Here is a 57,671-nt window from a genome sequence, read left to right on the forward strand (position 1 = left end):
GCTTATCATTAAGGACTTTGAAGAAGCGGTTGCTACACTTCCTGTTTCGGTTGAAGTAAGCAGCGAATTAAAAGTAGACAGCTCATCTGTTAAATTCACGTACTCAACCAACAGATTTACAACTTCAGAATCAATCAATTTAAAATATAACAAGGTTACCAGGAAGTTCGAAGGCGAAGTTCCGCTTTCGTCGGCAAAAGGTAACATTCAGTATTATTATTCGGCCAGCACCAGCTCGCATGTTCAGTTTACCTGTCCGGATAATGCTCCAAACAAAATGTATTCTTTCAGGATTGGTGCGGATTATTACCCACCGACTCTCAAACATAATCCACATAAATTGCTGACCACAGCTAATCCGGTGCTCGACATGAAAGCCATTGCAACCGACAATGTGGGAATCGAATCGGTTAGTATTATTTACCGCATCAACGGCGTTGATCAGGATCCAGTGAATCTGAAACTTCAGGGTTCGGATACTTATGCCGGTCAACTGGAACTTCCTGGTAATTTAACCGAAGCCGATATTATTGAATACCGTGTTCTGGCAAAAGACGACACCCAGCGTGGTAACAAAAGATATTTGCCGACCTCGGGATATTACACTGTTGATGTATTCGAAAATGCGAAGCCGGTTAGAGGTTACGTCAATAATTTTGATGAATACACCGAAGATTTTGAAATTTCGGATTTCGAGATAACCCGTCCATTAGGTTTTTCTTCGGGTAATCTTCATACCATGAATCCATATCCTGAATCGTCTGTTGATAATGAAAAATACAACCTGATCGCGCAGTTGAAATACCCGGTTATTATTGAAGAAAACGGCGAAATGAGTTTTGATGAGGTTGTGCTTGTTGAACCGGGTGAAGCAGGTACCAGATACACTGAAGATCTTTTCTGGGATTTTGTAATTGTTGAAGGTAGTAAAGACAATGGTAAAAGCTGGTTGCCGGTAACCGAAGGTTACGATTCTGGTGCCGATGCCTTGTGGAACTCTCATTTTACCAATACACTGAAAAGTTCGGTTTCTGAAGCCAGTGGTGCTGAAAGCATGTTCCTGCGCCAGAGCATCAACCTTACAGCTGATACTCCTTTTGAAGAAGGCGACACCGTATTGTTCCGTTTCCGTTTAGCTTCTGATCAGCAGGTAACAGGCTGGGGATGGGCTATCGATAACCTGGAAATACAGAAAAGTATTGCAACTGATGCTGAAGAAATCTTAGCCGAAAACAATGTATCCGTTTATCCAAATCCATTCCAAAACAGTATCTATGTTGACGGAATCGATGCAGACGGATCGGACCTTGAAGTAAGAGTAACCGACCTGTACGGAAAAACTGTTTTCCGCGAAACACGTTACGCTTCGTATGAGCAACGCATTAAAATCGACTTGCCAAATGTTGCCCCTGGTATCTATCTGGCAAGTATCTCAGATAATCAATCCCTCATTATTAATCAAAAAATCATAAAAAATTAGAATCATGAATAGTTTAATGATTATTGCCTTTGTTATGGCACTGTTAGGCTTCGTTACCTCGTTAGTGACATTGTACAAAATGGTAAACACGAAAAAAGCGCAAAGGTTACCAAATTAGATGATTGGTATTACAACCTTAAATTAGGGAGATGCCGGAATTTATTCCGGCATTTTTTATTTAATTATCACTGGAAAAGAAGCTGAAAAATCTATTTTTATACCCGTTATCCGAACTTTTGATTCTTTTAAGGGTTAGGGTATTTGCATTTTTAGATATAATCAAAAGAGCACGCCGTACTGTTAATATTGAGAAAAGCAATACAGATAGATATTGAAGCCGGCTGATTTTGTACAGCAATAATTGAAAGCAATTAATTACAATGAGATTAGGATTAGTAACACTATTGATAGTTGCCACTTTTAACGTGCTTTCGGCGCAATCGCTGAAAAGTATTCCGGGTGACCATGTGCTTCGCCCTGTATGTGAGGCATCGGGAACAGTTGAAAAATCTTTTATCCCTCCACCGGCGGAATTCCTGCTTAAATCAGGGGAACCAACCGCAGAAATAATTGTTGAGTTTGGATCGGGATTTCCGGAGGATGCCCGAAATGCTTTGAATTACGCAGTAGGTATTTGGGCGAGTATTATTGAGTCGGACGTTCCGATACACATCAATGCCAGATGGAGTTCTACCCTGGGAACAAATACTTTAGCCAGTTGTGGTCCCGAAACGTATTATACCAATTTTAAAAATATTCCCTTTGAGAACAGGTATTACGCCGTTGCTATAGCCGAGAAAATAGCTGGTGAGGAGCTTAACGGTGTTTCACGTTCCGATGTTGAAGCTACCTTTAGCAGCCGTATTAACTGGTATTATGGAACTGACGGAAATACACCCACTGATAAATATGATTTTGTTTCGGTTGCCTTGCATGAGATTGCACATGGTTTAGGATTTACAGGCTTTTTCTATGTTGATGCCGAAGCCGGAATGGGTGGCTATGCCTATTACGAATATGGCGATGCAACTACCTTCGACATGCTGGTTGAGAAACTTTCGGGTTCGCAACTGTTGAATACTACTTTATTCTCCAATCCTTCGGCCGAATTAAAGAGTGCACTTACAGGGTCGCTTTATGCCAACAGCCCCGTTGCAAAAAGCGAAAATTCAGGAGTAAGGCCACGTCTTTATTCACCTTCAACTTATAACGATGGTTCGAGTGTTTACCACCTAAACGATTTTACCTACGGAACCGGCAACGAGAACTCGCTAATGACACACGCTGTCGGAATGGGTGAGGCCATTCACGATCCGGGGCCGCTTGCCAGAGGTATTATGGAAGATATTGGCTGGACCAACCTAATTGTACGACACACTCCCGTAAAGGATATGGAAGAAGTTGGTACCTTGCATTTCGTGGCTAACATTGATAGTTATTACGATGTGGAAGAAGGTTCGGTATTGGTTGTTTATTCCACTGATAATTTTGAAAGTACGCGCGATACGCTGGTTTTAACACCAACAGCGAATGAAGGAGAATATTCAGCTACATTGGAACCCCAGAGTAATGTTGATATTCAATATTACCTGGAAGCTGCCGATGTTAAAGGGCGTTTGAGAATGTCGCCATGGGATGCCCCTCAAAATGTGCACGATGTACATTTTGGCCCCGACAACGAAGATCCTGTTATAGCAAGCGAAGCTATTCCTTATTTTCTGTTAAGAGGAGAACCACTTCAGATTAAGGCAGAAGTTGATGATAATCTTGGTTTGGATACGGTTTATGTAACGTATTCTATTAATGATGTGGATCAAACTCCGTTTCCTTTACTGCCGGAGTCGGGTACCACTTTCACGGGAACCTTTAACTTCGACCTGCTGAACCTGCACGACGGAGATTTAGTAAAATATAACATTGTTGCCCGCGATGCTTCTTCGAACCAAAATACAACCATCTATCCGGCCGTAAAATCAATGGAATTCAGAATTGAACGGATATTTGATGCGGTTACGAATTACGAAACGGACTTTAATTCTGAAAGTTCAGCTTTTATAATTTCCGATTTTTCGATATACACAGCAGAGAATTTCAACAACGATGCGCTGCACAGTCCGCATCCGTATCCCAGCCCGAACATCGATAACAAAGACCTCAACTTCTCTACTTTCCTGAAGTATCCGATCATACTGCAGGAGGATGGGGATATGTCGTTCGATGAAGTGGTACTGGTTGAGCCGGGAGAGTTTATGTCGGTTTATGGCGACGACGATTTTTGGGATTATGTGATTGTGGAAGGAAGTAAGGATTACGGTGAATCGTGGTATGCACTTACCGATGGTTATGATTCGGGAGAAAATGCCACCTGGCAACAAAACTACAACGCCGGCATTCCTTCAGGAGAACAGGATTCCGAAACCAAAGGTACTGCCGAGTGGTTTGTGAACCACCAAATATCCTTGCTGGAAAGTGGCCATTTCAATGTTGGCGATACCATTCTTATTCGTTTTCGTCTATATTCCGATCCCTACGCCAATGGCTGGGGTTGGGCAATCGATAATCTGCGGGTGCAATATCCACTGGCTACCGCAACCGTTCTGTCCCCGGGACAGGTGAATGCTTATCCTAACCCTTTCAATACTGCTATTCAGGTTGAAATATATCCGGATAGCGAATTACAGGAAGTGCGTATCGAAGTATTCGATGTATTCGGCAGGAAGCTGCAGGATATCATCAGGCAAAATGTAGAGGCATTGAAAGAGACAATAGATCTTCGGCAATACAGTAGTGGCTTGTTCCTGTTAAAGGTTAGCGAAAACGGGAAGCCGGTACTTTCAAAAAAAATGATTAAGAACTAAAAATTTACCTTCGCTTTAAATTTCAAACCAAAAAGTATAGAATTGTTTATATTTTAAAATATAGTTCTATATTTGCTTGAATAAAGCTTAGATGATGCAGACAACATTTAACAATAACTATTTCTACTTTTATTTTTATTATGGTTCTGAAGCCGGGATCAGGAAGTAGAGTATTGTTAAAACTGAAAATATTTTACAGAAAGGTCTCGAATTATTCGGGGCCTTTTTTTATGAAACGAACATGAATTTTCATTCTTTATAATCACAAATAAAAAGAATCAAAATTCATCGAGAGTTCCATCGAATACGATGGGAATGAATGATTTTAATGAGATGAAACGAAATTAAAATGAAGATTACAATTATTGGACTTGGACTAATTGGCGGATCGATCGCAAAAGACCTCCGTAACAGCGGTTTTGCCACAGAGCTTGTTGGTGTGGAGAGTAACGAAGAACACGCTGAACAGGCACTTGAACTGGGCCTGGTGGATCGGGTACTGCCACTTGACGAAGGTGTTAAGAAAACCGATTTGGTGGTGATTGCGATTCCTGTAAATAAGACACTTGAATTGCTTCCGGTGATCCTGGATAATATTGATAGTGGTACGACTGTTACTGACATGGGATCGACCAAAAAGCAATTGGTTGAGGCCGTTAAAAACCACGGGCGCAGAAAGAATTATGTTCCTGCTCACCCGATGTCGGGTACCGAGAATTCAGGGCCGACTGCAGCACTGGTTGACCTTTTCCGCGGAAAGATCGCCATCATTTGCGACCAGGAAAATTCAGGCCCGCAACACATAGCGCTCATCGAAAAAATGTTTCAGAATTTAGGGATGGATATTGCGTACATGACTTCCGACGAACAGGATCACAGTACGGCTTTTGTTTCGCACCTGCCACACGCGGCAGCCTATGCATTGGCAAATGCCGTGCAGGCCAAGGAAGACCGGAATATTATTTTCGACCTGGCGAGCGGTGGTTTTCGTTCAACGGTGCGTTTGGCAAAAAGTTCGGGATCGATGTGGCATCCTATTTTTCAACAAAACAGAACTTACGTTGTTGAAGCCCTGAACGTTTATATAAAACACCTCACCGAGTTTCGCGATTGCATGAAAAAAGAGGACGATGAAAAGATGTGGGCCTTGATTGAAAATGCAAACCGAATCCGTGGAATTCTGGGTGGAGAAAATCCACACCTGGTGAAAAATGAAGAGACAATTACAAAACTTTATACAAAGAAATCATGACTTTAAAACTTGACATTAATCCGATAAAAGCGTGGTTGCCACACATCGACAATCCACTGCTGATTTCGGGACCATGTAGCCTGGAAACAGAAAAACAGGCACTCGACACTGCACGTTTACTCGCAAAAGACAAACGTGTATTTGTATACCGCGGTGGAGTTTGGAAACCACGAACACGCCCCGGATCATTTGAAGGCGTTGGATCAATCGGTTTGGAATGGTTGAAAAAGGTACGCGAAGAAACCGGATTGCCGGTTGGGACTGAAGTAGCAAATGCGCAACATACCGAAGAAGCACTGAAAGCCGGACTGGATGTGCTTTGGATCGGAGCCCGTTCAACAGCCAGCCCTTTTGTTGTTCAGGAAATTGCGGATGTATTAAAAGGTTCCGATGCTGTGGTGATGATCAAAAATCCCGTGAACCCCGACGTACAGTTATGGATGGGAGCCGTTGAGCGTGTACATCAGGTAGGCATTAAAAACATTGTAGCTATTCATCGTGGTTTTACGCCATTCAGTGATACCAAATACCGCAACTATCCAAACTGGAAAACCGTAATCGAGTTACGTCGTAATATACCTAATTTGCCGATTATTTGCGACCCTAGCCACATTGCGGGTAAGCGCGAATACCTGTACGAAATTTCTCAAAAAGCTTTCGATATGGGAATGGAAGGTTTGATGGTAGAATCACATATCGATCCTTCGTGCGCATTGAGCGATGCCGGCCAGCAACTTACTCCTGCTGACCTTGGCAAGATGCTGGATAAATTGGTTATTCGCTACGAAACGGCCAATAATCCTGAATTTGAAACCCGTTTGGATATGTTGCGAAGCCGCATCGATGCGATCGATTCCGAGTTGCTCGAAATGTTATCATCGAGAGTGGAGATTGTGAAAGAGATTGGTAAGTATAAAAAAGAAAATAACGTAACTGCGTTGCAGATCAATCGCTGGTCGCAGTTAATGGAGAATCGTATTAATGTGGGTAACAGCCTGAACCTGGACGAGACTTTTGTGAAAATCCTTTTTCAGCTGATCCACGAGGACTCGGTTCGCATGCAAACTGAGATTATGGATTCGGAAGATTAATACCGAAACCGGATTAAAAGAAAAACGGAAGCTCATTTGAGCTTCCGTTTTTTTGTTCTATCAATGCTAGTATTGTTTTGCAACCGGATAACGCTTGAAAGTTTTTTCAGCCCATTCGGTGGTGCTGTAAATGTAAGCCATTTGTGCACGATGGTTATTTGCAAATTCCGGATCGGATGCGCGTTTTTCTTCAAATTCTTTTTTGAACTCCGGATGATCGTTCAAGTATTTAAGCGCGTTTTCTTCAAAACCATACGACGAGAAATATTCTCGCTGATCGAGTATTGAATCGAAGAAATTCCAGCGAAAAAATGAATCCATTGCTCTTGGCTCCAGCATTTCCAGCAGGTATTTCATTTTTTCCTGACGCACCGGAATTACCAGATCGCCGGCATAATATTGTATTTTCTGAATTTCCTGACGCGTTGTTACCTTGTTGTGAAAGTAGTGTCCGTTAAACGGTCGTTTCATTGTTTCATATTCATCGATGTAATCCACCTCAACTTCCAGCATCGTATCTTTTTCGAGCGTTTTAAACTCCACTCCGTTCAGTTGCAGGCGTTCGATCACATCAGACCATGCTTGAGGTAAAATGTAATATTCCGGTATTTTTATTTCTTCCACGGTGTTGTAAACATCGTAATAGCGGATCTCTTTCGAATACGGCTTCGTGCGGTCGTAGCCAAAGCGCGGCAGACCGGTAACTTTATCAATAACATTATCGCTGCTTTCGTAACCATCAAAATCAAAAGTAGAATATTGGGTAGTATCTACTTCGTAACTAATCGGATAGGTTTTCATCGTCAGCATTTCTTCGCCTCCTTTTTTACGACTGGCAATGATTTCTTCAGAATTTTCAGAGGTGAATTCAGAAAGCGCGGTAATAAACTGGTAACACGATTTTACGCGGTCGGGGAACTCTTTGTACACGTGGTTTTCGGTCATCATCCCGTAACTGTTGAACAGGCTGGCATAACCCGACGAATAGCGCGGCGAATCCTGCCAAAGCAGAATGCCGGAATTTGGATCGTGCGACATCAAATTAACGTATGGCGTAAGTTTGTATTCGCCTGCATCCATTTTCCTGAACATTTCGGGAATCATTTCAATACGCAGAAATTTTTCCTGAAAGGGCGGAAAATAATCTGGAAAAGGAGTGATCCAGGTGACGCTGTATTGATGATCGGAACCGTTGGTGGTGTGCGTATCAAGAAAAACATCCGGGTCCCATTCCTGAAATATCTCGTTGAAAGACTTTGCGTTTTTAGAATCGCATTTGGTAAAGTCACGGTTCAGATCGAGATTCTTCGCATTTCCCCTGAACCCGGTTTCGTAAGGCGTGGCCTGGTTGGCCCTGTTGTACGGCCCCCGGTTTAAATGACCACCAACGTTATAAACCGGAATGATAACGATCACCGTATTTTCGAGCCAGCTTTTCATCCCGTTTTTGTTGCGCAGAATGTCGTCGGCAAACTGCAGGCTGGCATCAATTCCTTCCGGCTCTCCCGGGTGAATTCCGTTGTTAATCAGCAGCACCGATTTACCTTGCTCCTTTATAGTTTTTGCATCGAAAACCGGTTCGGAATTGATAATAAAAGTGTGCAGCGGTTTTCCAACATCGGTTGTGCCACTTACAACGAGCTTTGCGTTTTCGTAGTTCGCATCAAGCAGGCTGAACATGTCAATCACTTCGTTATAAGTCGGGGTGTAATTCTCTTCATATTTTAAACGAAGAAGTGCTTGTTTTTGGGCTGAACTGACGAATGCACTGCATAAAATGATCAGTGCAAGGAAGAGGATTCTGGTCATTACTCGAATATTTTGATAACTAAACGTCCCGGAATTCAGGATGTGGTCGAATTATTTACGTACCAAATCTAGGTAAGAATAATCAAAATTGTTCTCTTCATCGTGAAAATCTTCGCGAGCGGCTTCTTCCCATTCCGAATAGGTAATTTCAGGGAAATAAACATCAGCGTCAAAAGGTTTATGCACCAGTGTGAGGTAGAGTTTACCGGCCACCGGGTAAAACTGACGATAGATCATTCCTCCGCCAATGATGAATGCTTCCTGTTCTCCTTTTACCTTTTCGATGGCTTCATCAATCGAGAACACCGTTTCGCAGCCCGGAAAAACATCATCTTCTTTATCGGTAATTACAATATGACGGCGATTGGGCAGCGGCCATTTGGGTAACGAAAGCAAGGTGTTTCTTCCCATAATAATGGTGTGGCCCGAGGTGATTTCTTTAAAACGTTTCAGGTCGTTGGGCAGGTGAAACAGCAAATCGTTGTTTTTGCCAATGGCGAAATTCTCGGCAATGGCAACAATAATTGAAATGTTTTTATGGATCATTCTTTAATTTTTAAACGGCAACAACTCCTTTAATGTGCGGGTGCGACTGGTAATTCACCAGCTCGAAATCTTCGTATTTAAAATCGAAAATACTTTTCACATCCGGATTGATTTTCATTGTTGGGAGTGGATATGGTTCGCGGGTCAACTGAAGTTTCACCTGTTCAATATGATTGGTGTAAATGTGTACGTCGCCAAAAGTGTGAACAAAATCGCCGGCTTGTAAACCGGTCACCTGCGCCATCATCATTGTCAACAGGGCATAAGATGCAATGTTAAACGGTACGCCCAGAAAAACATCGGCACTACGCTGGTACAACTGGCACGAGAGTTTTCCATCGGCCACATAAAACTGGAACAGAATATGGCATGGAGGCAGGTTCATTTTATCGAGTTCGCCAACATTCCAGGCACTTACAATGTGTCGCCGCGAATCAGGGTTTTTCTGAATCGACTCGAGTACCTGGCTGATCTGGTCGATGTGTTTCCCGTCGGGAGTTGGCCAGCTTCGCCACTGGTAACCGTAAATGTGCCCCAGGTTACCATCGTCGTCGGCCCATTCGTTCCAGATACGGACACCGTTATCAATCAGGTATTTTATATTGGTTTCGCCTTTCAGAAACCAAAGCAGTTCGTAAATGATCGATTTCAGATGCAATTTTTTAGTGGTTACCATCGGAAATCCTTCGCTTAAATCAAAACGCATTTGATGTCCAAACCTGCTGATCGTACCTGTTCCGGTGCGGTCTTCCTTCTTTGTCCCCTTTTCTAATATGGTCTCCAATAAATCAAGATACTGCCTCATATTTCCTCTGTTTGATGCAAAAATAGTTGTTTGAAAAAAGTGGTATCAGAATAGATACATTTAAATATCCACAAATGTTTAGATGTTGTTAACCGATTTGAAAGATGTGAATAGTGATGCTGGCTTTCAAAGATGTTTGTGAAGTTAGGGATTGATTTTCGATCCGCACTTTTTGCAGAATTTTGCGTCATCATCGTGTTTGTCGTGCAGGCAGTTGGGGCAAACCTGCGTATTGCCGCGATTCGAAGGATTAATGATCTCGGCAGTTACAATACCGGTTGGAACGGCAATAATGGCATAACCCATTATCATTACAATGCTAGCGGCGAATTGTCCGAATGGTGTTTGCGGGCTGATGTCGCCATAACCAACGGTCGTTAGCGTTACAATAGCCCAGTATATTCCGCGTGGAATGCTGGTGAACCCGTGTTCTTCGCCTTCAATCAGGTACATTACCGTCCCGATAACAATAACCAGAACTACAACAAAAAAGATAAAAACGCTGATCTTTTCGCGGCTGGCCCAAAGCGCCCGGCCAAGTGTGCGGCCGGCCTGAGTGTAGCGGGTAAGCTTTAATATCCTGAAAACACGCAACATGCGAAGTATGCGGATAACAACCAAATGGTGCGAGCCAACAATAAAAAGCCCAAGGTAAGTAGGTATCACCGAAAGGAAGTCGATTATGCCGTAAAAGCTGAAGATGTAGCGAAGTGGTTTTCGTACAATCACGATCCTTAGGACATATTCAAGGGTGAAAATTCCCGTAATAATCCATTCCAGAATGCGTAAGAACGGGCGGTAATTTGTTCGAATGGCAGGGACGCTTTCCAGCATGACAAGAGCCACGCTAATAAGAATAACAATCAGGAGAACAACATCGAACAACTTGCCCGCCGGAGTGTCGGCCTCAAAAATTACTTCATAAAGTTCATCCCTGGTTTTGCTCATTTCAAATGCATTTGAGGATTAAATATACGATATTCTTTTTTTAGAAGGGTTGGTACAAATAAAAAGGCCCTTCCCGATATCCGGAAAAGGCCCTTTGAGAATATATTGTCAGGTTTTCTTAGAGCAGTGAACTAGCTTCGTGATAAGGAAGGTTGAACGCTTCTGCCACACCTTTGTACACCACTTTACCATCCACAACATTCAAGCCTTTGCGTAATGGTTCACTGTCGATACAGGCCTGTTTCCAGCCTTTGTCGGCAATCTGGATGGCATAAGGCAGCGTAGCATTTGTAAGCGCGATGGTTGAGGTACGCGGAACTGCACCCGGCATGTTGGCTACACAGTAATGCAACACGTGGTCAATCACAAAAGTAGGATCGGCGTGAGTAGTTGCTTTTGTGGTTTCGAAACATCCGCCCTGATCAACAGCAACGTCAACCAAAACCGTACCCGGTTTCATCGTCGCCAACATATCGCGCGTAACAAGATGAGGTGCTTTTGCTCCCGGAATCAAAACGGCACCAATAATAACATCGTTGTTTTTAACTGCTGCACGTATGTTGTATTCGTTGCTCATCATTGTTTTTACGTTCGGCGGCATAATATCGTCGAGGTAACGCAGGCGTTTCAGCGAAACATCCATAATGGTTACGTCGGCTCCCAGACCGGCAGCCATTTTTGCGGCTTCGGTACCTACAATACCGCCACCGATAATAAGCACGTTTGCCGGTGGAACTCCGGGGACACCACCCAAAAGTACACCGTATCCGCCAAAAGTTTTTTCAAGATATTTTGCACCTTCCTGAACCGACATACGGCCGGCAACTTCACTCATCGGGATAAGCAAAGGAAGTGAACGGTCGGGCAATTCAACGGTTTCGTAAGCCAAACAGATCGATCCGTTCGCGATCATGGCATTGGTTAATTCCTCGCCCGATGCAAAGTGAAAATAAGTATAAAGGATCTGGCCTTTTTTAATCAGCTTGTATTCCGGTTCGATCGGTTCTTTTACTTTGATGATCATTTCGGCAATGCCGTAAACATCTTCAATGGTAGGCAGCATTTTTGCACCGGCTGAAATATAATCTTCATCAGGGAATCCACTTCCGCTACCACCGCCTGCCTGAACATAAACTTCGTGACCACGTTTTACAAGCTCTGCTGCTCCTGCCGGAGTCAGGGCTATACGGTTTTCATTGTTTTTTATCTCCTTGGGAACACCAATTATCATCGTACTATATTTTTAAGTATTATTTTGAGTTCAAAAATAGACCTCTCCTGTTGACTAAAACATGATAAAAATTACGAAATGCAAGGATAATTAAGAATGAGTAATCATCTGATACAATGATTTTAATGAATTGGAAGTTAATTTTTTAATAATATTTAAAATTGAAAAAAAATAATCATTCTTGATTTCAGATTGTTAAACTTATATTTGCTCACTTATACTTTATATTTTACAACATGCCGACAGTATCAGACAGGGGAAGGATAATGCCAGATTCTCCAATCAGGAAGCTGGCCCCGCTAGCCGAAAAGGCTAAGGAGAGAGGGATCAAAGTGTACCACTTGAATATCGGTCAGCCCGATTTACCTACTCCTCCTGAAGCGCTCGCGGCAATTAGAAATATTGACAGAAAGATTCTTGAATACACTCCGAGTGAGGGAATTTTGTCGTTCAGGCAAAAACTCGCGAAGTACTATCATAAATTCAATATCGATGTTGAAGCCCAGGATATCATCGTTACATCGGGTGGAAGCGAGGCTGTAACATTTGCTTTTATGAGCTGTCTCGATCCGGGTGACGAGATCATCGTTCCGGAACCGGCATATGCCAACTACGAAGCTTTTGCCATTGTTGCTGGGGCAAAAATCAGGTCGATTGCGGCCAATATCGAAGAAGGTTTTTCATTGCCTCCCGTCGAAGAATTCGAAAAGCTGATCACGCCCAAAACCAAGGGGATCATGATCTGTAATCCGAACAATCCGACCGGGTATTTGTACACGCAGCAGGAAATGAATGCGATTCGCGACCTGGTGAAAAAGTACGACCTGTATTTGTTTTCCGATGAAGTGTATCGCGAATTCTGTTATACCGGAGCTCCGTATATTTCGGCTTTTCACCTTGAGGGAATTGAGCAGAATGTGGTGTTGATTGATTCGGTATCGAAACGGTACAGCGAATGTGGATTAAGGATTGGAGCGCTGATTACGAAAAATGAAGCCGTAAAAAGGAACGTGCTCAAATTCTGTCAGGCACGTTTAAGCCCGCCACTTATCGGGCAGATTGCTGCCGAAGCCTCGCTCGAAGCCGATCCGGAATACATGCTGAATAACTACAATGAATATGTCAACCGCCGAAAATTTCTGATCGATGGGCTGAATCGAATCGACGGAGTTTATTCTCCCATCCCGATGGGTGCTTTTTATACCGTTGCACGAATGCCTGTTGATGATTCGGATAAATTTTGTGAGTGGTTGCTTTCAGATTTCTCGTATGAGAATCAGACCATATTTTTAGCACCTGCTTCCGGTTTTTACACCGGCTCAGATAAAGGGAAAGACGAGGTTAGGATTGCCTACGTGCTGAAAAAAGAAGACCTGGCTGTAGCACTTAAAATCCTACAGGAAGCGTTAAAGGTTTACCCGGGAAGCAAAGTGCGGATAAAAGTTGAGAATGAAGAAGCAAAATAAAAAACGCCGGTTTGTCAGTTGACAGACCGGCGTTTCGTTTATTCTTGTTTTTGAACTAGTTCAAATTCTTAATGCGTTCCATTGCTTCCAGTACACTGTCTCTGTCGGCAAATGCTGAAAAGCGGAAATAGCCTTCGCCCGAAGGACCAAATCCTGAACCGGGAGTTCCAACCACATTGGCTTCATTCAACACTTTATCGAAGAAATCCCACGATGTCATTCCGTTTTTGGTTTTCACCCAAATATAAGGTGCATTTACGCCACCAAAAACTTCGTACCCGGCTTCTGCCAGGCTGGCTTTCATAATGCTGGCATTTTCAAGATAATAAGCGATTACATCCGCAACTTCTTTTTTACCTTCCTCGGTGTAAATAGCAGCAGCTGCTTTTTGTACCGGGTACGAAACGCCGTTAAATTTAGTCGACTGGCGACGGTTCCACAAGGGTTTTACAGGGTATTCTTTTCCATCTTTACCAAATGCAACCAATTCGTTAGGTACAACGGTGAAGGCACAACGTGTTCCAGTAAAACCTGCAGTTTTTGAGAAACTGCGGAATTCGATGGCTACTTTTTTAGCGCCTTCAATTTCATATATCGAGTGTGGAACACCATCTTCAGTGATGAACGCTTCGTAAGCTGCATCGTATAAAATAATGGCGTTGTTTTCAGTCGCGTAGTCCACCCATTTTTTCAGTTCTTCTTTACTGGCTACCGTTCCGGTTGGATTATTTGGGTAACACAGGAAAATCAGGTCAGGTGTTTCCGTCGGCAATTCCGGAATAAAACCATTTTCACTGGTACATGGCATGTAAATAATTCCATCGTAATAACCATTGGTCTGGCAGCTACCAGTTTTTCCACTCATAACTGTAGTGTCGGCATAAACAGGGTAAACTGGGTCGCAGATGGCGATTTTATTTTCATTGCCAAAAATCTCCTGGATATTTCCGGTGTCGCATTTCGAGCCGTCAGAGATGAAAATCTCATCAGCCGAAACATTAACACCATTGTCCTGGTACGAATTTTTTGCAATGGCTTCGCGCAAAAATGCATAACCCTGTTCGGGGCCGTAACCCTTAAAAGTTTCGCCTTTGGCCATTTCGTCCACACCTTCGTGGAAGGCTTTAACTACCGATGGAACCAGTGGCCGGGTAACATCGCCAATACCCATTTTAATTACTTTTTTGTCGGGATTTGCAGCAATAAATTCGCTGACTCTTCTTCCGATTTCCGGGAATAAATATCCGGCTTGCAGTTTGAGGTAACTTTCGTTAATAAGTGCCATATTTTGTCTGTTATTTGTTTGTCACGATATTGCCACAAAGATAGCAATTTAACGATGTCGCAATTTTCAGTTGCTTCCAACTCAATTCTTATTTAGATTTATTTAAGAAAAATAGCGATTGTTTTTAGTCGTATGAGTTAATCCAAATGATCACCTGGTATCATCTGTAAATCAAGTAATGTTTTTTGAGACAAATGATCAAGTATTTGAGACAAATGCCAAAATGATCTTTCTGGCTTTTGAGTAACTTATGTATCCCGGAATATTCGTGAAAAATCAGATTGTTGAGGAATATCGTTAACCTAAAATAGATAGCCATGAAAAAATCTTTTACCAACAACAAGCGACTCAGAAAACATCTGATTATTTGTCTGGGTATCATTCTGTTCATAAGCGGATGCTACAAAATTGCTTATATCATTCAGCCAACTCAAGTCAATCCTGAAAGTACTTTTAATGTTACAATTTGTATTGAACCAGACTATGACGGTGAGAGGGACGATTATTTCCCTAGTTATGGAATTTTGGGGATTCTGTTACCGGAGGGATGGACCGTTGAAGATTCAATAGAATATGTGATTAATTGGCAAGACTCATCCTTGGGTGGATTCATTCTTCAAAATGATGGTGTTGATGTCTTTCTGGATAGCATTTACGCACCACGCGAACCCGGGTATTATTGGTGGGGTGCAAAATCGATTGATGTAATGACCCTGTTTGGTATGGAAGACGGTTTCATTTATATAAAGATTTCAACGGATTCTGTTCTTGGCGATTTCAAACTCAGGTATTTTTTAGGCGATACGGACAAATACTACAAAAGGAATTCAGAAGATCCCTTTGGTATTAAAGACAGCTCCGATTTTATGCCTATCAAAGTAGATTTAAGTGATGGCGTAAAATCCTGGTCACAAGTTGAATGGAATGTTTATCCAAATCCATCGAATGGAGAGGTGTTTGTACAACAGGATGATTTGAGCGGGGATGTTACATTGAAGGTATACGATTTAAATGGAAGGCTTCAAAAGTCAACTGTTCTATGTGAGAGTCTCAGTCGGGTTGATTTAAGTACTCTTTCAAAAGGTACTTATATTATTTCGTTGGAGAAGAAGGGTGATCTAAAAACTAAAAAGATAATTATTCAGTAATCCGAAGTTTTCAGCATTGCCATTCGTAAACAAGATAATTGTAATGGATTACCACTTTTTTGCCCATAAAATGAGATTTTGCTCCTAAAAGAGTTGGAAGCAGAAACGAATAATTAATTTTCGTTTGATACTTTTGTAGATCAAACGATTTCACTATGCAAAACTTCTTTGTAAAATCACACGGCCTGGGAAACGATTACATTGTTCTCGATCAGGAAAATATAAATTTTGAGTTGACCGAAGCGGCCATCATTCGTATTTGCGACGTGCATTATGGCATTGGCTCCGATGGAATTTTGTTAAAAGTGCCGTCGGAAAAAGCCGATTTCGGAATGCGAATTCTGAATCCCGATGGCTCGGAAGCTGAGAAGAGCGGTAACGGTCTGCGTATATTCTCCAAATATTTATACGATCACGGATTTACCAGGGCAAAAAGTTTTAGCATTGAAACTCCAGGGGGACTTGTTCGCTCCGAAATAATGGAAGAACGTAACGGAAAAGCCTTCATGATAAAAGTGGATATGGGCACTGCCATTTTCGATGCCAAAAAAGTACCGGTAAACATCGAAAAACCCGAATGTATTAATGAACCACTGCCCTTACACGATCAAACTTTCCACATCAATTGCGTGTCGGTTGGAAATCCGCATTGCGTTATCCTGGTAGATGAACTAAACGAGGCAGAGGTTAAAACTTATGGCTCCGACATTGAAAATCACCCCCTGTTTCCGAAACGCATAAACGTTCAGTTTGCGAAAGTGATATCACCTACAGAAGTGGAAATAATGATCTGGGAGCGTGGCGCCGGATGGACACTGGCCTCAGGCAGTTCGTCGTGTGCGGTGGCTGCAACGGTATTGAAACGAGGGCTAACAGAAAAAGACCTTACCATTTCGATGCCCGGAGGAAAACTTCATATTGAAATTGACGATAACTGGGAAATCAGAATGACCGGCGAAGTTCGCGAAATTTCTTCTGGTACATTAAGTGCCGAGTTAATTCAAGATCTTGACTTATGAAGCGGATCTTCTTTTTAATCCTGCTTTTTTCAATTTGCTTCACCTTAAATTCTGTAGCTCAGTTTAGTTGGCCAAACGGAGCCAAAGCAGCAGTTGTGTTTACTTACGACGATGGCCTCGATTGTCATTTGGATGTTGCTGTTCCGCAGCTGGATGAGTTTGGCTTTAAAGGAACTTTTTTTTGCACAGGTAACTCTCCGTCCTTGTTCAATCGGATGGAAGAATGGCGGGCCATTTCAAAAAATGGCCACGAGCTGGGGAATCATACCATATTTCATCCCTGCAACAGAAATACAAACGATTGGGTAGAACCCGAATACGATCTGAGTAAATATTCTGTTGAGCAAATTGTGGCCGAGATGAAAGCTGCCAATACTCTGCTGAAAGCGATCGACGGAAAAGAGAAACGTACTTTTGCATATACTTGCTGCGATTTTGTAGCAGGGAAATCTGACTTTTCGGGTGAAGTAGAAAAGCTTTTTACGGCAGCACGTCTCGATGGGCCGATACCGGAAACAATGGCAGGTTACGACCTGGCCAAAACGCCGAGTACAATGGTCGCCGACCCAACGGTCGAAGAATTGATCGCGCTTGTTGAAGAAGCTAAAAATAAGGGTACGATCATTGTATTTTTGTTTCACAACGTTGGTGGAGGTTATTTAAATGTTGGTGCGGAAGAACATCGTAAATTGCTGGAATATGTGAAGGCCCATGAAGATGAATTATATTCCGCTACCTTCATGGAAGTGATGGATTACATTAAAAATAACCGATAAATCTTCCCGCTTATCCAAACATTCATCTAAACTATTATCTTTGCGCTGATTTTTAACGTATTAATATAGAATTCCCTGCGGGGAAGGAACACCTAAAATAGAAGACAATGGCACATAAAGCAGGCTTTGTGAATATTGTTGGAAACCCCAATGTGGGTAAATCCACCATCATGAACGCTCTCGTAGGAGAAAAACTCTCCATCATTACCCAGAAAATGCAAACAACCCGCCACCGCATCAAAGGAATTGTTAGTGGCGACGATTTCCAAATTGTTTATTCCGATACACCGGGAATTCTGAAACCTAGTTATAAGCTTCAGGAGACGATGATGAAATTTGTTGATTCAGCGTTGATCGATGCGGACGTAATTTTGTTTGTTACCGATGTTGTTGAGAAACCTGATAAAAATCCGGAGTATATCGAAAAGGTTCGGAAATCGAACATGCCGGTGATCGTTCTGATCAACAAGATCGATCTTTCGAGTCAGGAAGAAGTATTGAAACTCTACGATTTGTGGAGTAACACTTTTCCGGGAGCAAATATTTTCCCGATTTCGGCACAGGAGAAATTCAACATCGAACCTATTTTCGACCGCATTCTTGAACTGCTCCCCGAAAGTCCGGCATTTTTCCCAAAGGATGAATTGACCGACCGGAACGAACGTTTTTTTGTGCAGGAAATCATTCGCGAAAAGATCCTGTTGCATTATCAAAAAGAGATTCCTTATGCTGTTGAGGTGGAAGTGGAAGAATTTAAAGAAGCCGAGAAAATCATCAATATTCGTGCAGTGATCTACGTTTCGCGCGAAAGCCAGAAAGGAATCATTATCGGTCACCAGGGAAAAATGATTAAGAAAATTGGAACCGAAGCCCGTGCTGATGCTGAAGAATTCTTCAGCAAAAAGATTTTCCTGGAGATATATGTTAAAGTAGCCAAAGACTGGCGCGAGAAAGATCGTCAGCTTAAGAAATTTGGATACGATTCGTTTTAATTTTAGTACAGAGTAGTGAGTATTTGGTAGTGAGATTGTAACAAGTCTTATTTCCCCCGGCTTTTAAACCGGTGATTTAGCAATTCCAACTTGCATCGGGCTTTAGCCCTTAAAAAAGAAGAAAATGAGTAGCAAAATAGTAGCAATAGTAGGACGTCCAAATGTTGGTAAATCAACTTTGTTTAACCGTTTGATCGAACAGCGAAAAGCCATTGTTGATCAAACAGCAGGAGTTACCCGCGACCGTAATTACGGTAAAGCAGAATGGACGGGAGTGGAGTTTTCTGTGATCGATACCGGAGGTTATGTGGTGAATTCGGATGATGTATTTGAAGCCGAGATCAACAAACAAGTTCATTTAGCCATCGACGAGGCCGATGTAATTGCTTTTGTTGTTGATGTGGAATCGGGGATCACCGATTTGGATGATGCCATTGCCAACATTCTGCGCCGAAGCAAAAAAGAAGTGATTTTGATTGTAAATAAAGTCGATAACAATCAGCGGATTATGGATGCTCAGGAATTCTATGGTCTCGGATTGGGTGAAATCTTCTGTATTTCGTCGATGACGGGAAGCGGAACCGGCGATATGCTGGATGCCCTGGTTGCTAAATTACCGGATAAACCGGGTGTTGATGAGGAACACGTTCTGCCGCATCTTTCGGTTGTTGGCCGGCCGAACGTTGGAAAATCATCGTTTATTAATGCATTGATTGGTGAAGACCGAAACATTGTTACCGATGTGGCCGGAACTACGCGAGACTCAATTCATACCCGCTACAATAAATTTGGTCACGATTTTATGATCGTTGATACCGCCGGATTGCGCAAAAAGGGCAAAGTACACGAAGATCTTGAATTCTACTCGGTTCTTCGTTCGGTACGTACTATCGAAAATTCTGATGTTTGTTTGTTGCTCATCGACGCAACCCGTGGTGTTGAAGCCCAGGATGTAAATATTTTCAACCTGATTGTTCGAAACAAAAAAGGCGTTGTGGTACTGGTAAATAAGTGGGATTTGATTGAAAAAGACACGCACAGCACCAAAAAGTTCGCCGAACAGATAAAAGAACGTTTTGCTCCGTTTGTCGATGTCCCGATCATTTTTATTTCGGCACTTACCAAACAGCGCGTTCATAAGGCATTGGAAACAGCCATTGAAGTTCATGAAAACCGTAAGCAGCGTATAAAAACATCGGAACTGAACGAAGTATTGCTTGAGGCCATTGAAAATTATGGTCCACCTGCCTGGAAGGGTAAATTCATAAAAATTAAATACTGTACGCAATTGCCTTCACCAACTCCGTCGTTTGCTTTGTTTGCCAATTTGCCGCAGTATATAAAAGAACCGTATAAACGCTATATTGAAAATCAGCTACGCGATAATTTCAATTTTACGGGTGTGCCTATACAGGTTTATTTCAGGCAGAAATAAGATCAGTGTTCAGGGATTGAAGTTATCCGGAGATGTGAATTTTCTAAAATAGTTCCGGGACATAATCGTCAGGTAGTGGATTGGCAAAACAATCCGCGATCATAGGTCCATCGATTATAAAAGAGAGTTTCGGACTGGTTCCGTTTTCTCTGATCAAAAAAGATTTTTTTGTTGGATAGATTGTTGATACTTCTTGTGAATAATAGTGTCTCAACGAACGTTCGTCCTGTGATACGGGAAATCCTTTTTGATCAGACCAATAGTAAACCTTTAACGAATCGGCATAAATAACATACTCTCTTGCGGGGCTGTTGAGTTTCGGAATTCTGTAAAATGCGGTTTCAGGTACCGGTGCGAAAACCTTTATTTCATACCCCTGTATCCCGGGATCGTTGTCGTAAATCGATTTTAAGAAGTGGCGGTAAGAGCCATAGTAAATTTGTAAACGTTTTTTTCTGTATTGTTCCAGTTTGCTGTTACTGGCTTCTAATGACTCGTAATAATAATAGGCTGTGAGCCGTGTTACTTCGTAACTTTTTACCGTATTCAATTTAACCTGTTCCCCTTTGGGTCCCAAAGTCTTTTGGACTCTAAATTCGTTAATAATTATTTTGATTTTGTATCCCAGGTTGTGATTTATAAGAATCAAGGGTTGATTTGTTCTTGCGAAAAAATTCATTTCGTCTCGCTCGAAATAAAGAACGGAATCGTTTATAATCTCAATTTTATTTGATTTGTTTGGTACAAATCGGGAATAAAAAAAATTCAGGTTCTGCTTGCGCTTATTTTTTCCCGATACCTTGATCTCAGAGACCTGAATGTTCTTAGGGGACAATTTAATGTTCAAATTCCCGCCATCCGTGAGTGGTTTAACAAATGAGTCGAATGAAATATGATCGGCTACCAAAGTGCAGGGCAAAAATGGTAGTTTAAGGCTGAAGTTTCCTTGATTATCAGTAATGCACCCAACCGTGGTCCCCGAAATAAATACTTCAACATGTGCTATCGGCTGTCCTGTGGTAGAATCGGTAACCGTTCCGAATACGGTATGTTTGTTTTGAGCGCTTGTATTCAGAAAAAAAAGTAAAAAACATGTGAGCAAAAAAATGGGTTTTGCCGGGTGTCGATTGATGGTCATTTTGGTAGTTAATTTTAACTCCTCAAAAATTACAAAAATTATTCCAACAGAGCTTCCTCTTTGTTGGTTGAGAACAGAATGTTGTATATTTAAGAAAAAAGAACAGGATGGCACGATTTCTAAAAGATCGCTCGAAAGCAAAAGGAACAGTTCCCGGATCGCTGGTGCTGATCGGACGACAGAAAATGGAAAATACCATTATTCAGTTCATTGGTTACACTCATGAAAATCTGATAGAAGAGGAAGTTAAAACTACTGCATCGGCAATCGAAAAATTTGACGAGGAAGGTATTAACTGGATTAATATTTACGGGATTCACGATCTGGAAATGATTGATAAAATTGGCCAGCAATTTGATCTGCCGGCGCTTTTGCTCGAAGATATTTTGAATACTGACCAGTCGCCTAAATACGAAAACGGCGAAACCTACGATGCTTTTATTTTGAAGATGCTTCACCAGGAAGAAAATTCAAACCGTGTTCATGCCGAACAGATCTCGATCATCCTGGGCAAAAATTATGTATTGACGCTTCAGGAAAGAAGGGGCGATTTTTTTGCCCCTGTGCGCGACCGGATTCGAAAAAGCAAAGGGCGGATCAGACAAAGCGGGAACGATTACCTGGCGTATGTTTTGATGGATACAATTCTGGATAATTACCTGCTGCTGATCGAAAAAATAGGTGCTAAGGTGGAGGACCTGGAAGACCGGCTTTTTAAAGCAATGGACAACAAAATTGTAGAAGAAATTTACCAGTATAAAACCGAGTTAAATTACCTGCGGAAAGCAGTTCGCCCGGTTAGGGATTTTTTGGTGCTGCTAAACCGCACCGAAGACTCGTACATTATGGAGCAAAACAAACAGTTTTTAAACGACCTTCAGGACCTGGCTGTTCAGTGTACCGATTCAATTGAATTGTATAATAACCTGGTTTCGGATCAGTTGAATATTTATAATTCGAACATGAGCAACAAGATGAACGAGGTGATGAAAACACTTACCATTTTTGCGTCAGTTTTTATCCCCTTGACTTTTGTAGCCGGAATTTACGGAATGAATTTCGAATACATGCCCGAGCTGAAATTCAAATATTCCTACCTGATTTTGTGGATTATCTTTTTGGTTTTGGGGGGAGGTTTGTTTATCTATTTCAAACGAAAAAAGTGGTTGTAGATAGTTTATACCTGCAACCACTTTTAATTTATTCCGGATTTGGTTTTAACGAATTTGAATCGTATTGTCGTAACCGCGAATTGAAATTACACCACCTTCTTTTCCGGCCATAATTTCCAACTCGCTGTTTTTTTCGATGTGTTTTGTAGGTTCCAGCGAATCAGGCAGGTCTATTTTGCCATATTTCATCATCACATCAACACGAAACGGAACGCTGCCGGATCCTATATTTAACTTGCCGTATTTACAGTCGAACGAAATCCCTTCAAAATTATCGCTTAGCTTTTCAATACTCACTCTATCGTCGTAACCGATAATTTTAAATTGACTGTTGGTCGACATGCTGTAACTGCTGTATTTGCTTTCCGAAATTTGTATGCTTTGCGATTTTTTAAGGTAAAAGTCGTTGTCGTACGATTGGCCAATTACCATGTTCTTCACATTACCAAGCTTTAATTCGCAGTACTTTCCATCGAATTTTAAATCTTTTGCTGAGGCGATTTTCAGGTTGCAGTCGTACAGGTTGAGTTTTACATCGTTCAACTCTGCTTCCGATTCCAGATCGGAATATTTGGCCTCCATTTCCAAACTGTTTAGCTCGTCGACGAAAATTTTATCATCGTAGGAATTGATGTTCAGACTTTGCGCTTTATCGCCTTCCAACCGCGAATATTTGCTTTCAACTTTCATTGCTCCGGCTGAGGCAAATTCAACATCGGTATCGTACAGTGTGAGTTGAGTTTCGGCTTTGAGGTCTGACACATACAGTTTTGAATATTTGGCTTCCAGTTCGAGTGACGACTCAAAATCTTCGGCATTCAACTTACTGTTGTAAAGATTCAGTTTTGCCGGGCCTTTCAAATCGGGCAAACTCACGTTGCTGTATTTGTTTTCAAGATCGATTTGTGCATTCACCGGAATACTGATTTCGTGGCTGATGGTGAAATCTTTCAGTTTAACCTTGTCGCCGTTCAAAAGTGTTAAAGTCGAACGGTTGTTTATCGTGTTCATATTCCGGTAGAAGCGTGTGTCGATTTTGAGGCGGCTTCCCTGAAGGTCAAATTCAAATTCATCGATGGCTTCGAGAATTCTTTTGGCATCGCTTTCGTCCCTTACATGTAAATTTACACTTGTTTTTAAGCTAACCTCGTTGCTGTTGCTTAATACGAACTTAACGTCGCCCGAATGGTTCGTCATTTCTATTTTCACATCGTTTGGCACGGCAAGCGATTTCGAAACTGTTTTGCTGGTTTCGTAGTCTTGTGCTAAAACCAAGGCTGACGAAAGGATCAGCGCTGTGAACATCGAAAATTTAAAGAGTAGTTGTTTTTTCATATGATTTAAATTGTATGTTTTCTATGGTATCATATGGAATTCGTCCCGAATTCTCGGAACTCATTTCATAGTGTTTCTGTTTTTCAATTTCCATGAGTAAACGGTTCAGTATTTTTATTTTTTTCTCATAGTTGTCAAGCATGGCACGAATCACCGGTTCGTTATTCAGCGTTTGGTTCAGGTCTTGCTGATACGAGGCATAAACGCAGTCGAGTTCTTTTAATTCGTCCAGCAAAAAGTTTATTTCCGAATTGCCGGAAGGGAGTTGGTTTTCCACTTCCTCCCATTTCAGGCTAACCGTTTGTTTGAGCAACTGTTCCTGGTTTCCCAGATCTTTCGAAATATCGGAAAGCGAAACAATAACCACCTTTTTTTGTGAGGTCTCGTTAACTATGAAGTATGTTGCTGATACCGCAAAAATGAAAATGGCAGCCACTTTCCAGAACCACTCGGGCATTGCTTTCTTTTTGTGCAGACCGCTTCTGATTCCTTCCCAGATCAGATCTGCTTCGGGCTCCTCAACATCAAGCCTTAATCGCTTCTCCTGTAATATTTTTTCCAGATCTTTCTTCATCATTCACTTCGTTAATCATTTTTGCAAGCAACTGTTTTGCTCTGAAAAACTGGGTTTTTGCGGTCGATTCCGAAATGCCCAGCTGCTCGCCAATTTCGGAGTGTTTGTATCCTTCGAGAGCACGCAGAACCAGAATTTCGCGGGCACCATCGGGCAGCTTTTTTATCAGTGCATGAATCTGCTCCGGTTCAACAGTGTCGTCCACTTCAACCGATTCTTCCAGCTCACTTTCGTTCAGGCTTTCCATGTCGGTAAACAACAGTTTCTTTTTCCGCGATGCGTCGATACAGAGGTTCGCCACAATCCGACGTAACCACCCTCCAAAAGCTTTTTCGTTTTTCAGCTTATTTATTTCACCAAAAGCTTTAATAAAAGCATCCTGAAGTACATCTTCCGCCATCGACTGGTTGTTTGTCATGCGCACAGCCAGGTTGTACATGCCTTTCGAATAAAGTTTGTACAATTTGTACTGTGCTTTTGCATCGCCTTTTTTGCAAAGTCGCACCAGGTGTTGTTCGTTTTGGTTAAAAATTACCTCCAAGTTCTGCCGGATTACTTCGGTTGTTAGCTTTTTCTATTCATTTTCAGAACGCATGTCTGATCGAATGACGAAGATAAGTTGAAAAGGTTGGAACGTTTATGAAAATATTTTTCAATTTTGTGCTACTACAATTAAAAAGAGTGATGTAGGATGAAAAATTGATCAACCTGAAAGGCCTAAACAAAATAGCCTGGAGGGCTTAAAACAAAAACTATGTACATCGTTCACGTGAATGTTCATGTAAAAAGAGATTGGGTTGAAGATTTTATCGATGCAACCATTGAGAATGCAAAAAACAGTTTGTTGGAACCCGGAGTCGCTCGTTTCGATATTGTGCAACAACAGGACGATCCAACGCGGTTTGTTCTGGTAGAAGCTTACCGGCATTACGAAGATCCGGCGCGGCACAAAGCTACAGAACACTACCAGCGCTGGCGCGAAAAAGTAGCGGACATGATGGAAGAACCCCGAACTTCTGTCGTATTCGATAACGTTATCCCTGAAGAAGAAAGTTGGGGGTGATAAACAAAACAAATCATGAATTTTTCATTTGCCACAGCCTCGAAAATAATATTTGGAAATCATTCCGTTGACCAGGTTCCGGCGCTGATTCGTGAACTTGGTAATAAAGTTCTATTGGTCTGTGGTAGAAATGCACAACGTGCAGAAGAATTGGCCGGGAAGCTGGATCCGGGCATCGAGGTCACTTTTTTTCAGGTTGAAAGTGAACCCACAACACGCCTGGTCACAGCAGGAATGGAACTTGCCCGCGAAAAGGAATGTGATGTTGTTGTGGCAATTGGCGGCGGCAGTGTGATCGATGCGGCGAAAGCCATAGCCGCAATGGCCACCAACAAAGGAGAACTGATGGATTACCTTGAAGTGATTGGCCGGGGAAAACCTTTGCTCGAAAAACCATTATCGTTTATTGCTATTCCAACTACGGCGGGTACAGGTGCCGAAGTCACTAAAAACTCGGTGATAAAATCGCCGGATCAGCATGTGAAAGTTAGCCTGCGCAGCGATTTTATGTATCCCGATGTGGCGCTGGTCGATCCGGTTCTCACATATTCCATGTCGCCGGAATTAACAGCCAGCACCGGCGTTGATACCCTGACGCATTTGCTCGAAACTTTTGTGTCGAATCAGGCCAATCCGTTTATCGATATGCTTTGCCGTGAAGGACTTCACCGCATTTCGAGATCCTTGTTGAAAGCATACAAGAATGGTGAAGACAAAGTAGCCAGGGAAGACATGGCTCTTGCAAGTTTGCTCGGCGGGATGGCGCTTGCTAACGTAAAACTGGGTGCTGTTCATGGTTTTGCCGGCCCGATGGGAGGGATGTATCCCATTCCGCACGGAACAGTTTGTGCCAGTTTGGTTTCGGCTGTCATCGAAATGAATATTGAAGTTTTAAGTGAATCAGGTGGCGATCTTTCAAAATTTGAAGAGCTGGCAAAAATATTAGCAGGAAGTCAAAAAGCTAAAGCTGAAGATTCAATTGTTTGGGTTGAAAACCTGGTAAGTGCTTTGAATATTCCGCCACTTTCAGTTTTTGGACTTACAGAACATGATTTTCCTATGCTCGTTGAAAAGGCGAAAGTTTCCAGTAGCATGAAAGGTAATCCGGTTATGCTCGACGATGAGCAACTAAGCTGGATACTGGAGAAATCACTTTAAAAAAATTAATTAAACCGTATTCTGAGAGATCCGTTGGACAGTGAATGGAGGCGTGGAATAATTTTTGCAGAATAAAGGTTATCTTTGTAGAAATCAGTGAAGTTGTAATTTTATAAACGAATTGATTTAGAATTACTTAGCAGATCTGATCCCGATTACGATAGTACTTCGGGATCGAGTAGAATAGAAATTGAATGATATACTTTGTGGCCCGACCATGAAGTTCAAAGACAGATAAAATGATAGGCAGATTTTTTCATACACCAGGAACCAAGAAATTCAGCATTACTCCCCGGTTTTACGATCCTGACAAAGAAGAACGTGACGAACGTGAAAGACGGATTAAGGAGGAGATGGGGATTGTTGATGAAAAAAAGGACGATGGTAAACCTTATCGCCCAAATGTTCGCGGGCAGTTCCGGGCATCAGGTGGCTGGGCCCGTTCAGGGGAAGAAGCGCGACGCTCACAAAACCGCCGCCTTATTTGGATCATAATTGTTCTTGCCCTCGTGTTGTACCTGTTTTTCTATTCCGATTTCTTTTCCTGATCGTTTTCTACTCATTTCTAATTATTTAAAGGTTTAAAATTGAGCGATATTATCCAGTTATTACCCGATGCAGTTGCTAACCAGATTGCTGCCGGAGAAGTCATTCAACGTCCGGCTTCGGTGGTTAAAGAACTGGTGGAAAATGCACTCGACGCGGGAGCTACTGAAATTACAATAAATATTAAAGACGCAGGGAAAACCCTGATTCAGATCAGTGACAACGGTTGCGGAATGTCGCCAACCGATGCACGGATGGCATTCGAACGACATGCAACATCTAAGATTCGAAGTGCCAACGATCTGTTTTGCATCCGCACCATGGGTTTTCGCGGCGAAGCGCTGGCTTCGGTAGCTGCCATTGCCGATGTAGAGTTGCGTACCAAACGCATGGAAGACGAAGTGGGGACTTTTATCCACATTGTCGGTTCCGAAGTAAAAACCCAGGAACCTGCCGGAATTAACAACGGCACCAACTTCATGATCAAGAATTTGTTTTTCAATGTTCCTGCCCGTCGCAAATTTTTGAAAGCTAACTCTACGGAGTTAAAACATATTATCTGGGAAATTCAGCGCATAGCGTTGCCCAATCCTACCATCAAATTTTCGCTGGTTCATAACGGCACTTCAGTGTACGAACTGCCGGCAACCAATTACCGGAAACGAATTGTTGATGTGTTCGGCAAATCACTGAATCAGAGCCTGGTGAGCGTGAAAGAGGAAACCAGTATTGTAAATATTCATGGTTTTATCGGTCAGCCCAAATTTGCCCGAAAAACAATGGGTGAGCAGTTCTTCTTTGTAAACGGAAGGTACATGCGGCATCCGTATTTTCATAAGGCCATCACGCAGGCCTACGAACAGTTGTTGCCACCCGACACTTTTCCATCGTATTTTTTATTTCTTGAACTCGATCCGGGTGAGATCGATATCAACGTTCACCCAACAAAAACCGAGATCAAGTTTGAGAATGAACGTGATATCTGGCCAATCATTCACGCTTCGATTCGCGAATCGTTAGGAAAACACAGTGTTGTGCCGTCGATCGATTTTGATCAAAGCGGAAGCATCGATATTCCTGTTCCAAGGCGGAGCAGTGAAGGCATTCGTTTTCCCGACATAAAAGTTAATCCCGAGTATAATCCGTTCGATACCGAAAAAAGTGGCTCGGGTGGCAGTTACACACCATCGGGAACCAGCTTTCGCGAAAAAAAGAACCTCGATAACTGGGAGGATTTGTACAGCGGGGCACAGTTGAAATTGAAACCGGAAGAAAACTACCGGGAGGAAAAAAGGAGCAGTAACGATTTGTATGCGCAAACAAAAGAGCAATACAACGGCAAAAAAGTGATGCAGCTGAAGCAACGTTATGTGCTTACACCGGTAAAATCGGGATTGATGGTGATCGATCAGAAAAGAGCGCACGAGCGCATTCTTTTCGAGCAGTTTATGGAGGTGCTGAAATCGGATTCTGTTGCCAGTCAGCAACAATTGTTCCCGCAAACCATTGAATTGAATCCTGCCGATGCCGAGGTTTTAAAGTCCATTCTGGAAGATCTGTTGTCGCTGGGGTTCGACATCAGGGAGTTCGGGAGAAATACCTTTATCATTAACGGAACTCCGGGAGTGCTGGATGTTTCATCTCCCGAAATGGTCGTTGAAAAATTGCTGGAAGAATATAAAAATTCACCGGTAGATGCACGTTCGAAGGCAAAAGAGCAGATTGCCCTTTCGCTGGCAAAAGCTTCGGCGCTCGATTATGGAATGGAGCTAAAACAGGAGGAAGTAGATCACCTGATTGATAATCTTTTTGCCTGTGCCACGCCGAATTTTACACCCGACGGTAAAAAGGTATTGACCATCATTTCGACCGAGGATATCGAAAAAAGTTTTCTCAGGTGACAGATTGTCGGTATTTTTAGCTGAATTGATAATGGAACGGCTCTTGTAAACTTCAGGCCTGATTTGAATGTTTAGTTTTAGTAATTAACAATTAGCAGTTGCTGGAAAAACTTCTTCGGGCTTCCGGCTTCCGGCTTCAAACTTGTTTATATGAATTACAGACCTGCACTGAATATGCCACCGGTGGTCAAGAATCTGATTCTTGTCAACGTGTTATTTTTCCTGGTAACAAAGATAATGGGACAAACGGGGACCGATCTTTACCATCTTCTTGGTTTATATTTTCCAGCGTCTCCAAATTTCCGTTTACACCAGCTTTTTACGCACATGTTTATGCACGGAAGTATCGGGCACATTTTCTTTAATATGTTTGCCCTCTACATGTTCGGCCGGGTGCTCGAAAGTGTTTGGGGACCAAAACGTTTCCTGACTTTTTATCTTGTTACCGGTTTGGGCGCAGCTGCTTTGCATTTGGGTGTGCTTACGCTTGAATATCGTCATGCCCTTGCAGATGTTGGTGTCGATCAACTGAATTATTTTAAAGAGCTCGCCGCTCAGGGAAAATATATTCCGGGAAACACGGTTTCTGAAATTTTAACTACCCCGACGGTAGGAGCTTCGGGTGCAGTATTCGGAATTTTACTTGGTTTTGGTATGCTATTTCCAAATACCGAGCTGATGCTGCTTTTCCCTCCGATACCAATAAAGGCCAAATATTTTGTGATTGGTTATGGTGTTCTGGAGCTTGTTCTCGGCTTGTCTCAACCCGGAAGTAACGTAGCACATTTTGCCCATCTCGGAGGTATGTTATTCGGTTATTTTATGATCCGTTACTGGAACAAAAATTCCAACACATTTTATTGATCAGAGCTTTTAAAATTTTCTGAAAGTGGATATCCTTGGAGACATAAAACGTACGTTTAAAGAAGGTTCGGTACTTACCCGCCTGATCTACATTAATATTGGTGTTTTTCTGGTGCTGAAGATAATCGGCGTATTTTTTTACCTCGTCGGTCAGCCTTTTTCGCTGGCTAACTGGCTGGCTGTGCCATCGGTTACCGATGAATTGATACGAAGACCATGGACTCCGTTTACCTACATGTTTTTGCATGTTGGTTTTTTGCATCTGCTTTTTAATGTGCTTGGATTGTACTGGTTCGGGCAATTGTTTTTATATCATTTCGAAGGACGAAAACTACTGAGTGTCTACTTGCTGGGAGGACTGGCAGGCGCTGCGCTTTACATCATTTCATATAACCTTTTTCCGGCTTTCGATTCGGTTTACGGGTTGTTGCTGGGCGCCTCTGCCTCGATTTTTGCGGTATTGGTAGCCGTGGCAGTTTATGATCCTAACCGCGAAATTCACTTGTTTTTTATCGGACGTTTCCCGCTGAAGTATGTGGCAGGTTTTTATGTTTTGTTATCCATACTCAGTATTTCAACCTCAAATCCCGGTGGAAATATTGCACATGTGGGAGGCGCTATATGGGGATGGTTTTATATTTATCAGTTAAAAAGAGGAAAAGACATGGGATCGGGTTTTGTAGATTTTATAAATAAAATAGGTGCTTTTTTTGCTGATGCTTTCAAGCCAAAAAGCAAAATGAAGGTGACCTATAAAAAGCCGCCTCGCGACGATCACGAATACGCCAAACAGCAACATGTGAAACAGGAGGAGATCAATCATATCCTTGACAAGATTGCCAAATCGGGTTACGAAAGCCTTTCCAAATCCGAAAAGGAATTGCTGTTCAGACAGGGGAAGAAGTAGTGTTAAGTGATCAGTGATCAGTTTTCAGTCGCAGTCGCAGTTTTCAGAATATTGAAGCATTCCAACTTCAATCCTTCGGTCCTTCAATCCTTCAATCCAAAAGTTGGCAATAAGCAAATGGCAGTAGGCAGTATTAAAGATATTTGAACATTAAGGCATTTTTACATTCGCGCATACCAACATCATTCCATCCATCCTTCATTTTTAAGTTTCAGTGAACAAGGTTGTTTGTTGAACTATAACTTTACAATTTTTCAATTTAGCAGTTTAACATTGAAGCATTCCAACTTCAATCCTTCCGTCCTTCATCCCTCAATCCAAAAGTTGGCAATAAGCAAATGGCAGTAGGCAGTATTAATGATATTTGAGCATTAAAGCATTTTTACATTCGCGCATACCAACATCATTCCATCCATCCTTCATTTTTAAGTTTCAGTCTCAGTGAACAGTTTTGTTTGTTGAACCCTAACTTTACAATTTTTCAATTTAGCAGTTTAACATTGAAGCATTCCAACTTCAATCCTTCCGTCCTTCAATCCTTCAATCCAAAAGTTGGCAATAAGCAAATGGCAGCAGGCAGTATTAATGATATTTGAGCATTAAGGCATTCCGAACTTCAGTCCTTCAGTTCATCAATCCTTCCGTCCTTCAAACTCTATTCTTCCAACGACGAACGCGCCTGGTAAATACTGGCGTTCAGTTCGAATCCGATCAACAGGATAAGCGACATGATGTACATCAAAAATAGAATGATTAATACGGTTCCGAGAGATCCGTACAATTTGTTATACTGACTGAAATTATTGATGTAGTAGGTAAATCCTGCGATAGTAACGATGCTTAAGATTGTGGCCAGAGTTCCTCCGGCCGAAATAAACCGCCACTTGGTTTTTTTGGCCGGCGCCATGTAGTATAAAAAGGAATAGGCAAAAAAGAACAGTGACAGCGTTATGATCCATTTTCCGACTGTAAGCAGCAGCAGAATAAAACTGTCGCGCAGGATGTCATTTTCTTCCAGATATTGGATAAAGATCTGCCCTCCCGTAAGTAAAGTAATGGCTACTGTCAGTAGAATAAATAATATAATAAGCAGGTAAATGGCTGTAATTCGTTGGCTGAGCCACGTCCTGCGTTGAATACTGTGTATCGTAGCATCGAAAGCGCTCATCATTGAGGCCAGTCCGTTGGTTGAAAATATAAGCGCCATAAAAAAACCAAACGACAACAAACCGCTATGAGGCACATTCAAAATATCGTCGACTGTAGTTTCAATAATCTGGAAGGTACTTTCGTCAGGGACTATTCCCTTTATCAGCTCAAAAAGTTCATCCTGAAAACCCTCGGCCGGAATAAAAGGTATGATGCGAGGGATGAATGGAATTAATGTAAACAGGAAAATAACAAAAGGGAAAAATGCCATAAAAAAGGAAAAAGCAATGGCCGATGCCCTCGTCGTAATTGAACCGTCAACGATGCTGCGCCAGAAGAAAAGTGCCACGTCGTACAAGGGTACGTCGTCAAAAAAAGGGATGGTTATCTTCTTCGCCCGTTCAACAATTTTTTCGCCCAACTGCTTTAAGCGCTGCAAAGTTTGGTTTTTCCCCATAAATCGGAGGATTACTGTTTTTCAATTCTGAGTTGATGGATGTATTCTTTAGATCCGTCCTTTTTCAGCAAAAAATAAACCCTAAATTCTCCTTTAGTGGTTTTTAGTTGCCCGATCACCGATTTGGCTTCTTTACCACTATTGAATTTAATGGTGAAAGCATTTTCCTTTACTGGTGTAAAACTGCTGAAAAAGCTGGCAACTATTTGTTCGGCCTGGGCCTTGCTGTAAACATTGTCATCATCCATAACCACCAGCTCAACATTCTGATTGAAATATTCAGCCAGCATTTTTGAGTCTCCGGTGTTAAAGCTCGTAATTATGTCGTTGGGCACCTGCGCAAATGAGGTATTTGCCAGAATCGCCACAAACAGAAAGCTTAATATCGATATTTTTTTTAGAATTGACATCGCTGTATATTTTCGGTATAACGTGCTGCATATTATCAAAAACTATGCAAAAAACACGATTATAGCCTTATTTTTACTGTAAATTTATAAAATTATGTGTCAAATGACCGAAACAGCTTATTTCGTTTTGCTAAGTTGCTGCAAAGTTAGGTTCATTTGGTTGATAATGAGAAGGAATAAATTATCTGCAAAGCTTTAATTTGTGGAATGAGCATATAAATTTTGTGTATGAATATTACCTTATTGGTTATTGGTAAAACCGATGCTTCTTACATTCAGGAAGGAATGGATATTTATATCAAGCGCCTGAAACACTATGTGAACTTCAGTGTTGAGGTGATTCCCGATATCAGGAAAGGTAAAAATACCAGCGAAGAGTTGCAAAAAATCAAGGAAGGTGAAATCATTCTTTCGAAATTGGCGGCAGGAAAAGAAATGCACTTGTTCGACGAGCGTGGTAAAAGTTTCAGTTCGAAAGAGTTTGCCAGGTTTATTGAGCAAAAAATGCTGAATAGTGTAAAAGAACTGATTTTTGTAATTGGCGGCCCCTACGGTTTCTCGGAAGAAGTTTATCAAAAAGCACATTCAAAAATATCATTATCAAAATTGACTTTTTCGCATCAAATGGTGCGATTGTTGTGTGTTGAACAAATTTACCGGGCTTTTACCATTTTAAAGGGCGAGCCCTATCACCATGAATAAGGATGTCGAGAATAAATAAATATACTTTTTTGTTTTTGGCGCTCGGAATAATTATTGCCGCAGCTATTATCGAGAATGGGCTGCTAAAAAAACATCCCGAGACCAGTCTTATCCAGGAATTTCAGGCACAGATCATTCACAATGAAAACGAACTGCACCTGCGCCTCGATAAATTTCGCGATCAGCTTTCGAAGGAAGATCTCGATATGGTGATCGAACAGTATTATTCTCAAAAGCTTACACTGGTAAGGGAAACCGGGTTTGGTTTCCTGGTCTACGAAAACAATGAACTGGTTTTCTGGACCGATCGTTCCATAGCTTTTTTTAACTCGCCCGACGAGTTTGAAACCACCGACGGTTTTACAGAACTACGAAATGGCTATTTTTTAATTGATTCGGTACATGTTGATAATTATGCAATATTCGGTCTGCACCGCATAAAGAACAATTACAGTTTCGAAAACAAGTACCTCCAAAACAGGTTCTTCAGTAGTTATAACATCCCCGACGAATACATTATTGAAGCAAAAAAAGACAACGATGCCTATTTGTTGTACAATGGCGAGGGCGAATTTTTGTTCTCGCTATGGCCTTACGGAAAGTACCTCTGTACAACCAAACAACTATATTTTCCGGGATTTTTATACCTGCTTGGGCTAATATTTCTGCTTATTTATTTCCGCCGCGAATTTGTAGACAGGAAAGCACCATTCGGTTTAAAACTGGTTGGACTGGCGGGCGCTCTGTTTATCGTGTACTGGTTTCATTTGTTGTTTATGGTGCCAAAGGTGTTTTTCCACCTCAAGTTTTTTGGCCCCGATTTCTTCGCCATCAACTACTGGATGCCTTCGCTTGGCGACTATGTGCTGCTGTCCTTGTTTTTCCTGTTTTGGATTTACAATTTTTCCATCGATTTGCGCATAAAGGAACTGAAGGAAAGTTCACAACTTCCGGTGCGTGCAATAGTATGGATTTTAATGCTTTTTGCGGCGAGCTTGTTTCTGCTGATACATTTCCTGATCAAAGAATTGATCATAAATTCAACCATCTCTTTTGCGCTTAATAAAATTACTGAGATATCCTTTCAGAGCGTTCTGGGTGTTATTGCTGTAGGTTTGTTGTTGCTCGGGAATATTTTCTTTACCATCAGAATCAATCACGAATCGCGCCGTTTTTTGAAGCTAAGAGAAGTCTTCCTGATGGCAGTGTCGGTCGGTGTGTTTCTGTCCCTTGTTCAATGGATCGTTATCAGGGATTTTTACTACACTGTGCTCATTCTGTTTATTGTGACAACTTTTATGGCGTCGCTGTTCAGTTTAAAATACATTCGAACCTTCACGCTTAGTTACCTTATTATTTTTGTGTCGTTGGTTTCGGTGTATTCGCTTATTGTAATAAACGGAACGATTAAAAAGAAGGAGAAGGCCCAGCAAAAGTTATTTGCAGTTTCCCTTGTTACCGAACGCGATCCTGCGGCGGAAGTTTTTCTGGCCGAAATTCAGTACCGTATTCTTAACGACCCGGCCATTCAGAGTTTGTTACTACAGGGCGAAGATGTAGAAGAATACATAGCACAATCGTATTTTAATACCTATTTTCGGAAATATAACCTGAGCATTTTTGTGTGTTCGGAGGCCGATAGCCTGATAGTAGAACCCGATGAAGTAAAGGTTCCCTGTATTCCATTTATGAATGAAATGATCGAAAACCAGGGAGTACCGATTTCGGGGACCAATTTTTATTTCATGGATAATATGAACGGCAGGATTTCTTATACCGGCCGCTTGTTTATTCAGCTAACACCTGAAGGCAAAGGCGAATTTCTTTTTATTGATCTCGATTCGGAACTCTTATTCGAAGGGATTGGCTTCCCCGAGTTGCTGATTGATAAATCGATGACGCGCTCGGAAACCTACCGTAAATTCAGCTATGCCAAATATTATGGCGGAGAACTTACCGATAAGTTTGGCGATTACAATTACAACTTCAACGGACATCCCTACCTTACTTCCGATAAGGAATTTAATTTTATAAAACAGGATAATTACGAGCACCTCGTTTACCATACACAGGATTATAATTTTGTGGTGGTTACCCGCGAATTACTCTCGTTTGGCGACTACCTTATTGCTTTTCCCTACCTGTTTGTATTTTACCTTGTAATGTTGATGTTGATTTTGCTAATCGGGAACAGTGCAGTAAGGGAGAAAAGTTTCCAGATCGACTTGAAGTTCAGGATTCAGGCCGCCATTATTTCCATTGTTTTTGTTTCGTTACTGGTAGTGGCACTTGTTACCATTTTTTACAATGTGCGGGAATATCGCTCGAAGCACGAAGAGGACCTGAATGAAAAAATGAAATCGATTTCGGAAGAGATTGACATGCGACTGACCAACCGGCGCGAAATCACCCCTGAAATGGAGGTGGACCTGCAATCTGAGCTGTCAAAATTGTCGAATATATTTCGAACCGATATCAACATTTACAATACAGCCGGTAATCTTATTGCTTCATCACGTGCCGAGATTTTCGAACGTGGTCTGGTATCAACCCGAATAAATGCAAAGGCATATTTCGAAATGTTTCAGAATTTTAAGATAAGTTATTTTCAACCCGAAAATATTGGACAGTTGTCGTATCTCTCGGCGTACCGGCCAATCATAAACAACTGGGGCGATTATCTTGGATTTATAAACCTGCCTTATTTTATCAAACAGGATACGTACAGCCAGGAGATTTCAACTTATATTGTGGCTTTTATCAATTTGTATGTACTGCTGTTTCTGGCCAGCATTATTGCTGCCGTATTTATCGCCAACCAAATTACGCGACCTCTGGTGCTCATTCAGCAGAACCTGCAAAAAATGCAGCTTGGTAAACGGAACGAACCCATTCATTATACCCGGAAAGACGAGATTGGCAGCCTGGTGCAAGAGTACAATAAAAAGGTGGAAGAACTTGCCGTTAGCGCCGAGTTGCTGGCTCGATCCGAGCGGGAATCGGCCTGGCGTGAAATGGCCAAGCAGATTGCACACGAAATTAAGAATCCGCTGACACCGATGAAACTAAATATTCAGTATCTGCAGCGGTCAAAAGGGAAAGACGAAGAATACAATAAATACCTCGACAGGGTTACCAATACCTTGATCGAGCAAATTGACAACCTATCGAATATCGCCACTGAATTCTCGAATTTTGCTAAGATTCCAAGGGCCACAAATCAGATATTTGTGCTGGCCGAACAACTGGAACGCACAATCAATCTTTATACAAGTTACAATCAGGCTAAATTTATTTTCGAATTGAATGAGTGCGAAAAGGTGGAGGTGAACGCGGATAAAGAACAATTGTCGCGGGCCATCATCAACCTGATAAAAAACGCCATCCAGTCGGTTCCTGAAAAGCAACAGGCGGTAATTACAATTGAACTCACACGAAAAGAAGAAAATGTGGTTATTGCAGTTTCCGACAATGGTAGTGGTATTCCGGTAGAGCTCAGGCATAAACTGTTTACCCCAAGTTTTACTACTAAAACCAGCGGTATGGGACTGGGACTGGCAATTGTAAAAAATATTGTGGAGAATTTTGCCGGCAAGGTATGGTTTGAGACCGAGTTAGATAAAGGAACTACTTTTTATATTGAGATGCCGATATACCACGAAGAGGGCAAATCGAAAGAAAGCAGAAAACAAAACAGAATAGGATAAGACAGATGGTACCACTTTCATTTCAGGAAATAGCAGCAAGGTTAAAAACAATTGAATTTCCACCAATCGACCTGGTTATTGGAATTGGTTCGGGAGGTGTGCCGGCAGCCACCATGCTCGCCTATCATTTAGAAGCCGAACTCGAGGTTATTACCCTAAACTACCGTGATGAACAAAATAATCCACGTTACGAGGCTCCCAAAATATTGAATCAACCTACTATGCAGCTCAACGGAAAAAAGATTCTTTTGGTTGACGATGTCTCGGTGAGTGGAAAAACGATGAATGCCGCTCTGGAATTGCTTCAAGGGTTCAATGTTAAAACCTGTGCCATGAAAGGAAACGCCGATTTTGTACTTTTCCCTGAAATTAAAGATTGCGTAAAGTGGCCCTGGAAACCTTAATGGATGTTCCCTGAAATGTTAATTTCATTTCGAGGTGTTTATCATTTAACTATTTTATGATATTTCGGTGCCGGGAATTTCTTAAATTAGAGCTTTGCAAATGAACGGCTTAGCTTTAAAATCAAAAAGAACGTAATCGGAACAACAAATCGCATAACTGTTTTTGGGGCCCTGGTTCTTATCAGCGTCCTCTTTTCCCCTTTTAAGAATATGGCCCAGGAAAGCGATTCCACGCAAACAAGACCAAAAATTGGCCTGGTTTTAAGTGGGGGCGGAGCGAAGGGATTTGCCCATATCGGTGTAATAAATGTACTCGAAGAAATTGGTATAACTCCTGATATCATTACCGGTACAAGCATGGGGAGTATCATAGGTGGACTTTATGCGGTTGGCTACTCGGGCGAGGAACTGACCGAAATTAACCAAACAGCTAACTGGGGGCAGCTACTCAACGACAATGTGAGCCTGAGCAAAGTAGCCATGCAGGAAAAAAGAGAAACCCGGAAATACATTGTTGAGTTTCCTTTTAAAGAAAAAAAGGTGGATCTTCCGATTGGATTGATTGAGGGCCACAACCTGGAAGGACGGTTTTCAGAATTATTCTGGCCTCTTTCAGAAGAACAGAATTTCGACAGCCTGCCGATTCCTTTTCATTGTATGGCCGTTGATGTAGTTTCGGGTAAAGTAATTGAACACCGTTCGGGAGACCTCGTAACTGCTATCCGCTCGAGTATGGCCATTCCTACGGTATTTGCACCCGTAAAAATGGATTCTATGCTTTTGGTAGATGGTGGTGTAGCACGAAATTTTCCGGTGCAGGAAGCATTGGATATGGGAGCCGATATCATTATTGGCGTTTACGTTGGTTTTCAGGAAAATGTAAATGCTGAAGATTTGGAATCGATGACAGCGGTATTATCACGTGCTGTGGCTTTGTCGGGAATTGTTGACGCCAGGGAACAATTCGATAACGTTGATGTTCTGATCATTCCGAAACTTGGCAAGTATACTTCAAGCGATTTTGTAAAAGGGCCTGAAATCGAAAAACTTGGGGAGGTGGCCGCCCGTGAAATGTACGCCGAACTTAGATCCTTAGCCGACAGCCTGCATCTTAGCTTACATCCTCCTAAAAAAATCGATCAGCCGCATAAAATTCTGATCACCGGAATTGAAGTAAAAAACCTAAGAAATATTGATGACGATTACATCATATCAAAGTCGGGTATCGAAAAAGGAGATTCATTGTCTTATGCCGATATAAAAGAGGCTATTGAATACATGCACGGTTCGCCCGATTTAAGAAAACTAACCTATTCGTTGGAAAGAGATGAAGAAAATGAAGGTTATATTCTTGTGTTCAATGTTACCGAGAATCCTCGGGCGATGGTGAAATATGCTGCCCGCTACGACGATGATCTTGGTGTTGGTTTGATCAGCAATATTACCCTGCGAAATGTAATTGTGCCTTCTTCGCGTTTTCTTTTTACACTGAACATTTCAGAGAACCCGGAGCTGAGAATGGACCTGAACAAACTGGTGGGAAAGAAGCAGCATTTTTACGATCATTTCTATTATAACGGTTACCGCTACGAGCTACCCTTATACAACACTGGCGATCAGCTGGGGCATTATAAAATCAACAACCTTGAATTCGGATATGGCATTCATTACACACCGGGACTGAACCACCAGATTGGTGTTGATGGCTTTTACAAACGAAACAGTATCAAACCTCAGCCCGACCTGCAAAATATTTACGATCAGGCGGGTTTTGGGAAGCACCGTACGCGCGATTGGGGCTATGCGGTTTTTTATAATGTAAATACCACCGATGACCTGTATTTCCCGAAAAGAGGCATCAACTTTAAAATCTTGTTCACGCATGCCCTTTCATCCAAATCGGTTCTCGAGAACAAACTACATGGCGACGATTTTGATTATTTCGTGAAAGAACGCCAGGATCCCTTTGCCACACTTTTGATCGATCATAACTGGTATAAGTCGTTTGGTGCGGTTACTTACAACTTTGGTATAAGCAGCGGATTGAATACCGATGATCCGGGAGTTACCGGGAATTTCGTGTTGGGAGGAGATAGTTACAGGTACAGAAACAATTACCGCAACTTTGCCGGTTTTAATATGGCTGAAATTTATACACCAAATTTCTTTCTTGCCAAATCAACATTGAACATCGAAGTGTTTAAGGACATTTATCTTTCAGGAACCGTGAATGTTGGCAATATTGGCGATTCAATTGAAGACCTTTACAATGTAATTATTGATAATGCATTCCCCGAATACATTTGGGGCTACAATGCAGGAATTCGATACGATTCATTTATCGGTCCAATCCAATTGCTGATGGCCGGTAATAATCAGGATTCAAAAACACGTTTTCAGATAAGTGTAGGTTATCCGTTTTAATTTTTGATGATCGTGGGACGCATTTCTGTGAGTGAAACTCGTTTAGAGTTTTTATAGTCAACAGATTCTATTATTTTTACTCCCCTTCAATAAAAGTGAAAGTATTAACCAACTAAAATTATAAGGATGAAAACCAGAAGAAGTTTTCTTAAAATTTCAGCAGCAGGGGCGGTTGGAGCAATGGCTCTGGGCCCAATGGCATGTACTTCTGCAGCTGTCGATAAAAAAAGTTTTGGCGTTGGTCTGCAATTGTATACCATTCGCGATGCCATAGCAAATGATTTGCAGGGTTCGTTAAAAAAAGTATCAGACCTTGGATATAGAAACCTTGAGATGGCTTCGTATGCCGATGGAAAATTCTATGGTATGGCACCAAAAGAATTCAGGAAATTGGTGGAAGATCTCGGTATGAAAATCGTGAGTAGCCACACCAGTGTGGAAGCTGAAGGGATAACAGCTGCAAGTGCGCAGAAACTGGCAGATGCTCATGCCGAAATCGGTGTTGAATTTTGTGTTCAGCCATGGATCGAAGAAAAAGACAGGAACGTTGAAACTTACAAACGAATGATTGCCGATTGGAATAAAGTAGGTGAGATCATGAAAAATGTGGGCATTCAGTTTGGGTATCACAACCATAATTTCGAGTTCTTGCCAACCGACGGAATAGTACCTTATTACGATGTCTTTATGAAAGAAATGGATGCAGATCTGATTACTATGGAGCTGGATTGTTACTGGGCAACAAAAGCTGGCCAGGACCCGGTTGAAATGTTCAATAAATATCCGGGACGCTTCCGCTTGCTCCATTTTAAAGACATGTCGAAAGAAGTGGCAGAGCCATTTTATACTGTAGATAAAGACGATATCACAGCAGTTGGTGCCGGACTTATCGATTACAAACGCATTTACGATGCCCGCGAAACCGCCGGTTTGAAGTACTTCTTTGTTGAAGACGACAACCAGGGAAATGGTTTCCCATTTGAAGGCATTCAAACCAGTATCGATAATTTAACCGGAAAAATTCTGGTGTAATTAATAACGATTAGGAAAATACGGCAGCCGGATTTCTTAAAGAGTCCGGCTTTTTTTATTCAGATTGGATATAGTTTTTTAGAAATCAGATACTTTTTAATTTTTAGTGAGCGGCCGAATTAATAATTTGTTATTTTTACAATAAGTTGAATTCAGAATATGAACTAAAACTAAATTTGGGACAATTAAGCTCAAATATTTTGATCTTAATGTTGTAAATACAATATCTTTGGCCTCGATTGTTGATAGGCTTAGTAAAAGTGCTCTGCAAGCAGAATATGCCTAGGCTGAACACAATTGAGTGATTAGAGATTAGAAAATAAACATAGAACAGGAACCTTTCCTGTAAACTATTAAACCTGACAACTAATAAATACAAACCATTTCATGAAGTTTGGATTTTTTGACGATGCCAATCGTGAGTATGTAATTACAAATCCGGCGACACCCTGGCCCTGGATTAATTACCTGGGGAATACCGATTTTTTTTCATTGATTTCAAATACAGCGGGAGGCTATTCCTTTTTCAAGGATGCAAAATTCAGAAGGATTACCCGTTACCGATACAATAACGTGCCAATGGATGAAGGTGGCCGGTACTTCTACATAAAGGAAGGAGATACCATTTGGTCGCCGGGCTGGAAGCCTTGTAAAACACCACTCGATGTGTATGAATGTCGGCATGGTATGAATTATACCAAAATAAAAGGTGAAAAGGACGGACTCACCGCTGAGGCATTGTTTTTTGTTCCCTTAAATACACACGCCGAAGTTCAGAAATTGTCACTGACCAATAATTCTGAAAGCACTAAAAAATTCAAACTTTTCTCGTTTGCAGAATGGGCACTTTGGAATGCGGCCACCGACATGGAGAACTTTCAGCGAAATTTTTCTACCGGCGAAGTTGAGGTGGATGGTTCGGTGCTGTACCACAAAACCGAATACAAAGAACGACGCGATCATTATGCCTACTATTCAGTAAATACCGAAATAAACGGTTTCGATACCGATCGTGAAACGTTTATGGGACTGTACAATGGTTTTCACGAACCGCAGGCAGTTCTCGATGGCGCTTCGAAACAAAGTGTGGCACACGGTTGGTCTCCCATTGCATCACACTATCTCGAAATTGAACTTCAACCCGGCGAAACCAAAGATTTGGTGTTTGTTCTGGGTTATGTTGAAAATAAAGAAGACGAGAAGTGGGAATCAAAAGGTGTCATCAACAAAACAAAGGCAAAAGCCACCATCGCAAATTTTGATACTGCCGAAAAGGTTGATGCAGCCTTAGCAGAATTGAAAGCATACTGGGATGATTTATTAAGTGTTTACACTCTCGATTCGGGCGACGAAAAGCTTGACCGGATGGTGAATATCTGGAACCAGTACCAGTGTATGATCACCTTTAACTTCTCGCGTTCAGCTTCATTTTTCGAAAGTGGAATCGGCCGTGGAATGGGTTTCCGCGATTCCAACCAGGATTTGGTTGGATTTGTGCATCAGATTCCGGAACGTGCCCGCGAACGCATCATTGATATTGCATCAACACAATTCCCCGACGGCGGCTGTTATCACCAGTACCAACCGCTCACAAAACGCGGGAACAACGATATTGGAGGCGGTTTTAACGACGACCCTATGTGGCTGATCCTTGGAGTTGTAAGCTACATAAAAGAAACAGGCGATTTCAGTATTCTGGATGAATTGGTTCCGTTTGATAACGACGAGAGCCTGGCAAAAACCATGTTCAATCACCTTACCGTTTCGTTCGATCATGTGGTAAATAATCTTGGCCCTCACGGACTTCCTCTAATAGGAAGAGCAGACTGGAATGACTGCCTCAACCTGAATTGCTTTTCAAACGATCCGAATGAATCGTTTCAAACTACAGAGAATAAAACCGAAGGTTCGAAAGCTGAGTCGCTGATGATTGCCGGTTTGTTTGTGGTTTACGGTAGCGATTATGTGGAACTTTGTGAAAAGGTTGGCAAGCAGGAAGAAGCTAAACGTGCCCGTAAGCATGTGAAAAATATGGTGGAAGCCGTGAAACAACACGGTTGGGATGGCGAATGGTTCCTGCGAGCCTACGATTATTTTGGCAACAAAATAGGAAGTAACGACAACGAAGAAGGTAAGATATTTATCGAATCGAATGGCTGGTGTACCATGGCCGGAATTGGTCTGGAAGAAGGAATGGTTGAAAAAGCACTTGATTCGGTAAAGGAACGATTGGACTGTGAATACGGTATTGTCTTGAATAACCCGGCATTTACGAAATACTACATCGAATACGGCGAGATTTCCAGTTATCCGGCGGGTTACAAGGAAAATGCGGGCATTTTCTGCCACAACAATCCGTGGATAATGATCGGAGAAACAGTGCTTGGACGTGGTGATCAGGCCTGGGAATATTACAAAAAGATTTGCCCGGCTTATCTTGAAGATATCAGCGATCTGCACAAAACAGAGCCTTACGTTTACTCACAAATGATTGCCGGAAAGGATGCCGCTAAACCGGGCGAAGCTAAGAACTCGTGGCTCACGGGTACCGCTGCATGGAACTACCTTACCATTACGCAACATATTCTTGGTATCCGCACACACTACGATGGATTGATCATCGATCCTTGTATCCCGGTCGGCTGGAAAGAATTTAAAGTAACACGTAAATTCCGTGGTGCCAGCTTCGAAATAGAGGTGAGCAATCCGGAAGGCGTGAGCAAGGGAGTTAAACAACTATTTATGAACGATCAAGCAATTGAGGGGAGTATGATTCCGGTAATGCCGGAGGGGAAATATAGGGTGAAGGTGATTCTTGGAACATCAACTTAAAGCCAAATAAAATGCCTAATCTTAAACCTGTAACTTATCTATTTATCGTACTGCTGTTTGTTCAGTACGCGTGTTCGGATTCTGCCATTGAAAAGCAAAAAATTTCTGAAGATATTCTGATCAACCAAATCGGTTACCCGACTGCTGCTCAAAAATTGGCACTGTTAAGAATCGATGCCGATGAATTTGCAATTAAAAACAGCGAGCAGGAAACAGTATTTACCGGGAAAACCGGTGCATGGAAATACTGGAAACTTTCAGGAGATTCGGTACGTGTAGCTGATTTTTCTGAGTTTAAAGCACCCGGAGAATATACCATCTGTGTGAATGATTCGCTTTGTTCTTATCCGTTTAAGATCGAAAATGAAGTTTACAACAATTTAGCCGACGCCGTTTTAAAGTCATACTATTACGCCCGTTGTGGAGTTGATATTGATTCAACATACGGTGGGAAATGGCATTGGAAAGCAGGGCATCCCGATACGCAGGTAATGATACACGCTTCTGCAGCCGATAATAACCGTCCCGAAGGAACCATCATTTCTTCTCCCGGAGGTTGGTACGATGCCGGCGATTACGGGAAATATGTGGTGAACAGTGGAATTAGTACCTATACTTTGTTGCTGAGTTGTGAATTAAACAAGAAGTTTCATCAAACACAAAATCTAAATATTCCGGAATCGGGAAACGAACTGCCTGATATTCTGGATGAAGCCCTGGTAAACCTGAAATGGATGATGACCATGCAGGACCCGAACGACGGAGGCGTGTACCATAAACTCACCACCAAAAATTTTACAGGTTTTGTAGCTCCGTCCGAAACTTCGGAACAACGATACGTGGTGCAGAAAAGCACCGCAGCTGCGCTTGATTTTGCGGCAACCATGGCACATGCTTCGCGGCTTGTAGCCAAATATGGAATGGATGAACTTTCAGCCGAAATGAAACAAGGTGCTGAAAAAGCCTGGATTTGGGCGCTTCGTAATCCGGATGTTCTTTATAAACAACCTGCTGATGTTTCTACCGGTGCTTATGGCGACCGTTCGCTCACCGATGAATGGTATTGGGCTGCTGCCGAATTATACCTGAACGACACTCACAACAGAAGCTATCTCGACGCCATGCTCGATCATTGGAAAAAACCGGAAACACCAACCTGGAATAGCGTGAATACACTGGGAGTTATTTCGCTTTTAACTTCGGATGAACGCGAAAAATTTCCGGCAGTTGAGGCCGGTTTTCTGGCGCATGTTGACCAGCTTTTAGCGAAAGAAAAGCAGGCACCTTATTCGGTAAGTATCAATAAGTTTGCGTGGGGAAGCAACTCGGATGTTGCTAATGATGGGATGCTGAAGCTGATTGCCTGGCAGCTTACCAGGGATGAAAAATATGTTGCATCGGCACAGAACGATCTCGATTATATTTTAGGAAGAAATGCTACAGGATTTTCGTTTGTTACCGGTTTTGGCCCAAAATCCACGCGGAATCCACATAATCGGATCATGTCTTCCGATGGCGTTGACGATCCAATTCCCGGTTACCTGGCCGGTGGCCCCAACCTGGCGGTTTTGACTGATTGCGACCCGAAAGAAGTGAAGAGAAGCCCGTATCCTGCAGCTTCTTATGTTGATGTAGAATGTAGCTATTCTACAAACGAAACGGCAATAAACTGGAATGCCCCGTTGGTATTCCTGGTTTCAGGTTTAGATTATTTCTATGTGAAATGAGCAAGTAAATAAATTATACAAAAATTGAGATTCATAATTCAAGCGAATTCCATACGATACAATTAAAATAATCTGTTTTAATCGTATGAAATTATAGTGCAAAGCACATTACCAAAAACGATTTGAGCCTGTCAGTCGGGAGATTGTCAGGCTTTTTCTTTTTTGTTTTGCATTCAAAGTTCTACTTTACTCATGAGTGTCAATGAGAGCGGAGTGGAATCGTAATTGGCATTACTTTGCCGATTCTCACTTTTCGAGAAAGCTGATAAATTTTTTCATGGTATTTATCTCAGGTTCACGGGCACAGGCTGATGATATCCATGTTTTTAATTCTTTGCCCGGCTTACTTACCAGTAAAAACTGTGATCCATCATCAACAGTTTGTACAAAATCATCAGGATTATATTTTATTGCTGCTCCAAGCGCAACAATTTCGGCAGCTACATCTTCCGGATGAACTCCCCATGCGGCAATCAAACCGTCTTTTTTATAAATTTCTTCGCCTTTGTGGTAGTTTATTCCGGTTACAAACTGAACAGGCTCATCGCTTAATGCAAAAGCCTCAACTTTGGCGTTTCTTTCACCTGAATAAACGGTAACTCGTACCAGTACATCCACTTTGCGTCCCATATAAGGCACATCTTCCGAAAGCATTTCCATGTACGAACAGGTCGGTTCGTTAACAACACGCGCGGTACGGTTCGAAACAGGATTCAGCTTTACCGGTTTTTCGCCATCCCAAAGCCAGACGCCGCCAAGTCCAACAGTCGATCCTACCTTGTAATAATCGGCTCCCCAACCTGCTTTTTGGTCTTCTGCGCTTGGGTACCACTTCTTTTCATGGAGTTCAAGCTGTGGCTTTGCTTTCGAATAAACATCGATTGCTGCTTTTTCGCTAAAGTAAATACGCAAGGCCATCCATTCGTTTTCAACAGCAGGACCGTGGTGCCCGATGGTATTGTACAGATCGCCCGATTCGGCACTGATTTCCGTCTGTTGAATACTGTCGGAACGCATAAATAAGCTTACATCGGTTTTATTTTGAGCTTGGATTTGCAGTACCTGAAATGCGGCAATTACAAATAGTGATAGTCTGTTTATCATGTTCAGATTTTTTGGTTTGAAATTATTTGTTCAGTTCTACGGCAGCCAAAATAAGTGGACCAACGCCTTTCGAATCGTTCACCACCTTTTTTTCGGTAATGTAATAATTGTAGTCGGCTTCACGATACGGATTTCCACCTAATCCGCAACTTCCAACCGTATTGTTAAGGTTAGGGTAACCATCGTCGCCTTCGGTAACCAGGTTTTTGATGAGGCTGTCGAAACAAGTGTTGGCAGTTTCGAGGTAGTTCTGATCGAGCAATTCCATTTTAGCACCTTTAGCAAACGCGTAAATGATCATGGCTGAACCGGATGCTTCGAGGTAATTTCCTTCGCGGCCACCCATGTCGAGCACCTGGTACCACAATCCGGTTTCCGGATCCTGAACCTTAATGAGTGCGGTACTCAGGTCATTCAGAATCCTGATCAGCTTAGCACGTTCAGGATGATTTTCAGGAAGGTATTCGAGTACATCAACCAGTGCCATCATGTACCAACCTGTACCACGGCTCCAGAAATGTTTGCTTTGTCCGGTTTCGGGCTGGCACCAGCGTTCCTGTTTGCTTTCGTCCCAGGCATGATATACCAGACCGGTTGCTGAATCGAGCGTGTGTTTATAGACTTCTTCCAATTGGAAAGTTGCCTCGTCGTACCATTCAGGCTGATCGAAAACCGTGGCGTAACGCACAAGGAAAGGTTCAGCCATGTACAAGCCGTCGAGCCACATCTGGTACGGATAGATTTTTTTATGCCAGAATCCGCCCGAGTTGGTGCGTGGCTGTCCTTCCATTTGGTTAACCAGCGTTTCAATTCCCAACTTATATTTTTCGTCGCCGTAATCTTCGTACAACGAGATCATACAATTTCCCGGGCGCACCCGGTCGATATTGTAATCCGATGTTTTATATGTGTCGATTTTTCCGTCGTCATGCAAAAAATAATCAATGTAATCCTTCATATACTTACCGTATTTAGGATCCACTTTTCGCAGCGAGTAAATCGCATCTGCGAGCAGGCTGAAATCGTACTCGAATTTTGGTTCGTCACGCATGTAATAGATTAAACTATCAGCGCGGTGCATGGTAGCATCGGCAAAACGGGTTGCCCAGTACAACTCTTTTGAGTCGTTTGTTTGTTGTTGTGGAGTGCAGCTAAATAACAGCGCAAGAATGAATAGTGAAAATGTAGCTTTCATCTGTTTTATTGATTTGTATACAAAACTAAATAACCTGTGATTGTAGTAACAGTTTATTTGTATCAATTAGCGTGACGATTTTCCCAAGCATGCTTATTGTATGTGAAAATCAGCCTTATCTATCAGAAACAGTATTGGTGGTTCTCTTTTTCTTGAGCTACGAAGAAGGGCTCGGTGTATAAATTCTTAACATAACAACCATGGTTAATATCCATTATAACTTTAACTTGTGGCCCAAATTCGTGATCCGTTTATTGAAAATGGAGTCAGAAAGCTGAAATGAAATAAAACCGATAATGATGAGAAAGTTACTGTTTGGCCTTTTGCTGATTGTTGTTTCCGGAACTGTTTATTCGCAGGAATGCCAGATAAGCGCCGACCTTGGTTCGTTTCATAGGGCCGACTGGACAAAGCAAAAATTTAACCGACAAATTAGCTGGTATCAACTGAAATCGAGGGAATTATTCGGTGAACCTCAAAGCATAAATGTACTCAGGATCGATCTTAAAAAACACCGATACGAGGTGTCGATGGTTTATTCCGACTCCACCCTTATTCTTTTAAGCGATATGGCTGATGAGCAAAATGCACTGGCAGCAATCAACGGCACATTTTTCGATACAAAAAACGGCGGTTCAGTTTTGTTTCTGAAAGTAGACGATGAAATTATTACACATCCAAATCCGAATGCAAAAGCGTTTATTAGTGAAGCGGCATTCGTTGTCGGCGATTCTGCGCGTGTTGTGGAATTTCCGAAAAACGATTGGCAAAACTGGCACCGTAACTACGAAGATATTATGGTTTCGGGTCCACTACTTGTAAAAAACGGAATACTCGTTGAACCGGACACCGTTGTCTTCAACACCACCAAACATCCGCGCTCAGCTATCGGGATAACTTCGGATTATGAACTCTTAATGGTTGCGGCTGATGGCAGACATGAACACAAGGCTGCAGGACTTTCCATTAAAGAACTCGGTATTTTAATGCAAGCACTCGGTTGCAAGGAGGCTATGAATCTGGATGGCGGCGGATCGACCACACTTTGGTTGAAAAAGGAAGGGGTTGTGAATTATCCTTCCGACAATAAAAAGTTTGACCACGAAGGAGCACGTGCCATTGCCAATGGTATTGTAGTGTTTATGAACTAACATTTATGAGATTGATTCGAGGTTTTTTCGAATAAAAAAAGCCTTGTAATTATTACAAGGCATTCCTGAAATTTGTTGACCTGCCAGGGCTCGAACCTGGACTCTTCTGATCCAGAGTCATAATATTACTTCTTATTTTGTTTAATTGATTTTCCTATAATACTTGATATGTCTCAGCATTTGCGGTGCTTATAGGTAATAACAGTAACAGCTTATTTTAGTTTTTCTGACATATTATTGTGCAAATATTGTGCAAATTTATATTTTTGCACAAAACATATTCAGCATGGAAACCACCGTATCGATTCTTCTGGACACCCGCAGATCAAAATCTGATGAAACTTACCCAATAAAATTAAGAGTATATTCTCCTTTATTGCAAAAGGCAAAAATATATTCAGCAGGGGTCAGCATGACAAAACAACAATTCGAGAGCGTATGGTTAACCGAACGTCCCCGAAAAATTCATCAGGACGATAGGGACTTTCTGGATGAGATTCGAATTAATGCTGTGAACGCTGCGAAAAATACCGATCCGTTTTCATTTGAAGTATTTGAAAAGAAACTCAGGAGACGTAAAGGTGATGGAAAGAATGTTATCTATCACTACAAACAGCGGATAAAGCACTACCTAGAACTCGAACAACATTCTACTGCCGATTCATATAGATTAAGCTTACAATCGATACTGAAATACATCGAATCGCAAAAGGGGAGCATCCCAAACCAAGTTTCATTCAACTCGGTTACGCCAACGTTTTTGCAGAAGTATGAATTCTACATGGTTAAATCAGGCAAAAGTGAAACGACTGTAGGCATATACCTACGAAACCTCAGAGCGGTATTTAATCATGCTATCAGGGAGGGTGAGGTATCCGAAGACCTCTACCCGTTCGGAAAGCGAAAATACGAAATCCCTCAAGGGCGTGCTGTAAAAAAAGCCTTAAGCAAAAATCAGATAAAAGCACTCTGGCACGCCAAGCCATTAACACCGCAGCAGCAAAAAGCAAAAGACTTCTGGTTTTTCAGCTTCATCTGCAACGGTATCAACATGAAAGATATCTGCCTACTGAAATACGAAAACTTAAAGGGTGATACGATTGAATTTAAGAGAGCGAAAACAAGGCAGACATCCAAAAAGAACATCACTACAATCGTGATCCATCTTACTGATTATGCAAAATCGGTTATCGAGAAATACGGCAACGAGAATAGGGAAGCTGACCAATACATATTCCCGATATTGACTGAATCCACTCCTCCAATAGAAGTCAGACCAATAGTCATTAATTTTACACGGATTATCAATCTACACATCAAACTCTTGGCAAAAGCTAACAACTTGCCCGAGGAAATCTCCACATACTGGGCAAGGCATTCGTTTGCTACTTTAGCCATCCAGGGCGGTGCGAACATGGAATTTGTAAAGGAAGCGTTCGGACACCAGAATATTACTACTACCCAGAACTACTTTGCTGGCTTCGAGGATGAAGCAAAAAAAAGTATTGTCGAGAATTTGCTAAATTTTAAATAGCTATTATTTTATTTTTGCCCAAAAATTTACTGGTTTTTGAACATGACAAAAGTAAAAAAGGTAAAAACGGCATTAGAAGCATTTGCTCCAATCATTTCCAGATTGCACACAATTGAACAAAATAGGATGTGGCATGGAATAGTGCATTTCGATAACATAAGTAAAGCAACGAAATTTATTGTTTCTCAACTTGATAATTTTAGTTATTCTCAAATAAAACAGGTTGCAGAAAAATTACTCAGCAAAACCACAGCGAATTTAGTTCATCTTGGAAAAACTGAAGCCACAAAAGATGAAATTAAACTGATAAACAAAATGCGCTCAGGATCAAAGCCTAACAAATGGGTGCCAGTTTTTCAAGAACTCATCGTGTATCGTGACTTTCTGCAAGACATAATCAATAAAACAACTGCTTTATTGGCATTTGAGGAAGATTTTTCAGTTCAACCAGAACAAGAACGCATAACGGAAGAATTCCAATCCTCAGGGAAAATAGATTCAGAGCAGTCCCCTAAAAACAATGACATATCCAATGAAATAGGTAGAAGTCAACATGATTTCATTCCGAAAGATTTGAAATTTAGACCAGGATGGAAAGGCAATTTTTTACCCGAACATATTCGAAACGAAAGATATTTTATGGAATTTGAGAAAAAGCTATTCGAGAATGGGTTTATCGATTCCGACTACAATCTGATTGGGGAGAAAAAACAGTTGGCAGGTATTTACCGAATCCTGATTAACCTTAACTACTTTAAATTGGATGGTCGAATTAAAATTACGAGGATCGACATTCGAAATTTTCTCGACAACAGATATCAAACCCATACTTCAGATCAGTTTAAACCATCAGACCTCACCGAAGAGTTTTTATACAAACTCAGCATCAAAAATCCTTGGTTAGAAAAGCTGCTAAAGCTCTAATCCCGTTTTTTTCCTTTTTAATCCCGCCTCAAATCCCGCCTCCAAAAGCTCAAAGCGTAGATTATCAGCCCAATACCCCTCCGTGTCAAATGCGGGATTGCTACTTTCACAACCTTTCCTTCATTTTTGCCTCAGACACCATCGAAACGGTGTAGGCTACCTGCAGGAGCTTTGATCATAGTGATAATTTTAAAACGCTTCAAAGATGAAGAAAAATTACAGGGGGCTGCAACCTAAAACGCAGCAGGAGGGTGAACAAGAAAAGAAGCAATGGGATGAAAAAACATTGAACTCCCGAGCGGAGATTAATGTACTCGAATCGCACACACCCAAACAGCAAGTTGCGGAGAAGACTCTGGATACCCAAACGCAGATCGTATTACACCAGCTGTCACAATTAAAGCAGATGATCACGGAGCATAGCCTTTGCACTAAGGATGTTTTGACCATGCCAGAGGCAGCAAAGTACCTATCCCTATCGGAAGGCTACCTGTACCAGTTGATCAGTAAGGGAGTAATACCACACTACAAACCGAATGGGAAGAAGCTGTATTTCAGCCGACAGGAACTGGATAACTGGGTGCTGAGTAACAAACAGCAGTCGAGAGACGAAATTCGTCAGAGTGCAGAAGACTTTTTGGTAACTGGTAAAAGGACGTAGTATGGAGTTTAGTTTTTACACCCGCCCAATAAGCAACACTCTACCTCAGAGGTCGGTAACGCTCAGCGAGACATTCGAATGGATCACCAGTGACAAGTACGAATTCGTAACAAGGCGTATCCGTGTGGCATCCACAAAAGAGATACGGCAGAAACTCAAAACCAGCATCCTCGATTACGTAACGTTCTCAGGTGAGTTTGAATGGCGCAACAACAACGAACTGAAAACACACTCAGGATTGATGGTGTTCGATTTCGATGATCTGGATGATGTTGAAGAAGTACGGCAAACGCTACTTAACGACCCCAGTATTGAAACAGCACTACTGTTCCGCTCCCCGTCAGGGAATGGACTGAAATGGGTAGTCCCCATTGATCTGGATAGTGCAACACATCAGGAATGGTTCGAGGGCATAGCCAACTACTTGAAAGCGACTCATGGTCTTGGAGTTGATCCATCGGGGAAGGATGTTGCCAGAGCCTGCTTCCTGTGCCATGATCCGAATGCATATTTAAATCCAAAATTCAGTAAATAATATGAGTGAAGTAAAAGAAAAGTGCTTCAATCCACATGATTGGCGGGAATCGAAGCAACTGCCCTTAGTGGAGGATACTCCACCTGTAAAGCTGGAGCAATCCGAACCCAGTCCAGAACTCATTGCCAATATCGAACAGGTCGTGAAAGCGATTGAGGATAATAAGCTGGACATAACGACTACCTACCCTAAATGGCGAGGGGTAGGTTTTGGACTGGCAGACTCTTGTGGTGAATCAGGACGCAAATATTACCATCGGATCAGTAAGCAATATCCAGAGTACGATGAGGACGAATGCGATCTTCAATATGACAGGTGCTTAAAGGCAGACGGAACTGGTGATAAAATTAAAATAGCAACACTATTCTACCTTGCAAAAGAAGCGGGAATAGGTGTATCGAATTCTGAAGACAGCGACCATTTGTCCCCTTTACCAAGGTTGTCAAAAATAGTCTACGATCGAGTGCCAGGTTTCTTTCATCAGGTAGTAAAGGTCGGAACGAATGATGCTGAACGTGATATTCTTTTGATTGGAGCATTGGCTACAATTAGTGCTGTTCTGCCAAATGTTCGTGGAATATATGATAGCAGGAACGTCTACGCCAATCTCTATGCGTTCGTGATGGGGAAGCCTGGGTCTGGGAAATCGAAGCTTGATCCTTGTAGAAAGCTCGTGAAGGCGATCCAGGATCATTACAACGAGTTGCATGAGCAGGAATATGCAAAGTATCAGGCTAAAATGGCTATGTACAAAGCTCAAAAAAAAGATGATCCGTCTTTAATTCCACCCGTTAAGCCGAAAAAGAAGCTGATTATCCTGCCAGCAAATAATACTGCACCAGGTATGTTTGATTTGGTTAACAACAATGGCGGATGGGGGCTAATTTTTGAAACCGAGGCTGATGCGCTTGCTAATGCGTTTAGAAACAAAGATTTTGGAAGTATTAATGATTTTTTACGAAAAGCGTTTCAGCATGAAACCGCTAGTTCATATCGAAAATCCGAGCAAGAACTTTTTGAGATTGAAGAGCCGAAATTATCAGTAGTGTTGTCGGGAACACCTCAACAGGTACTGAACCTAATTCCGAATGCGGAGAATGGTCTGTTCAGTCGGTTTGGGTTCTACAGCACACCCTCTAACAATAGATGGAAAGATGTTTTTCGGGAATTTAAGGGGACTACTTTGGATGATCATTTTCAGATGTTGGGTGAACGGTTGCTGGTGCTTTATACCGCACTACTGCAATCATCAGGCATTTTATTTGAACTTACAGAAGAACAGCAAGGAATGTTTAATCAGCGATATGATCGCTTGCAAAATCAGAATGCGACCCTTTTGGGAGATCACTTTGATTCGGTGGTAAAGCGAATGGGACTGATCGTATTCCGTATTGCCATGATATTTACGGTAATCCGAAACATGGACAGTATCACGAACAGCGAATCCTTGGTGTGCAACGATGATGACTTTAACAACGCTATGGCTATCGGGGAGGTGTTACTGGAACACTCGAAGCACGCTTTTCGGGGACTGAAGGAAACACCTATTGTGAAGCAGTTGCCAAATCACAAGGAAAGGTTTTATAATGCTTTACCTGAGGAATTTGACTTCCAGACGTACTCTGAAATAGCAGAAAAGATTGGCTTAAATCCGAAAACAGTTCAAAAGTATGTACGTGAATTTTGCAACAAAGGACTTGTTCAAAAAATCGGTCATAACCAATACAAAAAAAATATATGATACAAATTTTACAGACAAAACTCAAAATCCGCAGAATCTGCTAAATCCGCAGAATCCGCAACTAAGTATTTTAAAAACATGGAAAACGAACAATCATTAACAACAGGATTACTAAACAACTTAAAAGAAGAAATTATGAACGAAAAGAAAGTAAACAACAAACTACGCTACACTGGAAGTAGGGAACAGATGAAAGCCGTAAGTGCTTACCTGAGGAAAATGGGAGGCATCAAAAAACAGCGTACTCAATTTAGTCTGATAAAAGGTAGTATACCACCTGAAGGCTTGAAACCTAAACGTAGCGTTGCTGTTGATTTAGCTTTGAAAGTTCTATTCGACTACAGATCGCTTGGCGGAAGTTATTCAATGCGAGATGCACGGAACTTCTTTACAGCATTGCCAAGGCAAGAGCAGGAAGAGTGCTTATTGCAAGCCATTGATTCCTTCCATACAAAAAATAGAACAGGGTTTGCAGATTTGGATCAGTGGAGTGGATATACGGGATACGAATATTCTCAACCACCACAGGGGTATATCGAGATTGAGTTCGCCAGTCAGTTAACATCTAGCCTTGATCTTATCCTGAATTTAAGTAAGGAGTTCCCAACGCTATCATTTCATTACGATTGCAGCAATGAAAAAATTGATAGGATGTGGAATATTGAAGGTGGTGAAATTGTTCGTGAATTTGAATTTTTATTTGATGAGTAGATGCTTGGGAGTGTCAGTCAAATGGCACTCCTCTTCTCCAGAAAGGATTGCATTCAGCAGTGGTGAGAAAACTGACGTTAAACCCTTTTACAATTGATTATTAATAAATAAAATATTTTATATGAGTACTTTTTATAGCAACACTTTGAAGATTGTAGGTAGTGATAAACAAGTTTCCGAAGTACGCAAGTTTATTGCTGGAACTGGAGATACTGAATTTATCGACTTCAACAACATTGATCCCATGCCAAAAGAGTTGAAGCTGGAAACCATTAGTGGGCATGAAAGCATGGCTATCCAATTACTTTGGGGGCAAAACAGTTCATACAGGAATGAATCCATCGAAAAGATTCAGTTACTGTTCAGCGGACTGGGTACACAGGAGCAGCAACGTGCTATTGATATTGCCTTTGAGTATAAGAATTACAAGGAGGAATATGGTAGTGGTACACAAATGGAATGGATTCGACAAAGTTGGGGGACAATCTGGAGTGAAAGTTATTCGCAACGGCTTCTGAATAAAGACGAAATCCAGTTTGAAACGAAAAATGCTTCTGGAAAAGTAATAGTAGACAAACTGAGTCAACGATTCCCTGATACTGAGTTGAGATTGCAATATTGGAACGAGCAGGATTATTCGGGTGAATATGTTTTTAAGAATGGACTGATAAAAGAAACGGAAGTCTGGGAAATGCATCCGTAGTAGATAAGAAGCGAAATTAATCGGGTATGGAGGCTGGTTCTTGAACGACATCGAATCAGCTATCCATTACCCTCAACAAACGAATCATTAAAAATAAATACATGAATTATAAAAATACATTAACAATAATTGGGGAGGACGAAGAAGTTGTGTCGGTACGGAAATCGATCCGTAGTAAAACAAATTTTGGTGAATTACCGAAGTACATCGACTTCAACAACATTATTGAAATGCCCATTGGCTTAAACCTTGAATACAATACTGAATCAGACATAGCCAGACAGTTGTTATTTGGGGAGTCATTTTATTACGAAGGATACTCACGAAAGCAAGCGTGGCAAGAGATTGCTACTTTTACACGAAAAGATCAAAATAAGAGTATTTTGTCCGCTATTCAGATTCAAGAGAATATTCGAAACACTGGACACGCATTTAGCCATGTATGGAAGAGAGAAAATTGGGGTACTGAAAGAAATGCATACTCACAGGTAATCGAGTCACCGAACGTTATAAGCTTTTATACTGATAATGCACCAGCTACGAAAGTAGTGGATGCACTAAAGTTGAAGTTCCCCACAGTTAGTTTCGATCATAAAATTGAGGAGGATGATGAGGCTGGTGACGATCTCCCGTTTTAAAAAAAACACCGTTGCGGAAACTGCGGATTTGCGGATTCTGCGGAAATGATGTTTCTCTTGTAATAAGTAAAAGATTGTAAATCAAAGTGAATGCCTGGAGCGGTAATGTACTGCTCCAGGTTTCTTTCTTATCCATTGTATGGTGTTCCAGCAGTTCCAGTCTCTGGTTGCCCTTCAGTCCATCCTAAACTGTAGTGGAGTTTAAAACCATCGGTAGCTTTCAGCGTAACAACGGTTTCGTAGTAGTAATTGCCACAATCCAGTTCCTCCTCTCGGAACATCTTGTTGTAGGCTTCTACAAACTCCTCCAAGTCATCATCAAAGAAGCAATATTCGATATCCACTAAGTCTTCTTCCTCGAAAGCTTCAGCGATCCAGTCAGAGTTGCTATCAGGCTCATAGGAGGCATATACAGCCTTTATTGTCCCGATTGCTTCCTCTTTGTCCATATCCGCCAACTTTTCGTTTATATCCTGTTTATCGTTGTAATAAGCCACCTGATCTGGCTCGATCTCTTCAAGCTTGCAGCCGTACAGTAACTCGAAGATGAGGTTGTAATTTTTGTCCGAAACTATCTTGTATTCGTTCCTGCCCGAGCGGATATCCTCAGCGATTTTATCGATCCGTTCCTGTTCCGTTTTCAGTGACCGTATTTCTCCGACCAACATATTGATCAGGTACTCCAGTTTATTTTCTTTAGTGGGATTTCTGATCATTTTCATAGCTGTTCGGAATTCCTGCTCCCCATCGCCATGAAAGCCACATCGAGGGCATCCCCAATGCAGGGAGTTATTCCAGAATGTTATGTTGAACTTCTGACAGCTGGGGCAATTTGCAAGCCATTGACCTACTCCATTTTCATTTGGCTGAGGCTTTAATCCGAATTCTTTGAACAGTTCAGTAAGTGCAGGAGGTTTTTGTAATGCTTCTGCTTCGTTGCGTTCAAACTCAGCGATGAGGTCTGCGATAAGTGTATCGAACTCCTCGGTGGTGATCAGTCCACTTTTGGTGGCTTCTTGGGGAAAACCAATCACAAATCTGGAATGTTTAATGTAATCCTTGAGGATGGCTTTTATCTGAAGTTCGACAGGTTGATCCGATCTTTTGAACTGGGCAATAATCACGGGACTG

At 41.8% G+C, this 57,671-nt stretch carries 48 protein-coding genes (2 of these 48 running past the window's edge); 33 read left to right on the forward strand and 15 right to left on the reverse strand.

All coding sequences use genetic code 11. The annotated features are described in order from the left end of the window. The 4 genes from HFD85_RS01910 to HFD85_RS01925 all read left to right on the forward strand — a co-directional run. Nucleotides 1-1,480: the 3' portion of a T9SS type A sorting domain-containing protein gene (locus tag HFD85_RS01910; RefSeq protein WP_167604919.1), read on the forward strand. The gene continues 962 nt to the left of window position 1, outside the view; 1,480 of the gene's 2,442 nt are visible here — the last part of the coding sequence; the start codon falls outside the window, past its left edge; it ends in the stop codon at nucleotides 1,478-1,480. Nucleotides 1,481-1,860: 380 nt separating this feature from the next. Beyond that, nucleotides 1,861-4,338 carry a T9SS type A sorting domain-containing protein gene (locus HFD85_RS01915; RefSeq protein WP_167604920.1) on the forward strand — a complete coding sequence of 826 codons (2,478 nt, stop codon included), beginning with the start codon at nucleotides 1,861-1,863 and terminating at the stop codon, nucleotides 4,336-4,338. 349 nt (nucleotides 4,339-4,687) lie between these two features. Continuing rightward, on the forward strand, nucleotides 4,688-5,590 hold the full coding sequence (locus HFD85_RS01920) for a prephenate dehydrogenase (RefSeq protein ID WP_167604921.1): 903 nt from the start codon (nucleotides 4,688-4,690) through the stop codon (nucleotides 5,588-5,590). Next, nucleotides 5,587-6,681 (forward strand): chorismate mutase, encoded by a 1,095-nt coding sequence (locus HFD85_RS01925; RefSeq protein WP_167604922.1) that lies wholly within the window; start codon nucleotides 5,587-5,589, stop codon nucleotides 6,679-6,681. The genes HFD85_RS01920 and HFD85_RS01925 overlap by 4 nt, the downstream gene beginning before the upstream one ends. A 66-nt stretch (nucleotides 6,682-6,747) precedes the next feature. On the opposite strand, the gene HFD85_RS01930 is transcribed toward HFD85_RS01925, so the two are convergent. The 5 genes from HFD85_RS01930 to ald form a co-directional block, all read right to left on the reverse strand. After that, nucleotides 6,748-8,490 carry a M14 family zinc carboxypeptidase gene (locus HFD85_RS01930; protein WP_167604923.1) on the reverse strand — a complete coding sequence of 581 codons (1,743 nt, stop codon included), beginning with the start codon at nucleotides 8,488-8,490 and terminating at the stop codon, nucleotides 6,748-6,750. A gap of 51 nt (nucleotides 8,491-8,541) precedes the next feature. Further along, nucleotides 8,542-9,036 (reverse strand): dihydrofolate reductase, encoded by a 495-nt coding sequence (locus HFD85_RS01935; protein WP_167604924.1) that lies wholly within the window; start codon nucleotides 9,034-9,036, stop codon nucleotides 8,542-8,544. Between the two features lie 10 nt (nucleotides 9,037-9,046). After that, nucleotides 9,047-9,841 carry a thymidylate synthase gene (locus HFD85_RS01940; protein WP_167604925.1) on the reverse strand — a complete coding sequence of 265 codons (795 nt, stop codon included), beginning with the start codon at nucleotides 9,839-9,841 and terminating at the stop codon, nucleotides 9,047-9,049. A 144-nt stretch (nucleotides 9,842-9,985) separates the two neighbouring features. After that, entirely contained in the window at nucleotides 9,986-10,789 is an 804-nt protein-coding gene (locus HFD85_RS01945; protein ID WP_167604926.1) for an ion transporter, read from the reverse strand. A 118-nt stretch (nucleotides 10,790-10,907) separates the two neighbouring features. Then, nucleotides 10,908-12,020, reverse strand: a complete 1,113-nt coding sequence (ald, locus tag HFD85_RS01950) for an alanine dehydrogenase (RefSeq protein WP_167604927.1) — start codon at nucleotides 12,018-12,020, stop codon at nucleotides 10,908-10,910. A gap of 236 nt (nucleotides 12,021-12,256) precedes the next feature. Here ald and HFD85_RS01955 point away from each other — a divergent pair, with 236 nt between their 5' ends. Beyond that, a complete protein-coding gene (locus HFD85_RS01955; RefSeq protein ID WP_167604928.1) occupies nucleotides 12,257-13,486 on the forward strand; it encodes a pyridoxal phosphate-dependent aminotransferase in 1,230 nt (409 codons plus the stop codon). 55 nt (nucleotides 13,487-13,541) lie between these two features. Here HFD85_RS01955 and HFD85_RS01960 read toward each other — a convergent pair whose 3' ends face one another. After that, nucleotides 13,542-14,771 carry an LL-diaminopimelate aminotransferase gene (locus HFD85_RS01960; protein ID WP_167604929.1) on the reverse strand — a complete coding sequence of 410 codons (1,230 nt, stop codon included), beginning with the start codon at nucleotides 14,769-14,771 and terminating at the stop codon, nucleotides 13,542-13,544. Nucleotides 14,772-15,088: 317 nt separating this feature from the next. On the opposite strand from HFD85_RS01960, the gene HFD85_RS01965 reads away from it, so the two are divergent. The 5 genes from HFD85_RS01965 (at nucleotide 15,089) to der (ending at nucleotide 20,141) form a co-directional block, all read left to right on the forward strand. Beyond that, nucleotides 15,089-15,919 (forward strand): T9SS type A sorting domain-containing protein, encoded by an 831-nt coding sequence (locus HFD85_RS01965; RefSeq protein WP_167604930.1) that lies wholly within the window; start codon nucleotides 15,089-15,091, stop codon nucleotides 15,917-15,919. 155 nt (nucleotides 15,920-16,074) lie between these two features. Then, nucleotides 16,075-16,938 (forward strand): diaminopimelate epimerase, encoded by an 864-nt coding sequence (gene dapF / locus HFD85_RS01970; RefSeq protein ID WP_167604931.1) that lies wholly within the window; start codon nucleotides 16,075-16,077, stop codon nucleotides 16,936-16,938. Continuing rightward, on the forward strand, nucleotides 16,935-17,714 hold the full coding sequence (locus tag HFD85_RS01975; RefSeq protein ID WP_167604932.1) for a polysaccharide deacetylase family protein: 780 nt from the start codon (nucleotides 16,935-16,937) through the stop codon (nucleotides 17,712-17,714). The genes dapF and HFD85_RS01975 overlap by 4 nt, the downstream gene beginning before the upstream one ends. A gap of 107 nt (nucleotides 17,715-17,821) precedes the next feature. After that, nucleotides 17,822-18,706 carry a GTPase Era gene (era, locus tag HFD85_RS01980; RefSeq protein WP_167604933.1) on the forward strand — a complete coding sequence of 295 codons (885 nt, stop codon included), beginning with the start codon at nucleotides 17,822-17,824 and terminating at the stop codon, nucleotides 18,704-18,706. A gap of 124 nt (nucleotides 18,707-18,830) precedes the next feature. Next, nucleotides 18,831-20,141, forward strand: coding sequence for a ribosome biogenesis GTPase Der (der, locus tag HFD85_RS01985; protein WP_167604934.1), 1,311 nt, complete (start codon nucleotides 18,831-18,833; stop codon nucleotides 20,139-20,141). Between the two features lie 43 nt (nucleotides 20,142-20,184). Here the strand turns inward: der and HFD85_RS01990 are convergent, their stop codons facing one another. Beyond that, complete coding sequence (locus HFD85_RS01990; RefSeq protein ID WP_167604935.1) at nucleotides 20,185-21,279, reverse strand: carboxypeptidase-like regulatory domain-containing protein; 1,095 nt, start codon at nucleotides 21,277-21,279, stop codon at nucleotides 20,185-20,187. Between the two features lie 107 nt (nucleotides 21,280-21,386). On the opposite strand from HFD85_RS01990, the gene corA reads away from it, so the two are divergent. Further along, entirely contained in the window at nucleotides 21,387-22,451 is a 1,065-nt protein-coding gene (gene corA, locus HFD85_RS01995; RefSeq protein WP_167604936.1) for a magnesium/cobalt transporter CorA, read from the forward strand. Nucleotides 22,452-22,496: 45 nt separating this feature from the next. On the opposite strand, the gene HFD85_RS02000 is transcribed toward corA, so the two are convergent. Genes HFD85_RS02000 through HFD85_RS02010 form a run of 3 tightly spaced genes read right to left on the reverse strand, consistent with a single transcriptional unit; the run spans nucleotide 22,497 to nucleotide 24,901 of the window. Further along, complete coding sequence (locus tag HFD85_RS02000; protein ID WP_167604937.1) at nucleotides 22,497-23,786, reverse strand: hypothetical protein; 1,290 nt, start codon at nucleotides 23,784-23,786, stop codon at nucleotides 22,497-22,499. Then, complete coding sequence (locus HFD85_RS02005; protein WP_167604938.1) at nucleotides 23,764-24,363, reverse strand: hypothetical protein; 600 nt, start codon at nucleotides 24,361-24,363, stop codon at nucleotides 23,764-23,766. Before HFD85_RS02005 ends, HFD85_RS02000 begins: the two co-directional genes overlap by 23 nt. Beyond that, complete coding sequence (locus HFD85_RS02010) at nucleotides 24,311-24,901, reverse strand: RNA polymerase sigma factor (protein ID WP_167604939.1); 591 nt, start codon at nucleotides 24,899-24,901, stop codon at nucleotides 24,311-24,313. The genes HFD85_RS02005 and HFD85_RS02010 overlap by 53 nt, the downstream gene beginning before the upstream one ends. A gap of 213 nt (nucleotides 24,902-25,114) precedes the next feature. Between HFD85_RS02010 and HFD85_RS02015 the strand changes: the two genes are divergently transcribed. The 6 genes from HFD85_RS02015 to HFD85_RS02040 all read left to right on the forward strand — a co-directional run bounded on the left by HFD85_RS02015 (nucleotide 25,115) and on the right by HFD85_RS02040 (nucleotide 30,799). After that, entirely contained in the window at nucleotides 25,115-25,423 is a 309-nt protein-coding gene (locus HFD85_RS02015) for an antibiotic biosynthesis monooxygenase (protein WP_167604940.1), read from the forward strand. A gap of 15 nt (nucleotides 25,424-25,438) precedes the next feature. Beyond that, nucleotides 25,439-26,581, forward strand: coding sequence for an iron-containing alcohol dehydrogenase (locus HFD85_RS02020; protein WP_167604941.1), 1,143 nt, complete (start codon nucleotides 25,439-25,441; stop codon nucleotides 26,579-26,581). Between the two features lie 239 nt (nucleotides 26,582-26,820). Then, entirely contained in the window at nucleotides 26,821-27,129 is a 309-nt protein-coding gene (locus HFD85_RS02025; RefSeq protein WP_167604942.1) for a hypothetical protein, read from the forward strand. 39 nt (nucleotides 27,130-27,168) lie between these two features. After that, on the forward strand, nucleotides 27,169-29,028 hold the full coding sequence (gene mutL / locus HFD85_RS02030) for a DNA mismatch repair endonuclease MutL (RefSeq protein ID WP_167604943.1): 1,860 nt from the start codon (nucleotides 27,169-27,171) through the stop codon (nucleotides 29,026-29,028). Between the two features lie 150 nt (nucleotides 29,029-29,178). Further along, nucleotides 29,179-29,892, forward strand: a complete 714-nt coding sequence (locus tag HFD85_RS02035) for a rhomboid family intramembrane serine protease (protein ID WP_240924999.1) — start codon at nucleotides 29,179-29,181, stop codon at nucleotides 29,890-29,892. A gap of 25 nt (nucleotides 29,893-29,917) precedes the next feature. Then, nucleotides 29,918-30,799 carry a rhomboid family intramembrane serine protease gene (locus HFD85_RS02040; RefSeq protein ID WP_206081836.1) on the forward strand — a complete coding sequence of 294 codons (882 nt, stop codon included), beginning with the start codon at nucleotides 29,918-29,920 and terminating at the stop codon, nucleotides 30,797-30,799. A gap of 655 nt (nucleotides 30,800-31,454) precedes the next feature. On the opposite strand, the gene HFD85_RS02045 is transcribed toward HFD85_RS02040, so the two are convergent. Both HFD85_RS02045 and HFD85_RS02050 read right to left on the reverse strand, forming a co-directional pair. Next, entirely contained in the window at nucleotides 31,455-32,405 is a 951-nt protein-coding gene (locus HFD85_RS02045) for a YihY/virulence factor BrkB family protein (protein WP_167604944.1), read from the reverse strand. Nucleotides 32,406-32,416: 11 nt separating this feature from the next. After that, on the reverse strand, nucleotides 32,417-32,815 hold the full coding sequence (locus tag HFD85_RS02050) for a DUF4783 domain-containing protein (RefSeq protein ID WP_167604945.1): 399 nt from the start codon (nucleotides 32,813-32,815) through the stop codon (nucleotides 32,417-32,419). A gap of 228 nt (nucleotides 32,816-33,043) precedes the next feature. Between HFD85_RS02050 and rlmH the strand changes: the two genes are divergently transcribed. The 7 genes from rlmH (at nucleotide 33,044) to HFD85_RS02085 (ending at nucleotide 45,643) form a co-directional block, all read left to right on the forward strand. Next, nucleotides 33,044-33,517, forward strand: a complete 474-nt coding sequence (gene rlmH, locus HFD85_RS02055; RefSeq protein WP_167604946.1) for a 23S rRNA (pseudouridine(1915)-N(3))-methyltransferase RlmH — start codon at nucleotides 33,044-33,046, stop codon at nucleotides 33,515-33,517. A 2-nt stretch (nucleotides 33,518-33,519) separates the two neighbouring features. Continuing rightward, nucleotides 33,520-37,224: a sensor histidine kinase gene (locus HFD85_RS02060; RefSeq protein WP_167604947.1), complete on the forward strand. Its 3,705-nt coding sequence runs from the start codon at nucleotides 33,520-33,522 to the stop codon at nucleotides 37,222-37,224. Between the two features lie 5 nt (nucleotides 37,225-37,229). Next, entirely contained in the window at nucleotides 37,230-37,628 is a 399-nt protein-coding gene (locus HFD85_RS02065) for a phosphoribosyltransferase (protein ID WP_167604948.1), read from the forward strand. 210 nt (nucleotides 37,629-37,838) lie between these two features. Beyond that, nucleotides 37,839-40,052, forward strand: a complete 2,214-nt coding sequence (locus HFD85_RS02070) for a patatin-like phospholipase family protein (protein WP_167604949.1) — start codon at nucleotides 37,839-37,841, stop codon at nucleotides 40,050-40,052. 126 nt (nucleotides 40,053-40,178) lie between these two features. Next, entirely contained in the window at nucleotides 40,179-41,084 is a 906-nt protein-coding gene (locus tag HFD85_RS02075; RefSeq protein WP_167604950.1) for a TIM barrel protein, read from the forward strand. 387 nt (nucleotides 41,085-41,471) lie between these two features. Further along, nucleotides 41,472-43,916 carry a glycoside hydrolase family 94 protein gene (locus tag HFD85_RS02080; RefSeq protein ID WP_167604951.1) on the forward strand — a complete coding sequence of 815 codons (2,445 nt, stop codon included), beginning with the start codon at nucleotides 41,472-41,474 and terminating at the stop codon, nucleotides 43,914-43,916. An 11-nt stretch (nucleotides 43,917-43,927) separates the two neighbouring features. After that, nucleotides 43,928-45,643, forward strand: a complete 1,716-nt coding sequence (locus HFD85_RS02085; protein WP_167604952.1) for a glycoside hydrolase family 9 protein — start codon at nucleotides 43,928-43,930, stop codon at nucleotides 45,641-45,643. A 246-nt stretch (nucleotides 45,644-45,889) separates the two neighbouring features. Here HFD85_RS02085 and HFD85_RS02090 read toward each other — a convergent pair whose 3' ends face one another. Next, complete coding sequence (locus HFD85_RS02090; protein ID WP_167604953.1) at nucleotides 45,890-46,747, reverse strand: DUF4861 family protein; 858 nt, start codon at nucleotides 46,745-46,747, stop codon at nucleotides 45,890-45,892. 22 nt (nucleotides 46,748-46,769) lie between these two features. Continuing rightward, on the reverse strand, nucleotides 46,770-47,942 hold the full coding sequence (locus HFD85_RS02095) for a glycoside hydrolase family 88/105 protein (RefSeq protein ID WP_167604954.1): 1,173 nt from the start codon (nucleotides 47,940-47,942) through the stop codon (nucleotides 46,770-46,772). Between the two features lie 299 nt (nucleotides 47,943-48,241). Between HFD85_RS02095 and HFD85_RS02100 the strand changes: the two genes are divergently transcribed. The 9 genes from HFD85_RS02100 (at nucleotide 48,242) to HFD85_RS02140 (ending at nucleotide 56,540) form a co-directional block, all read left to right on the forward strand. Next, on the forward strand, nucleotides 48,242-49,093 hold the full coding sequence (locus tag HFD85_RS02100; protein WP_167604955.1) for a phosphodiester glycosidase family protein: 852 nt from the start codon (nucleotides 48,242-48,244) through the stop codon (nucleotides 49,091-49,093). A gap of 286 nt (nucleotides 49,094-49,379) precedes the next feature. Continuing rightward, nucleotides 49,380-50,627 (forward strand): tyrosine-type recombinase/integrase, encoded by a 1,248-nt coding sequence (locus HFD85_RS02105; protein ID WP_167604956.1) that lies wholly within the window; start codon nucleotides 49,380-49,382, stop codon nucleotides 50,625-50,627. Nucleotides 50,628-50,669: 42 nt separating this feature from the next. Further along, nucleotides 50,670-51,551, forward strand: a complete 882-nt coding sequence (locus HFD85_RS02110; RefSeq protein WP_167604957.1) for a hypothetical protein — start codon at nucleotides 50,670-50,672, stop codon at nucleotides 51,549-51,551. Nucleotides 51,552-51,756: 205 nt separating this feature from the next. Continuing rightward, nucleotides 51,757-52,212, forward strand: a complete 456-nt coding sequence (locus HFD85_RS02115) for a helix-turn-helix domain-containing protein (RefSeq protein ID WP_167604958.1) — start codon at nucleotides 51,757-51,759, stop codon at nucleotides 52,210-52,212. A 1-nt stretch (nucleotide 52,213) separates the two neighbouring features. After that, nucleotides 52,214-52,747: a BT4734/BF3469 family protein gene (locus HFD85_RS02120; RefSeq protein WP_167604959.1), complete on the forward strand. Its 534-nt coding sequence runs from the start codon at nucleotides 52,214-52,216 to the stop codon at nucleotides 52,745-52,747. Between the two features lies 1 nt (nucleotide 52,748). Beyond that, nucleotides 52,749-54,488, forward strand: a complete 1,740-nt coding sequence (locus HFD85_RS02125) for a DUF3987 domain-containing protein (protein ID WP_167604960.1) — start codon at nucleotides 52,749-52,751, stop codon at nucleotides 54,486-54,488. A 78-nt stretch (nucleotides 54,489-54,566) separates the two neighbouring features. Further along, nucleotides 54,567-55,199: a hypothetical protein gene (locus tag HFD85_RS02130; RefSeq protein WP_167604961.1), complete on the forward strand. Its 633-nt coding sequence runs from the start codon at nucleotides 54,567-54,569 to the stop codon at nucleotides 55,197-55,199. 121 nt (nucleotides 55,200-55,320) lie between these two features. Further along, a complete protein-coding gene (locus tag HFD85_RS02135) occupies nucleotides 55,321-55,902 on the forward strand; it encodes a DUF1281 family ferredoxin-like fold protein (protein WP_167604962.1) in 582 nt (193 codons plus the stop codon). Between the two features lie 101 nt (nucleotides 55,903-56,003). Beyond that, nucleotides 56,004-56,540: a hypothetical protein gene (locus HFD85_RS02140; protein ID WP_167604963.1), complete on the forward strand. Its 537-nt coding sequence runs from the start codon at nucleotides 56,004-56,006 to the stop codon at nucleotides 56,538-56,540. 128 nt (nucleotides 56,541-56,668) lie between these two features. Here HFD85_RS02140 and HFD85_RS02145 read toward each other — a convergent pair whose 3' ends face one another. Next, on the reverse strand, nucleotides 56,669-57,671 hold the 3' portion of the coding sequence (locus HFD85_RS02145; RefSeq protein WP_167604964.1) for a hypothetical protein. Its footprint extends 197 nt past the window's final position; only the last 1,003 of its 1,200 coding nucleotides appear in the window; its start codon lies beyond the right edge, outside the window; the stop codon is at nucleotides 56,669-56,671.

This window comes from Maribellus sediminis (assembly GCF_011799805.1).
GTDB lineage: Bacteria > Bacteroidota > Bacteroidia > Bacteroidales > Prolixibacteraceae > Draconibacterium > Draconibacterium sediminis_A.

Excerpts from the sequence above, each read along its gene's own strand:
- HFD85_RS02065 (WP_167604948.1), top strand. The coding sequence starts at position 37,230 with ATGGTACCACTTTCATTTCAGGAAATAGCAGCAAGGTTAAAAACAATT.
- HFD85_RS02120 (WP_167604959.1), top strand. The coding sequence starts at position 52,214 with ATGGAGTTTAGTTTTTACACCCGCCCAATAAGCAACACTCTACCTCAG.
- HFD85_RS02130 (WP_167604961.1), top strand. The coding sequence starts at position 54,567 with ATGGAAAACGAACAATCATTAACAACAGGATTACTAAACAACTTAAAA.
- HFD85_RS01960 (WP_167604929.1), bottom strand. The coding sequence starts at position 14,771 with ATGGCACTTATTAACGAAAGTTACCTCAAACTGCAAGCCGGATATTTA.
- HFD85_RS02070 (WP_167604949.1), top strand. The coding sequence starts at position 37,839 with ATGGCCCAGGAAAGCGATTCCACGCAAACAAGACCAAAAATTGGCCTG.
- HFD85_RS02140 (WP_167604963.1), top strand. The coding sequence starts at position 56,004 with ATGAATTATAAAAATACATTAACAATAATTGGGGAGGACGAAGAAGTT.
- HFD85_RS02095 (WP_167604954.1), bottom strand. The coding sequence starts at position 47,942 with ATGAAAGCTACATTTTCACTATTCATTCTTGCGCTGTTATTTAGCTGC.
- HFD85_RS01935 (WP_167604924.1), bottom strand. The coding sequence starts at position 9,036 with ATGATCCATAAAAACATTTCAATTATTGTTGCCATTGCCGAGAATTTC.
- HFD85_RS01955 (WP_167604928.1), top strand. The coding sequence starts at position 12,257 with ATGCCGACAGTATCAGACAGGGGAAGGATAATGCCAGATTCTCCAATC.
- HFD85_RS02080 (WP_167604951.1), top strand. The coding sequence starts at position 41,472 with ATGAAGTTTGGATTTTTTGACGATGCCAATCGTGAGTATGTAATTACA.
- HFD85_RS02100 (WP_167604955.1), top strand. The coding sequence starts at position 48,242 with ATGAGAAAGTTACTGTTTGGCCTTTTGCTGATTGTTGTTTCCGGAACT.
- HFD85_RS01920 (WP_167604921.1), top strand. The coding sequence starts at position 4,688 with ATGAAGATTACAATTATTGGACTTGGACTAATTGGCGGATCGATCGCA.
- rlmH (WP_167604946.1), top strand. The coding sequence starts at position 33,044 with ATGAATATTACCTTATTGGTTATTGGTAAAACCGATGCTTCTTACATT.
- HFD85_RS01990 (WP_167604935.1), bottom strand. The coding sequence starts at position 21,279 with ATGACCATCAATCGACACCCGGCAAAACCCATTTTTTTGCTCACATGT.
- HFD85_RS02105 (WP_167604956.1), top strand. The coding sequence starts at position 49,380 with ATGGAAACCACCGTATCGATTCTTCTGGACACCCGCAGATCAAAATCT.
- HFD85_RS01975 (WP_167604932.1), top strand. The coding sequence starts at position 16,935 with ATGAAGCGGATCTTCTTTTTAATCCTGCTTTTTTCAATTTGCTTCACC.
- HFD85_RS01945 (WP_167604926.1), bottom strand. The coding sequence starts at position 10,789 with ATGAGCAAAACCAGGGATGAACTTTATGAAGTAATTTTTGAGGCCGAC.
- HFD85_RS02135 (WP_167604962.1), top strand. The coding sequence starts at position 55,321 with ATGAGTACTTTTTATAGCAACACTTTGAAGATTGTAGGTAGTGATAAA.
- HFD85_RS02125 (WP_167604960.1), top strand. The coding sequence starts at position 52,749 with ATGAGTGAAGTAAAAGAAAAGTGCTTCAATCCACATGATTGGCGGGAA.
- corA (WP_167604936.1), top strand. The coding sequence starts at position 21,387 with ATGGCACGATTTCTAAAAGATCGCTCGAAAGCAAAAGGAACAGTTCCC.
- dapF (WP_167604931.1), top strand. The coding sequence starts at position 16,075 with ATGCAAAACTTCTTTGTAAAATCACACGGCCTGGGAAACGATTACATT.
- HFD85_RS01940 (WP_167604925.1), bottom strand. The coding sequence starts at position 9,841 with ATGAGGCAGTATCTTGATTTATTGGAGACCATATTAGAAAAGGGGACA.
- HFD85_RS02025 (WP_167604942.1), top strand. The coding sequence starts at position 26,821 with ATGATAGGCAGATTTTTTCATACACCAGGAACCAAGAAATTCAGCATT.
- HFD85_RS01915 (WP_167604920.1), top strand. The coding sequence starts at position 1,861 with ATGAGATTAGGATTAGTAACACTATTGATAGTTGCCACTTTTAACGTG.
- era (WP_167604933.1), top strand. The coding sequence starts at position 17,822 with ATGGCACATAAAGCAGGCTTTGTGAATATTGTTGGAAACCCCAATGTG.
- HFD85_RS02060 (WP_167604947.1), top strand. The coding sequence starts at position 33,520 with ATGTCGAGAATAAATAAATATACTTTTTTGTTTTTGGCGCTCGGAATA.
- HFD85_RS02020 (WP_167604941.1), top strand. The coding sequence starts at position 25,439 with ATGAATTTTTCATTTGCCACAGCCTCGAAAATAATATTTGGAAATCAT.
- HFD85_RS02115 (WP_167604958.1), top strand. The coding sequence starts at position 51,757 with ATGAAGAAAAATTACAGGGGGCTGCAACCTAAAACGCAGCAGGAGGGT.
- HFD85_RS01925 (WP_167604922.1), top strand. The coding sequence starts at position 5,587 with ATGACTTTAAAACTTGACATTAATCCGATAAAAGCGTGGTTGCCACAC.
- HFD85_RS02000 (WP_167604937.1), bottom strand. The coding sequence starts at position 23,786 with ATGAAAAAACAACTACTCTTTAAATTTTCGATGTTCACAGCGCTGATC.
- HFD85_RS02110 (WP_167604957.1), top strand. The coding sequence starts at position 50,670 with ATGACAAAAGTAAAAAAGGTAAAAACGGCATTAGAAGCATTTGCTCCA.
- HFD85_RS02005 (WP_167604938.1), bottom strand. The coding sequence starts at position 24,363 with ATGATGAAGAAAGATCTGGAAAAAATATTACAGGAGAAGCGATTAAGG.
- HFD85_RS02075 (WP_167604950.1), top strand. The coding sequence starts at position 40,179 with ATGAAAACCAGAAGAAGTTTTCTTAAAATTTCAGCAGCAGGGGCGGTT.
- HFD85_RS02085 (WP_167604952.1), top strand. The coding sequence starts at position 43,928 with ATGCCTAATCTTAAACCTGTAACTTATCTATTTATCGTACTGCTGTTT.
- ald (WP_167604927.1), bottom strand. The coding sequence starts at position 12,020 with ATGATAATTGGTGTTCCCAAGGAGATAAAAAACAATGAAAACCGTATA.
- HFD85_RS02045 (WP_167604944.1), bottom strand. The coding sequence starts at position 32,405 with ATGGGGAAAAACCAAACTTTGCAGCGCTTAAAGCAGTTGGGCGAAAAA.
- HFD85_RS02035 (WP_240924999.1), top strand. The coding sequence starts at position 29,179 with ATGAATTACAGACCTGCACTGAATATGCCACCGGTGGTCAAGAATCTG.
- HFD85_RS02050 (WP_167604945.1), bottom strand. The coding sequence starts at position 32,815 with ATGTCAATTCTAAAAAAAATATCGATATTAAGCTTTCTGTTTGTGGCG.
- der (WP_167604934.1), top strand. The coding sequence starts at position 18,831 with ATGAGTAGCAAAATAGTAGCAATAGTAGGACGTCCAAATGTTGGTAAA.
- HFD85_RS01930 (WP_167604923.1), bottom strand. The coding sequence starts at position 8,490 with ATGACCAGAATCCTCTTCCTTGCACTGATCATTTTATGCAGTGCATTC.
- HFD85_RS02015 (WP_167604940.1), top strand. The coding sequence starts at position 25,115 with ATGTACATCGTTCACGTGAATGTTCATGTAAAAAGAGATTGGGTTGAA.
- HFD85_RS02090 (WP_167604953.1), bottom strand. The coding sequence starts at position 46,747 with ATGATAAACAGACTATCACTATTTGTAATTGCCGCATTTCAGGTACTG.
- HFD85_RS01965 (WP_167604930.1), top strand. The coding sequence starts at position 15,089 with ATGAAAAAATCTTTTACCAACAACAAGCGACTCAGAAAACATCTGATT.